The following is a 46,617-nucleotide window of genomic DNA, read 5'->3' as shown; positions in this document are numbered from 1 at the left end:
ACACTGGGCTATCTAACACCTGTAGAATTTAAACAGCAGACCTTATAATTTTTGTCCAGTTTAGTGTGGACAATCCAAGATAGCTAAGAAATGTTTAGCTATCTTCTTTTTTTATAGGTTGTTCGAAAGGAAGCTGCTTTAAGGCCAGCCCGCTGAAGTGATGAAGAGGAACCCATCAGAGCGTGCAAATAGATCTTGGGAATATATTAGTAAACCACTCCACAGCGAGTGGTTTTTTTATTTATAAGGCCTTATCTGCCTAAATTATGGTATTGTATTAATATTCATAATTGTTTGCAGGAAAAGAGTTGGGGGATATGTCAAGCAGGCTCATGCAGGGAGCTTTTATTTTGACAGTTGGTTCAGTGCTTTCAAAGGTTCTTGGGGTTTTGTATGTGATTCCGTTTAATATGCTGCTTGGGGCAGAGGGGGCAGGCTTGTATTCCTATTCATATGTCCCTTATTCGATTTTTATCAGCATTTCGACAGCAGGAATCCCGCTGGCCCTGTCTAAAAGCATCTCGAAATATAATTACTTAGAGGAATATAGGGTTAGTCAGCAATTATTTCGTGCCAGCGTGAAATTAATGCTTATCACTGGAATCCTTTCCTTTCTAGCGATGTACAGCTTAGCCCCATTCCTTGCTAGCATCAGCAGCTATGGCGGAAGGGGATTTGCCGCAGAGGATATAACGACAGTCATGAGGGCGGTCAGCTTTGCGCTCATCATCATCCCTTGCATGAGTGTCTTTAGAGGTTACTTTCAAGGTCATTCTGACATGAAACCTACGGCTATATCACAGGTTATAGAGCAGCTTGTCCGAATTGGCTTCCTCTTGGCTGGGGCTTATGTTGTCATTAAGGTATTGGGTGGGAGTATTGTGACGGCTGTAAGTGTGGCGACCTTTGCTGCAGCGGTTGGTGCTGCAGGAGGCTCCTTTGTGCTATGGAGGTATTGGAAGAAAGATCAGGGTATTAGGGCAGAACGATTGAGAAGAGACCGGGGAACCTTTCAAATTAAAACACTTCCATTGTTCAAGGAAATACTCGTAAGTTCATTTCCCTTCGTCATGGTTGGGATATCTATGTCGATGTACCAGCTGGTTGATAACCTCACCTTTACAAGAGCAATGGCTTCCATCGGACAAGGAAAAGAAGCCATTCAATCCGCAGTTGGAATCTTGATCTTTACCACTCAGAAGCTGGTCTTGATTCCTAACACATTAGCGACTTCTTTATCCATTGCTTTAATTCCAGTCATAACGAGTGCGTACATGAAGAGAGACTCAAGCTTGTTCCAGAGGCATTTAACTCAATCCTTTCAGGGGCTGTTCTTCATCATAATTCCTGCTGTGATGGGCATGAGCGTGTTGGCGAGCCCGCTCTACACGGCCTTTTACGGTTTCAGTGAATTAGGCACTGAGGTACTGGCAGCATACGCGCCAGTCGCCATTCTTTTCGCTTTATTTTCGGTGACAGCAGCCGTTCTGCAAGGTACGAACTATCAAAAGTACACGGTACTGAGCTTACTGACCGGCTTTTTATGCAAGCTTACCTTCAATATTCCGCTTATTCAGCTGTTTGAGACAAGGGGAGCAGTTTATGCAACGGCTTTCGGCTATTTGGTTACATGCTTTCTTAATTTGTATTTTATCCGTTATTTTACTGGATATCGTTATCACCTTTTGGTGAAGCGCGGTGTGGGCATATTGATTTTATCTTGCATTATGTATGTGGCTGTGCTGGCACTAGAAAATTTATTAGGTATAGCCATCAACCCGGAAAAACGTTTCGGTTCGATTCTAACTGTGATCATATGTGCGGGAATAGGAGCGGGCCTGTATGGTTATTTAGCCTATCGAACAGGTCTCCTGAATAAAGTTTTTGATGGAAAGATAGATGGGGTAATCGAGAAATTCCGGCTGTATAGAAAGCAAAGCAGATAATAAGATACTTTGTTGGGTATTTATCCCAATTAAGAAAAGGGTTATAATTATTCTGTAAATACGGGTATTCAATATACTTTAAGAAAGTATTTTTTGCCGAATTAGTTCAGGATCCTTTGCCGAGATGCTGTAAAAGCAGAGGATAGGGTTACGGAAGATTTGGTTGCATAATTGAAATCATAATGGTTAAGGCGGAGTGAGTACGGATTCATAGCTCATTGAGGTGTCCTTTAATGAATGAAGGGGAGGATTTACATGAGTAATAAGCTATCAATAATACAATCTCAAGACCTGCTAGCCATCTTAGAAGAACGTTTCAAGAAAAACATGCACCGGCATGAAGGGGCCGAATGGACGGTCGTCCGAGAGAAGCTTGAAGCAAATTCGGACAAGCTTTGGTCCCTGTACAGGATGGAAGAAAGCGGCGGAGAACCGGATATCATTGCAAATGATCAGCAGGCAGGAGAATATATCTTTTGTGATTGTTCAGCAGAGAGCCCTAAAGGCCGGAGAAGTGTATGCTATGATCGCGAAGCGTTAAATGCGAGAAAGAAAAATAAACCTGAAACAAGTGCCATGGATATGGCTGCTGACATGGGGATTGAAATTCTTACAGAAGGACAGTATCGCCAGCTGCAGAGGCTTGGGGAGTTCGATTTGAAAACATCGAGCTGGGTGAAGACGCCGCCGTTCATTCGTCAACGCGGCGGGGCCATTTTCTGTGACCGGCGCTATGATACTGTCTTTATGTATCATAATGGGGCAGATTCTTATTATGCTGCCAGAGGATTTAGAGGCCTATTAAAGGTATGAAAGATTGGCTCTGATAGTACATCAGGGTCTTTTTTTTATGCTCAAAAGGACGTAAAATGCTAAAAAGTTTACTATTTACCAAATAAGGGTAATGTTATTTATCGCTTTTTCTAGTTAGCAAGCTACTGAGAGAAAGACTTTATGTAATTGACAGAAAGGAACATTTGATGAAGAACGTATCAAACGTATTTTGGATTACTGTTGCTCTTGTACTGGCAGCCGTGGTGTTTGGTGTTGCAGCACCGGCTAGCTTTGAGGAAGCTACGGCAAATTTACAAGCATTTCTGACCAGTTCCTTTGGCTGGTATTATCTTCTTTTAGTGACGATTATAGTTATGTTTTGCGTATTTCTTATTTTTAGCCCAGTTGGCACCATTAAGCTTGGTAAGGCTGATGAGAAGCCGGAGTTTTCAAACGCTTCCTGGTTTGCGATGTTGTTCAGTGCCGGTATGGGAATTGGTCTTGTGTTTTGGGGAGCAGCTGAGCCCCTATCTCATTTTATGACTCCTCCTTTGGCAGAGGGTGGAACACCGGAGGCACAAAAAGAAGCATTGCGATATACCTTCTTCCATTGGGGCTTACATGGGTGGGGGATTTATGCATTAGTAGCGCTTGCTCTGGCCTATTTTCAGTTCCGAAAAAATGAGCCGGGTTTAATTTCTTCTACTCTAAAGCCAATCCTGGGAAAGAGCATGAATGGACCTTTAGGAACGCTGGTTGATGTATTAGCCGTCTTTGCAACTGTCATTGGGGTTGCGACTACATTAGGGTTTGGGGCTGCACAAATTAATGGCGGATTATCTTATTTGTTTGATATTCCGAATAACTTTACTGTCCAATCTATTATTGTTGCAGTCGTGACTGTATTGTTTATCCTTTCTGCCTGGTCCGGACTAGGGAAGGGCATCAAATATTTGAGCAATACAAATATGATTTTGGCTATCATACTCTTTGTTTTAATGTTCATTCTTGGCCCTGCCGTGCTCATTATGAATATGTTCACGGACTCACTCGGAGGATATATCCAAAACATTGTCCAAATGAGTTTTCGGATTGCCCCTTTGAATGGAGAACATCGTACATGGATTAATAATTGGACCATCTTTTATTGGGCATGGTGGATCTCGTGGTCCCCTTTTGTCGGGATATTCATCGCGCGTGTATCAAGAGGCCGGACTATCCGTGAATTTATGATTGGTGTCTTATTGATGCCATCTCTTGTCAGCTTTTTATGGTTTTCTGTTTTTGGTACTTCAGCGATTGAGGTACAGAAGGCAGGAAATATTGATTTGTCAAGCATCGCAACAGAAGAGGTCTTGTTCGCGATACTAGGGGAGTTCCCATGGTCAACCATTCTATCGATAGTGGTCATTACCCTTGTTTCGACATTTTTCATTACATCAGCCGATTCAGCGACCTTTGTGCTGGGCATGCAATCGACCTATGGATCTCTTACGCCGCCAAATTCTGTTAAAGTCGTATGGGGGATTGCTCAATCTGCCATCGCGTTGATTCTTTTGTATAGCGGCGGGCTGCAGGCCTTGCAGAATTCATTGATAGTAGCAGCTTTGCCATTTTCAATCATTCTCCTGCTGATGATGTTATCACTCTATCGATCGTTGGCGCAGGAGAAAAAAGACCTGGGCTTATACTTTAAACCGAAGAGACCGAAGGAGAAAAAGATAGAGGAGCGGGCTTAATGCCGCTCCTTATTTTTGTTCTTCTCAAAGGGCTGTCATCATAATAAAAGCTTTCGTGCGGATCAATTGCTTTATCCTCCTATGGTAACAGGGCAAAAGGAGGAACTTGTATGTCTTCATTTCAATATTCGTCTTCGTTGTTCTTGATATGATTTTCTAATGATAAGAAATACCAGTTTAAAAGGAATATCGTCATTCTTTGTCGAATGTCAGTATGAAAGGTTTGAATATGAGCTTGTAGGTGATATATAGGTGTTTAAGCCATAGATACTCACTTTATCATGAACATTCATGATAACCTCTATTTTCGATAGGAGATATCTATATTAGCAGAAACCCTTATTCGAGAAGGAAACTGAAACGGAAATCTGCTAGAATCCCGCTATTTTTCGATTGAGTATGATGTTATTAAACATGATTAAGGGGCAGGAGAGGGGGGCTGCAATAAAATGAGCAATGCACTCTACATATTATATGCCATATTATTAGGTGTTTTAGCTTTTATAACCGGAGAGATTGTCACCTTTGTCATGCTGGGATTCATCCTTCTGAGCCTGACCAATATCCATACGACTCTTAAGAAAATATATCTTCAAAATGAAAGGAATTCTGAGGTCAAAGAAAAATAGCAAATTTAGGGGGATTGAGAATTGAGATTTACGCTTAAAGGCCATGAATTGAGCAAGATTCATGATATGAAAAAATTGATGTTGATGTTGTCTCAGGCATGCTTGGATGAGCTGCAGAAAGAGGGAGATAAGAAGATTCAAATAACGACCTCTCACTGCTTGATTATCGCAGATAAATTACATATGAACGAACCAGATGCGGATGATCTGACCTTATTGGAACGGTCTGTTTGGGAAGCAGAGGATTCCTTATTCCCCATTATTAATGAGGGGAATGTGACCAATCTAAGTGGAATGATTCTGCTTAGAAATGTGAAAATCATTCCGTTTGCCGCACCTGACAAGATCATCGAAATTGATTCCTATGCTCTTTATACAGATCACATTATGGGCTTTAGCATTGCTGAAGGAGAGTAGTATTCTATGTGGAAACAGAGATTAATTGAGACTTCGAGGGGCTGCTTCGAAATCTTTATAAGCGGGAGCGGGGAGGCTCTTTGTGTCACACACTTATACAGTGAATTTAATGAGCGAGGCTATTATTTTGCAGATGCCTTTACGGAGAATTTCACTGTGTATTTGGTCAATTTAAAGGAAGCGGGCAATTCATGCAAAGCGGATACTGCAGCCGAATTAAGTATGACAGAGACGGCAATGGATTTAGAGGCTATCAGGATTGCGCTTGGTTTGGAGCAGTGGGGATTTGCCGGTCATTCTACTGGCGGTATGCTGGGTTTGGTTTACGCCATTTTGTTCCAGGATTCTATTTCCAAGCTAATGATAGGAGGAGCGGCTGCTTCAAGGAGGTACATGGAACATGAAGCTAGCATGTATTGCCCCAAAAACCCGCTTAATAGAAGATTGAAAGAGATCTTTGCGATATTGGATTCGCCGGATGCCACCTTTGAGGAGAAAAGGGCGGCAAACCAAGAATGGACCGATATGTCGCTTTATCATCCGTCAAAAAGGGATGAGTATTTTAACAAGCCTTCTAGCGGCAGGGTTGTGTGGAAGAGGCTAGATTATTATTCCTTTAAGGAATTGCCGAATTTTGATATTGAAGAGAATCTCGGACTTATTTCCACACCAACCATTGTATATGGCGGAAGGTATGATGCCCAGTGTCCCTTTGTATTTTCAGAGGAAATATATGAAGGCATCAGAAATGCAAGGCTGTTTGTGTTTGAGGAGAGCAATCATGTTCCCTATTTAGAGGAGAAGGAGAAATTTGCGAGTATGATAGAAGATTTCAGTTCACTAGCGTATTTTTAGATAACAAATGGAGGAACTAACCAGATGGGGGATAGCAAGATGATTGAATTTAAGCCAATTGACCGAACCAATTACAATGAGTGTCTGGAATTAAAAGTAGCTGAGGAGCAGAAGAACTTTGTCGCGCCCAATATAGATTCCCTCGTCCAAGCAGCTTATGAGCCGGATTTCTATCCAATAGGTATCTATGAGGGAGGGAAGATGGTCGGATTTATTTTATATGATTTTGATTATGAATTAAATGGCTGGTCCATGAGCCGCTTCATGGTTGATGAGAAATACCAGAACAAAGGGATTGGGAATGCGGCTTTGAAGGCATTCGTCGATTTTTTCACCTGTAAACATGGCCGCCTGCCGCTCTATACGAGTGCGGAAGTAGACAATACTGTCGCCATTACCTTGTATGAGAAATATGGTTTCGAGAGGCAGGAAGTGTTTGGGTATGAGTCTGGTGGCAGAACATACAGGGAAATTCGATTGAAGCTACAATTGTAATAGGTTAAAGAAAGGGATGCTCTGTCAATAATCATACAGGGCATCCCTTTCTCATAAAACTGCAGGAAATTCGTCAAAAATCATATTGAGCTTCTTGTTCCTCACGAATCTTTGCGAAGGTTTTTGACAGGACAATCGTATCTTCCACTAATCGTTCTATCCGAAATAATACATCATCATTGGTTATTTCCTTTCGATGAAAGTCTTTCTCTTCAATGAATACATATGTCTGTACTATTTCCGCTTTCATATAAGCGAGGATTGGTTTTAGCTGCTGCTCTGCAACAAGATAATGCTTTGGTGAGCCAGCAGTCACAATCATGCTGACTACCTTGTCCCGAAAAGCTTGAACTGGCAGCAAGTCAAAAATGTTTTTGAGTGTGGCAGGTAATGACGCCTGGAAGATTGGCGTGCCAATAATGAGTACATCTGCCTCCATTATCGTTTTGGTAACAAAGCCTGTGTCACCTTCATAATCTAGGTAATTCCGGCCGTCGCTGAACTGTATGTCGTATTTTGCTAGGTCAATTAATGTTACATCGACATCAGGATATTGTTTCTTTAAGAGGTCTATTGCTGTATTTAATGCTGTCAGTGTTTTTGAACCGATTCGAGAACCGGATAATGCAACTGCCTTCATTTTGATTCCTCCTTACTTCTGCGCTGTATACTTCCGGATGGCTGGCAAAATTTTAGTGCCAATCAAGTCAAGGTTTTTCTTAATCTGATCGAATGGCATTCCCCCGAAGTCAATTTGGGCAATATAGCGTTGATGTCCAAATACTTCATGCTGATAGAGAATTTTCTCGATAATTTCTTCTGGGCTGCCAATATTCATGATATTGTGCGGATCAGCTCCTTGGGCAAATAACTGCTTCGCAAACCCTCTGCCATTTGTTTTCTTCATTCCTTCGTTAATATGTGGATATAATTCTCTTAAGGCTTGCTGGGATGATTCTGCTGCATAGAAGAAACCAGCCGTCGCCACCGGCAGTTCGTCCGGATTGAATCCATTGCTTCTTGCTGCCTCGCGGTAGGCATCAATAGTATTCTTGAATATGGATGCGGGTCCTCCTAAATGAGCCATGAACATCGGTACACCTGCATACCCAGCTTTAATGGCACTCGCTGGTGTACCGCCAACAGCGCGCCAAATCGGTATTTTTCCATCCTTCGGTCGCGGGAGGACTTGTGCATGTCTTAGTGGAGCACGGTAGTTCCCACTCCAGTTAACCATTTCTTCTTTATTGATTTGAAGAAGAAGCTCGAATTTCTCCTCAAATAATTCCTCATAATCCCGGATATCGTAACCCAATAAATCGAATAATCCTACCCTGGAGGCGCGACCAGCAACAATTTCTGCTCGACCGTTGGATATTAAATCGATTGTTGCGAAATCTTCATATACCCGTACAGGGTCAGAGGTGCTGATAATGGTCGAAGAACTGGCAATTTTAATATTTTTTGTCGCCTGCGCAATGGCACCGAGAATAACCGAATGAGCCTGTGATGCAAAATATTCCTGGTGGCTTTCTCCGACACTGAAAAAGTCAATTCCGGCTTCATCGGCTAGCTTCGCATATTCAATGATTTCTTGTACACGTTCTTGAGCAGAAATCCTTTCGCCTGTTAGCGGATTAGGAAGATGATCGCCCAATGTATAAATGCCAAACTCTAATCCTTTAGACGGATCTATTCTGTATTGTTTCATTCAAATCTCACCTTCTTTTAGATTTTCAGATTTTAATCTAAATCTTCTAATATATTCAGTATGAAGGGCAGATTAGAATAATGGAAGTACGCACTTTAAAGTGTTATACTATCCAAAATGATACTAAGGGAGATGACAGTCTTCATGGAGATTGAGCCTAAGTTATGCAAGGTAGAAGATGCTCTTGGAATACTTGTCGGGAAATGGAAGCCAATTATTCTATTGAACTTAATGAAAGAGGGAACCCAACGATTTAGTGAATTGCAGAGGAATCTCCCGGGTATTACCCAAAAAATGCTCACAAAGCAACTCCGTGAACTAGAGGATGAAGATATCATTAAACGTGTTGTTTATCCGCAGGTTCCTCCAAAAGTAGAATATTCTATCACAGAATATGGGAAAACGATTGAACCCATCTTGGCGGACATGCATGAGTGGGGAATGAAGCATACACAACATAAGCAGCAAAAGGCACAGAGAGAAGTAAAGTCAGTTTCATTCTAAATCGAAGAGATATAGGTAAGAGGAAAGGCATGAATCCAACCGGGTTGATGCCGTTTTTCCGTGACTATCCATTTCAATAATGGAGGAAAACATCTATTCCTTCCGATAAGGAATTTAAAGAACCGGCTGTCCTGTTTGGTTGGTGGAATATGCTTAAAATTGAGCTGGTTGTGCATTTATGATTCAAAAGCTCGGCTAAGTATTTACTGAATTTGGCCCCACGACATGCCCACAATCATGCCTGCTATTACGAAAAGGGGGCTTTCACAGGGTCTCAATCCTTTATCATGGGAGATGAACAACAAACTAATTATATTATGGTGAACGAGCGTTTATAAATTGATTAGGTGGTGGTTTAGGATGTATGTACCGAAAATGTTTAACGTTACTGATCTAGACGAGATTCATGCCTTTATTGAAGCAAATTCCTTTGCAACACTTGTCACGACAGAAAAGGGAAGACCGATCGCGACGCACTTGCCATTGGAAATAAAGAAGCAGGGCGAGGATTATTATCTTACAGGGCATCTTGCTTACGGTAATCGTCAGTGGAGAACTTTCGAAACAGAGGTACTCGCCATCTTTCAAGGGCCAGATGCCTATATCTCTTCTTCCTGGTATGAACAGGAGGAAGTGCCGACATGGAATTACCAAGCCGTGCATGTGTATGGGCAGGCAACGATCATCGAGAAGAAGGAATTAATCGAGGATCTTACCCTTATGCTTAAAAAATATGAAGAAAACCGGGAGCACCCAGTATTATGGGAAACCCTTCCATCGGAGCTTCTTGAAAAGGAGCTTAAGGGAATTGTCGGGTTTAAGATAAAGGTAAACGAAATTCAAGCAGCCTATAAATTAAGTCAAAACCGAAACGAAAAGGATTTTAGAAATATTATTGAACAGCTTCGCTTTGAGAAGAGCAATCCGAAGTCAGAGCAAATCGCTAAAGAGATGGATAAAAAGCTGGAGTCTTAATCAAATAGACAGAAGCAAAGTATCAAGAGCTGATATGTTCAGCTCTATTTTTTTATTTCCGATAAATGGATGTTCGTGTGTTATAGTGGAAGAAAAAGGGATGAGGGGAATTTGAGAGTACTAGAAGGCGTGAAAAATTTCTTCTTGGATATCGGGGCTGCTGTCCATGGCTTTTTCTATGGGTTTTTAGTGATTGCTATCACTTCTGCGGTTATTGGATTGATTATTTATTTTGGCATAGTAGCCTATACGATATTTTATTAGTTTTTTCATGATGATATCTTCATGAAAAAGCAAAGGAGCGGGCGCTGGCGCCCGCTCCTCTTTTCGTTATTTCGCCGCGTTGATGTAAAGGAGACCTTCAGCACGTTCGACAGTTTTATTGCCATAATCATCGGTTGCCGTTACTTGAACAGCCGCTCCATTTGCCGTTACATTCTTCGTGGCTGTGTAGTAGCCGACGTAATGGCCTGGAGATGTTTCGCGCATTGGCAATTCGATGGCATTGGCAGATTGTCTTGTATTCGTAAGCGGAAGGAGGATAGAGAAAGTAGCGTCAAGTCCTTCTTCACTATCAAATTCCACTTTAACTGATTCTCCGCTTTCAAGCTCTTTATCCTCATTAGGCATCAAGTTCTCAAATGTTGGAGCCGTGTATTTCACATCAATTGTGACGGTTTTCTTAATGCTGTTGCCTGCCTTGTCTTTCGCTTGAACCGTGATTTGGTTGCTGCCTTCATCAAGGATGATACGCTTGCTGAAGGTTCCATCCTTCACTGTGGCTGTTTGGCCATTAACCTTGACCCAGTCAAGATTCTCGTCGGCAACTGTACCTGTCACGGTGACGGTTTCTTTATTATATTTTGAGCCATTTTCAGGTGAAGTGATCTCAAGCTCAGGTTTTGCCTGATCGAGAATGACGGTAACTGGCTCCGATTCATCGGTTGAACCAACATCCGTTGTTGCTTTGGCTGTCAGTTCATTCGCCCCATCCTCAAGCTCTACTTCTGCGCTGAAAACTCCGCTCGCATTCGTTTCAGTTTCAGTAGCCTCTTCGCCATTGTTATACAGCTCAATAGTTGTATCAGGGGAGGAGGTACCTTCGACTGTGACTTTATCCTTGTTTGTATAAGAACCATCAGCAGGAGAGGTAATCACCGGTACTTGCAGTTCATAATTGACTGTAGCGCGGATCATATAGTTTCCTTCTGCTTCAGGCGCTTTGGACCAGGCACCGCCTACATATTGCCAGCTTCGGCCTGCATTTGGTCCATCTTCATCTGTGCCAAGTCCTGGAGTGTTTGGATTTGGCGAGGTTTGCGTGTACAGGATGTAGAAGTCACCCTCAACCATGATACCATGCTCTGTAAGGTCAACATGTGTCCAAGTGCCGTCACGAAGCGCTGTATGGCTGAATGGACCGGCAAGTTTGTTGCCAGGGGCGCCATCTGTACCGCTTGCATCATAAACGGATACATCAAATGCGGTGCCTCCAGGAACTGGCCAAGTGGTATCCCAGAAACGGAGGAGGGCGCCTGTTACCATGGCTTGTTCTTCCCCTTCTTTCAAGGACATCTTCACAGCCCAGCCGTTTCCGGCATCATAGAAGGCTCTTGCATTTTCCGCTGTACCATCATCATAGCCGATTTCTCCGGCATATCCGATGAATGGGCGCAAGTCAATGTTCACTGTTGCTGGTTCTCCTTCTTCAATCGTGACGGTTGTTTGCGTGCTGTAATAGGAAGGAGCAGTAATTTTCAGTGTATAGGTTCCTTCATAAGCCGTTAGTGTATATTCTCCGTCCTCATTCGTGGTAACCGGAGTGATGGCAGCATCTTCAACTACATAGATGGTGGCACCTTCGACTGGTTCACCCGTGCTGCTATTAGTAACCACGCCGCTGACGGTTCCTTGTGGTGTCTCTTCGAGGGTAAAGTTGGCTATTGCCGTACCTTCATCCTCAACATTCACGGTTTGTGAACGTGATTGATAACCGTATGCTTCAGCTCTTACTGTATATTCGCCTGTGGCATGCGTAAGTTCATAGGAGCGGTAGAAAGTCTTGTTCCATATAATGTAAAAAGTGGAAACTGAAGTAAAATGAGCAATCTGACATGCTGGATGGTGAATCATACATGAAGAAGGTGCAAAAAGAGAGCTTAGGATGAGAACAAACGAATTAGGAAGCAAGCAAAATATTAATCGTTGGCTGAAAATGTGAGTAAGAAAGACTCAGTTAGGATTGAAAGTCCTTGTTCTTAACAGCAAACAGTAATTGGCGTATATGACAAAGTTCGCAACCGAATGATGGATAAACTAACGCTGTGAAGTAAAAATTATGAGAAGGAGCAAAAACAACTGGGAGGTATATATGAATCATTATTTAGAGCAGGCACAAGCCATGAAAGAAGAGATAATCAAATACAGGAGGGATATTCACCAAAATCCAGAGGTTGGTGATCATCTCCCGCAAACGACAAAATACGTGATGGACCGGTTACGAGAATTTGGCTATGACCCACAGGAGATATGTGATAGCGGAATTGTTGCTTTAGCAGGTAAAAAGGATGGAGGAAAGACATTTTTACTGCGCGCGGACATGGATGCTCTCCCGATTACCGAGGAGACGGATTATTCCTTTAAAGCTACAAATGGAAGGATGCATGCATGCGGCCATGATGTCCATACGGCCATGCTGTTAGGGGCCGCAAAGCTGTTAAAAGAGAACGAAAATGAGCTTGAAGGAACGGTAAAGATTATTTTCCAGCCAAATGAAGAAGGGTTCAAAGGAGCCAAACGAATGATTCAATCAGGTGTGCTTGAAAATCCAAAGGTGGATGCAGCCATGGCCTTGCACGTTCATTCGGGAACACCTACCAATACAGTGCTCTACGGCCATGGGACAAGCATTGCAGGCTGCACCATTTTCCGGATTACCGTAAAGGGGGTAGGGTGTCACGGAGCGATGCCAGAAACAGGTGTGGATCCTATCAATATTGCTTCCCATATTTATCTCGCAACGCATGAAATTATGGCAAGAGAGATAGCCGCGACTCAATCTGTCGTCATTACAGTTGGCAAATTTCAGGCTGGCAGCACACATAATGTGATACCGGATCAGGCGGTATTAGAGGGAACGATTCGCTTCCTGGACGTGGAGCTTGGGGACTTTATTTATAAAAGACTAGAGGATATTGTTACGACAACCGCAAAGATGTTCAGAGGGGAAGCTGCGATTGAAGTGGTAGCCGCTGTTCCACCATTGAAAAATGATGATGCACTTGCTGATCAATTGTCCTCCTATGTGAAGGAGGTCGTCGGTGAAAAAGCCGTTATTTCCTTTGAAGGCGGGGGAATGGGCTCTGAGGATTTTGCTTCATATGGATATAAGGTCCCAAGTGTCTATTTTTTATTGGGAGCAGGTACAAAGGAAGAAGATTCTCATTATGGATATCCGATGCATCATCCTCAGGTAGAATTCAATGAGGCTATCTTGCCAACGGGCGCAGCCATGCATGCCCATTCTGCGACAATGTGGCTGAAATCCAATCAAGGTTCCTGAAACAATTTATAAGTGAAAAACGTATATATATAGTAGAGAAAGTGACAAAAGAAAGTGATGGGAGAGAGTGAGATGGCTGAAAAATATATCTCCATCGTCGGGGTAGGCCACTATTTTGGTCCGGAGATTTTTAAAGTCGGACAAAGGATTATCCTCAGAAAAGATCATGATAACAAGCAGGATGATGAAGCCATCCAAGCTGAGCTTGAGACCATTGGCAAGGTAGGCTATGTCGCCAATAATTATCAGACGGTTGCCAAAGGCACACAGAGCGCAGGGAGAATCTATGACACCTTCGATGAGGAATGCGCAGGTGAAGTCGCCTTTATTGTGAAAGATACTATTATCGTGAAAGTATTGCCGGAGGAAAAAGTGACAGGTGCTGAATAAAAGAAAGGGAGGCTGACTATATTATCAGCCTCCTTTTTTCATCAAGAGGTTTGTTTCACAAGCTTTTTCTTTAATTGGGCCAGCTGCTGCATAAGCATCTCATATTCCGCAAAATCAATTTGGCAATGGCCAATCATAGTCTCAATCTTTGAGGAGATTAGCGGTTTTTGGTCCTTCGCTTTTCTCTCCAGGGAGATGAACACTTTGCGCTCGTCTAAGCTCGAGCGCTCTCTTCTTAGCCATCCGCTCGCTTCCATCCGTGAAATCATCGGAGTCAACGTGCCTGTACCAAGGTTCAGCTGTTCACCAAGGTCCTTCATCGTGACGTGATCCTTTTCCCATAAGCTCAGCAGCACTAAGTATTGGGGGTAGGTTAGGTCAAATTCCTTTAAGGCTTTGGAATACAGTTTCGTGAATTCCCCGGAGACCTCATAAAGAGAGAAGCATAATTGTTTCTGTAATGTTGAAAAATCTTTCATGTCATTCACCTGGTTTTTGTTTTCTCGAGGATGCTGCGAATATCTTCTTCAATCTTTTGTGGCTCAGTAGTCGGAGCATAGCGTTCGATAACCTCACCTTTTTCATTAATAAGGAATTTCGTGAAATTCCATTTAATTTGCTTTCCGAGCAGGCCTTTTTGCTGCTGGGTTAGGTAACGGAAGAGGGGGTCCGCTTCATCTCCATTGACCTTGATTTTCGCGAACATGGGAAAGCTGACCCCATAGTTCAGTTGGCAAAACTGTGTGGTCTCCTCAATATTGTCGTATTCTTGATTATTAAACTGATCACATGGAAATCCGAGGACCTCAAAACCGTCTTCATGATATTTCTCATACAATTCTTGCAGCCCTTTGAATTGGGGAGCCAAGCCGCATTTGCTGGCAGTGTTAACAATTAAAAGTGGTTTTCCTGCATACAAATCCAGTGGCTGCATCGATCCGTCTGTTTTCTTCACTTGGAAATCATAGACTGTTTTCATGCAAATCCTCCTATTAAATTATATCGTGTACGATTTAATTATACAAAATTTGGTTGTTACAAGCGAATAAAACGGTTTGATTGTTTCATTTCTATTCAAAAGAAGAGGCAGAAAACTGTGTGTTTTTTTGCCTCTTGTATATGACTTATCTGACTAGCTTCGCGAACCTCTTCTTTCCGATCTGGATAACATCGCCATTATTAATTGAATCATCCAGGCACTCAGTTGTCAGCTTTTCACCATTAAGGGAGACGCCGTTTTGTTTAACCAAGCGGATGAATTCGCTCTTGCTTTTGACCAGCTCATGCTTAATCAGGAGCGGGATAATATGGCTTATGGATTCCTGGGTATCTGTCAGCTGAATGCTTGGAACCTGGTCTGGCAGCTGTTTCTTGCGAAAGACGGTTTCGAAGTATTGCTTCGCGTTCCTCATTTCTTGCTCGCCATGGTAGAGGGTAGTGATAATTTCAGCAAGTTCGACTTTAATGTCACGAGGATTTTCGCCTTCCGCCAAGCGGAGCTTTATGGCCTCAATTTGTTTCGGAAGCTCATCAGTCGCTAATTCGAAGTATTTGATAATGAGTTCATCCGGGACCTCCATGATCTTCTTGAACATTACTTCTGGTGCTTCGTTGACCCCGATGTAATTTCCCAGGCTCTTGCTCATTTTCTCCTTGCCGTCTAATCCTTCTAAAAGCGGCATGAAGATGGCGATTTGTTTTTCCTGGCCGAAATGTTTTTGCAATGTCCGTCCCATGAGGATATTAAATGTCTGGTCTGTGCCGCCAAGTTCAATATCGGCGTTCAATTCAACGGAATCGTACGCCTGCATGAGCGGGTAGAAAAATTCATGGATGCCGATAGGTACTTGGTTTTGGTAGCGATTTTGAAAATCATCCCTTTCCAAAATGCGGGCAACAGATGTCGTCGCGGCTAATTTAATCACTTCTTCAAAGGTCAGTTTAGACAGCCATTTACTGTTAAATTGCACGCTTGTCATCTTTTCATCAAGCACCTTAAAAATTTGCTCGCAATATGTTTCCGCATTCTCCTTCACAACTTCATCACTGAGAGCGACACGGCCCTTTGCCTTCCCGGTCGGGTCACCAATTCGGCCGGTGAAATCGCCAATGAGGATAATGGCATGATGGCCTAAATCCTGCATTTGCTTGATTTTACGGAGCACGACGGCGTGCCCCAGATGAATGTCTGGAGCAGAGGGATCAAGGCCGAGCTTGATGACCAGCGGTTTCTGCTCCTTATAAGATTTCTCAAGCTTGGCGAGCAGCTCTGCTGTGTCGACAATGGTCTCTGCGCCTTTTTGGATGATTTCCAGTTGTTCCTCAGGTTTTAAAAACATACGAACATCTCCTTGTAATATTAATTGAATTAATATAGCAAGCTCTATAAGAGTAAAATAAAAACGCCCTCTAGGCTAAAAAGCCTAAAGGGCGTGTCTAAACGCGTTACCACCTTTATTCAAGAGCTGCTCACACAACTCTTCTCCATAGGTACGGCCAAAATGCGATACCCTTGCCATGATGACGGATGCTTTCCCCGGCGTAGCCTACTGTTCGTTCGGTACGCAGCTCCGAGATGTATTCACTCTAACTTTTCCTTGCGCCTCTCAGCAACCGGCTGCTTTCTGTAAGTTCCTTTTAGAGTTACTCGTTCTCTTCAACGCTTTTACTCTTATACTCCGATATGTAATAACAAATCTTCGTTATGCAGATATTAACAATAATTAAACCGCAGTGGGGAGGAAAAGTCAATTGAATTTTCTGTATTTTACGAAGAGATATTGGAGAGCTGCTATTGTGGTCTTTTTATAAGAATAACTCCATCTCTGAATCCTTGTCCTTAAAACCCATTTTCTTATATAGATGATAGCCATCTTGTGTTGAATGCAGCCAAATACGTCCTACACCTAGCATACGGCAATCTGAAATACATTTTTCTAATAAGGACCGAGCAATACCGTGTCCTCTATATTCTGGGAGGGTATACATATTCATTATGTAGGCTTCTAATCCACTGATATTTTCTCCTTGAGGAGGTCTCTCGAAAAAGACAAGACCGCTCATGGCTGCCATTTTGCCCTGAACCTCAGCTATCCAGGCAGAAAAACCGCCATTAGCTAATTTCTTCTTGAAATAATGCTGGTTTGCCTGAAAAACCTTAGAATGATTTTGACTATTTACATCGCCTCCTGCGGTAAGTAGTTCAATCCTTAACTCAGTCAGGGCATTAACATCATTCAGTCCGGCCTTTCTAATCAGCCATTCATTCATTTTAGCGCCTCTTTTCTTTATTACTTAGTAGCTTCTATGCACCAATGCATCCCTTTTTGATGGAGTTCGATTGGTTGAAACAAATGATTGGATAACCGTTTTTCAATCTCTTCTATATGGATTAAATGGAAGTCTTTCGTTCTTTCCATCTGTTCCATTTGGGATTTATCAGTGATAGATAAAAAGAGTTTTCCGCCTGATTTTAATACTCTATGAATTTCTGAAAGGCCTCGATCAATGTCAGTCCAAAAGTAAATAGTATGGACGGAGAAGACCGTATCAAAGGTGGATTCTTTATAAGGCAAGAACAGGACGTTTCCTTGCTGTAATTCCATAATCCCATCCTCAATAAATTTTTTATTTAGCTTTACTGCTTCCTTGATCATGTCCTCTGACAAATCTATTCCATATATCTTCCTGACTTTTTTGCTTGAGGCAATTCGATTTAAAGTAGCACCATTCCCGATGCCAACTTCTAAAAGCGCCTCATCAACGCCTGGGTCCAATAAATCTATAGTCCAGAGATTAATCTCATCATTGCCTTTTTGCATATACTTTCCTACCCATTTAGAAAGAGGGCCTTTAGGATGTTTTAGCTGATTGCCTAGCCATTGCTGGAACATGGTATCTCTCCTTGTAGAAATTGTTAAAATCCATTTAATAGATTCTCTTTTATATGCCATGTTTCCTGCTTCTAAGGGTTCCTTTCCCGGCGGTGATTGAGATATCAAGTAAAAAGACCGCCAAATATAAGCGGTCTTTCTCCATTTATTTATCGTAAATTGCGTGCCAGCTCCGTGAAGATGACCCCAAGGGCGTGAGCACCTGCATCGGGATGGCCGATGCTGCGGTCTCCAACCGTGCCAGCGCGTCCCATGCGGGCGACAATATCCTTCGTATCCTCGGCACCTTTCACTGCGGCCTCGGCACCTTTTTCAAAAGCAGTCTTGAAGTCTTCTTTTGCTGCAGCACAATCCATCCATGAATCGACACATGGAGCGAATGCATCGACAAGAGTTTTATCGCCAACGACTGCACCTCTTCCAAAGGAGCGCTCCCCGGTGGCCTGAATGCCCTTCAAGGCAGCCTGCAGCATATTGGCAAATTCCGCTACTGTTAATTGCTCCTTGCCAGCTGCCGCTTTGCCTGCCGCGCGGAAGGCTGAACCCCAGATTGGGCCAGATGCGCCGCCGCAATATTCCATAATGATGATGGAGCATGCATCTAAGAAGGATCCGATGGTTAAATCCTCTTGGTTAAGGATAGTGTTCCATTCGCGCTTAAGCTGCTTGAAGCCTTTGGCAACACTCATGCCGAAGTCACCATCACCAGCGTGTGAGTCCAGCTCACAGAATGGTACCTCGTTTTTGATGATTACCTCACTCATTTTGTCGATGAGGTAAATCATATTATCAAGATTTAGCGCATCAGCCTTTATTTTCGCGTGTTCCTCACTTGTCATTGCCTCAAAAGATACCAGTGTTTCATCAGAAGAATCATTGTCTTCTACGTAAACAACAGGTTCAACAGGACCATCCACTTTAAAGGCTGGGGCAGAACACTCGCTAGATAGCAAGCTCTTCAGTTCATCATCCAGTTTCATGAATGTAAGCGATGCGCCTGCCATATCAATGCTTGTCATATAGTTGCCGACAAAGGTGCGGTACACTTGGATATTGCGCTTATGCAATTCCCGAATGACAGAATGGTTGAGCAAGTATAGCTCCTGCAGAGGAGTTGCACCAAATCCGTTGACGAGAATGGCAAGCTCATCTGTGTCTCCGTCAATCCCTAAATCGCGCAAAAGGTCATTGGTCATTCTTTCAGCCAAGGCATCTGCTGAGATCATCTTATCTCTTTTGATTCCAGGTTCGCCGTGGATACCGACACCATATTCTATTTCATCTTCACCGAGTCTGAAGGTAGGGGTTCCTTTCGCGGGGACCGTGCAGGATGTAAGGGCAACCCCGATGCTTCGTACATTTTCGGCAGCTTTCTCGGCAACTTCCTTCACTTGCATAAGGTCTCTGCCTTCCTCTGCCGCCGCACCGGCAATCTTATGAACGAGAACGGTACCAGCCACACCGCGACGGCCAACAGAATAGAGGCTATCCTCTACAGCCATATCATCCGCCACTTTGACGTACTCCACCTGGATGCCATCCTCTTCAGCCAAGGCTGCTCCGTTTTTGAAATTCATCATGTCACCACTGTAATTCTTGATGATCATCAGTACGCCTTTTTGGCCGGCTGCTGCCTTAATTCCTTGGTATACCTGGATTTGGGAAGGTGAAGCAAAGACATCTCCGCAAATGGCTGCATCAAGCATGCCCTTGCCGACAAAGCCAGCATGGGCTGGTTCATGCCCGCTGCCCCCGCCGCTAATGAGGCTGACCTTATTTTCATTGATGGCTTTCTTCTTAATGATTTTATCCTTTTTGAGAAACTCCAGTTCTGGATGTGCCAAAACAAGTCCATAGCCCATTTCTGTGACAAGATTCTCAGGTTTGTTGATAATCTTCTTCATTTATTTCCGCCTCCTAATACATGATGCTAAATCCACAGATTTACTAGATTACCGTATACTTCCTATCATAGAATGAAAGCGTTTTATGGTAAACGGACAAAAACCTTCATTTGTCAAAATTGGTTTGTTTTATAATATTTTTGTATAATAAAAGGACTATACTAGCAGGGATGGTAGTCTATGACCGCATCGATTATTACGAAGAAGATTATTGCCAAGTCATTAAAGGATTTGATGGAGACCGAGTCCTTTCACAAGATTTCAGTCAGTGATATCATGATGAACTGCCAAATGCGAAGGCAGACATTTTATTATCATTTTCAGGATAAATATGAATTGCTAGGCTGGATTTATAAGGAAGAGACGAGGGAGAACATTACCGACTTTATAGGTTATGAAAAATGGGAAAATATTCTCGAACTGCTGCTTTCCTATTTCAGGCACAACCGGCTATTCTACCGCAATGCGTTCAAGGTGGTAGAACAGAATTCCTTTAATGAATATTTATTTGAGCATACGAAGAATTTGTCTCTCGAAATAATCAATAAACCGAAGATGAGAGAAGAGCTGCCTATGGGCGCTGAGGAGAAGGAGCTGCTAGCCTCCTTTTACAGCCATGGGTTTGTTGGGATGATACAGGATTGGATTGAACGAGATTGTGAGACAGATCAGGCGGTCATGTTGTCACTGTTGAAGAAGATGATGAAGGATATGCTCATACAGCGATGAGAGGGAGAAGCAATGAAGAAGATACTTAATGATGTGCTTGGAGCTGTGAAGGATATGCTGCAAGGCTTTTATTTTGAACATAAAGACAGGATTGGCTATGACCAAGAAAATGAAATTATCTACCGGAAGGACCTGGAGGAATTGAAAGAGGTCATCCTTATCAGTGGCGGGGGCAGCGGCCATGAGCCCGCTCATTTTGGTTATGTAGGGGAAGGGATGCTATCGATGGCGGTATGTGGTCATATCTTTGTGCCGCCAACGGCTGGACAAATTGAGGCCGCAATCCGAAAGGTTGATAAAAGTAAGGGCATTCTCCTTATTATCAAGAATTTTCAGGCGGATATTAACAGCTTCTTAATGGCAGAGACGAGGATGAAGGAAGAGGGATGGGAGGTCGACCATCTTATCGTCAATGATGACGTATCTGTCGAGGATGATAACTCCTTCGAGAAAAGAAGGAGGGGCGTGGCAGGTACGGTTCTCGTTCATAAAATCCTTGGCGCTGCTGCTATGGATGGGTACACATTGCAACAATTGAAGGAGCTGGGGGAAGTTGTCGTCAGCAATCTTCATACACTTGGGGTCGCTCTTTCACCGGCAAGTAATCCAGCGAGTAAGGAAACGGCGTTCACGCTAGGGGAGGATGAAGTATTCTATGGCATCGGTATTCATGGAGAGAGGGGATACCGAAAAGAGACCTTCCATTCCTCAGAGATGCTGGCGATTGAGCTGATGAATAAGCTCAAGAGTCATTATCGATGGAAGAGAGGGGATGCGTTTGCCGTGCTGGTGAATGGGTTAGGGGCAGTGCCCTTGATGGAACAATATGTCTTTGCCAATGACATTCGACGTCTCTGTGAGTTGGAGGGATTGAACATACGTTTCGTAAAGGTTGGAAGTCAGCTTACTTCCCTGGATATGAAAGGAATCTCATTGAGCTTGCTGAAAATAGAAGATTCCATGTGGGAAAGATGGTTGAAAAAGGATGTAAAAACAGCTGGATGGAAGTAAGCTAGCTTAAAGCTATTCAATTTGGCCTCTCTTTGCGGGAAATTAGTATACTAAAATAAATAAGAGAAAAGAAGTCAACGAGACGATATAAAGTTGTCGAGGGTTTCACTAAATAAGGAACGGTTAATTAACTTCTCATTTGCAAAAATGAGGAGTTTTTTGTCTATAAAATGCCTGTTTGCTTAAAAACGACGCATTATTGCATTAAGTCTTACGTTCTGTGATTTGAAACATTGCTTTATATAGATTAAGGGCAATTAGTGCAGCTGGTCCGTGAAAAAAGACGAGCTCCTGTTGGAGAGGAGGCTCGTCTTTGACTATGTAGCGGTGAGACTCTTATTCTACTATTTCGATTTGATTGTTCTCTGAGTCGAGAATCAAGCTTTCGTAATACCCGTCACCAGTTGTTCTAGGCCCACTTAAAACCGTGTATCCGTCTTGCTCGAGGCGGTTTGTCAGCTCATCCACCTTATTCTTGCTTCCGACACTGAAGGCTAGATGTGCATACCCGAGCTGAAACAGGCTTTTTTCGTTTTCCTTAGTGTCAGGCCTCTTCATGATCTCTAGCCGTACATCGCCTTCAAAGGATAAAAAGTAAGTCTCAAGGCCGGTATTTGGATTATGGTATTTCTTATTTTCTTTCGCTCCGAAATAACGCTTGTAGAATTCCTTCGCACGTTCTAAATCTTCCACAAATACAGCTGCATGATTGATTCTCATCGTTGATGCCTCCTCATGGGATTATAGTTTAATAGTATCATGAGGGAAGCTGGAAAGTGGAATCCTTTATTCATAAGAGAATCTTGAACTAGGTCTTCCTAATGCTGTCTGCTAATTAGGGACTTTTCATCAATCCGATATTGGTTCAGATTTTGTTTCATTTTCTTGTTGTGAGTTAAGTAGAATTCGAAGACTTCCTTTGATGTATAGGTTGGCGTGAAACCAAAAACTGTTTTTAGCTTGGTGTTATCTAGGACCGGGCGATAGCGAAGGAAGTTAACTTGCTCTTCACCATATTGGGTTAGGGACAAGCGTTTTAGAATGTACAGGGCACCCTTGACGATTGATGCGGGAATCCGGATGACTGGTTTGTGCAGAATATGGGCAAGGTCATCGATGGTTAGCTTGCCATCACCGGCTACATTGAAGATTCCGGTTACCTCACCAGTGACAGCTTTCTCGAGACAGCTTGCTACGTCCTCGTCCCAGACAAAAACGAACGGACTATCAGACCCCGAGATGCCAATCAACGCTTTCTTTTCGAATAGCGCGGTGATTTGGTTATTGACTGTCTCACCCAGAATCGTACCGATTCGAAAGATAACCTGCTCAAGCTCAGGATGGGCTTGGCGATATTCGGCTAATAACTGTTCAACGAGCCGCTTGTGATGCGAATAGGCAAACTCCTCGTTACCCCGGAGCACCTCATCTTCCTTAATCCATTCCGGATTGTCGGGATGATAACCATAGGCGGCACCGCTTGATGAGATGATTAAGCGTTTCACTCCGCTGTTGATGCATCCCTTTAGAATATTTTCCGTACCAAGCACATCGACAGAATACTCGAGTTCGCGATTGCTCTTTTTCCCGGGTGTGACGATGGAGGCTAGATGAACGACGGTATCTATCTGATAGTTGGCCATTACCTCGTGAACACGCTCTGAACGAATATCAAGCTGGACATAATCAACGTCGTCATCAAAGGAGGATCGGGGCCGCTCTTGTATATCGGTCGCAATGACGCGAATGGCCTCTCCATTTTTTAAGGCGCCAGATAAGCGGCGGACGAGGAGGCTTCCTAAATACCCCGCTGCACCTGTTATAAGGACATTCATGTTTTCACGCTCCCGACTGGATTTTGGGCGGTCTCCTGAAGGGGAGGCCTTCTTGACCAATAGGTGGCGATGGTAAGTCCGGAGATGATATGCCAAATCGCCCACCATGCAGCAACAATTGCCATCCCTCCTAAGCCATCAAAGAAATTGAAAATCAAGATGAGCCCCAGTCCGGAGTTTTGAATTCCGACCTCAATCGAGATGGCTCGCCGGTCCGCAACCGGGAGTCTCAGAAGAGAGGATGTCGTGTAACCAATCGTGATGGCCAGCAGATTATGGATGAAGACAATGATGGCCACCATGCCAATGAATTCAATGAAGTAGTTGAAGTTTGCCGCTAAAGATACAAGGACAAAGAGCAAGAAGAAGGCAATGGAGGCCTTTTTAGCCCATTTATTAATCTGCTGTGCTGTTGCCGGGTATTTATGCCTTATATACATGCCAACGGCGAGCGGCAATCCGAGCATCAGGAAAATCGTGATGAGCATGTCCTGTGGGCTGATGGTAAAGGACTTCAGCAGACTGTTGGTCGGTCCATATAAAGAACCCCAGAGCAATGTATTAAAGGGCGTCATGAAGATGGCAAGTACAGTTGATATGGCCGACATGCTGATGGATAGGGGGGTGTTTCCCTTCGCTAAGTACGTCAAGAAGTTAGACAGATTCCCACCAGGGCAGGCCGCAACCAGAAATAAACCGAGTGCTATGCTTGGTCTTGGCTGTATGATCAGAACGAGTAAATAAGTGAAGGCTGGGAGCAAGATAAATTGGCAAACTAGCCCGATGATGGCGGGCTTTGGCGTTTTCAAGCTCCGTTTGAAATCAGATGATTGTAAATCCAGAGCCACTCCAAACATTATGAAACCAATCAGGACGTTCATGATTGTCAGGGAGGCAGCATTGAAATTTAAGTGGATATCATCAATATTCATCTCATCTTCCCCTTGGTTCAGCGTGCATTTCTTTGAAATATTTCAAGCCAGGTGCCCACATATGTTTGACTGGGTCCACATCGACATGTATGACGGAACAAATTCCGCTGCGGATTGAGCGTTCAAGCGCCTCGCGGAAATCAGCAGGGTTATTGGCATATTCACCATGAGCACCCATGCTTTCAGCAAGCTTATGAAATTCAATATTCCCAAGGTCTGTATTAATGCTTTCCTCAGGACTGAGCGTTTTCTTCAGTAAGGTCTTGATCGGCTTCATGGCAATGTGCTGATTGATTTTCACCATTCCCCATTGGCGGTCGCACATGACAATGTAAATGACGTGGAGTCCATTACGCACGGCTGTCTCGATATCCTGTGGATGAAATCCCATTGCGCCATCGCCAATCACGCAGCAGACTGGCACATCTGGTCGTGCGGCCGCTGCCCCGAGCGCCTGGCCGACACCTGCCCCAAGCATGCCGAATTTAAAGGTGGAGACGACTGTTCCTGGATCTCTTACTTTGTAATAGAAATTTGTCCAAATAGCTGTATTTCCTCCATCAATGACGAGAGGGGATTCAGCAGGAAAGACCTCATTGCAAATAGAGGGGACATGTGCTGAATTCATAGGGGCTTCGAGGTCATTTAATTGCTCATCAAGCTTATTCCGATGCTTCTGTTTATCTTCGAGGTATTTGGATATAGTGGCTTCACGAGATAGGGCGGATAATTGATCTTTAAGTGGCAGAAGCCGTTCATAAAGCTTCTCTAAGAAGATTTTTACATCGGAATGAATAGCGACTGCAGCAGGCTTGTTGGCTCCGAGGATGGATGGGTCCAAGTCCACTTGAATCATCTGTTGGTTCGGGTTCCAATATGGGGCCTTTCCCCACCAGTCCGTTTCACCGAGCCTAGAACCAAGCACCAAAAGGACATCCGCCTCATTGCGGACCTTATTATTGGTTTGGATATGCACCATCGGCAGCATTAAGCGGTTATTCTCTGAGATGGCACCCCGTCCGGCCCAGCTGGTTGTAACCATAGATTGCAGTAATTCAGCGATTCTTTCAAGCTCGTTGAAGGCGCGAGCATGAATGACGCCGCTGCCCGCATGGATAATCGGGAATTTGGCCGAGAGCAGCAGTTCTACCGCTTTATCTAATTGCTGTTCGCTTGGTCCTGGCGGCTCGGTCACTCGGTATTGACTCGGCTCCCAGAATGAGAGGTCGCATTTCACTTTTGTGTTTAAGATGTTTTCCGGTATATCGAGATGGACCACCCCAGGCCGCCCCTCATAGCATTTCCTGATGGCGGTGCGGAGCATTTCAGGAATCCTTTCGAACGAAGGGACGGATTCGCTCCACTTCGCAAACTGGCCAATCACACCTGTCTGGTCGAAGCATTGGTAGGTACCCCCTCGGTCAGGATACATGATACCAGTGCGCCGTGCGCTTGTGATGACAAGTACACGGTTGCCTTCTGCTTGTTCAACGACCAATCCGGGAAGGATGTTCGCCACACCTGGTCCATTGCTGGCCATGCAGACGCCGAGTTTCCCAGTTAGACGGGCATAGGCACCAGCCATATGGGCAGCGCTCGTTTCATGGCGCGGAGATATCAATTCAATGCCATGGCTCTGCAAATTTGAATAAAACCCAAAATAAGTTCCGTCAATAATACCAAATACTTTCTCAACCGTCTCTAGGCCTAACATCTTGGCGATTACTTCGCCACCGCTCATTTCAGCCATAGTATTCCTCCTTGATATTCCTATTTTTTAGCGATGTATGAAATGGTTGTCCAATTCTTGATGTAATTGAAGGAAAATCTGCTCAATTTCCTCCTGCGTCGGGATTTTGCGATTTGTGTTAATGCCATTGCCGCTAAGACTCCGCTCAACTAAAACTGGTATGTTTACAAGATGGTCCTCGTCTGTTTGTATGTAGGCTCCGCCAGCCTCCCAAATATGAAAGCGCCGATTATATTGCTGGACGAGCATAAGAATTCGCTTAGCTAATGATGCCTTGCTTGCGTTCGGACTATGTCCCAGCGCAATGGCAATTTCTGCATAACGTTCCTCCGCTTCGATGAGACTGAATTCAATAACAAGAGGGTGCAAAAGTGCGACGCTTAAGCCGTGTGGCATTTTATAGATAGCTCCCAAGGCTCGTCCTGTTGCATGAGCTAAATTCGTTGATGAGTTGGAGAAGGCTATTCCAGCGTACAAGCTTCCGAGAAGCATTTCATCATAGGCTTGCTGATCAATTGTTCTAGAATAAGCATCTGGAAGGGCATTGGTGATTTTCTTGATAGCTTCAAGAGCATAGAAGTCTGTGAAATCATTGGCTTTTGTAGATACATAGGCTTCAATAGCGTGTGTTAGTGCATCTAAACCTGTGTAGGCAGTAATGGCTGGAGGTAATTTCTTGGTCCAATAGGAATCTAGTATGGCCACATCTGGAACAAAGGCTGGGTGAGAGGGGTTATGCTTAATGCCTGTCTCATTATCCGTGATGACCATTACTTTTGTGGCCTCCGATCCTGAACCTGCTGTGGATGGAATGGCAATCAAGGGAAGGCGTTCGAGATCAGGGTTTTCATGAATTGTATGCAAGGTATCATTCGGATTGGCAGCAAAGACGGAAACAGCTTTAGCACGATCGATTACACTTCCGCCGCCAATGGCAGCAATCCCATCGCAATATTCTGTCCGTGCTGTATAGACGGCCCTCATAACCTGTTCAATAGTCGGCTCCCCTTTATCGCAAACATAGAGATGAAACGAAATTTGCTCTTTTTCAAGCGATGGGAAGAGATATTTTTCCGCATCCTTGAAAAGCTTGTCAGAAATCATGATAAAGGCTTTCTTGATTTCTAGGCTGCGAATTGCCTCTGTTAACTGTAAGCTGCTATTTCCGCCAGTCATGATGACAGCCGGTTTTAGTATAGATTCGATAGCAATCACTCCTCATTAATTTTGTATCCGCTTACATTATGCCGTTTTGTGTGGATATGAAAGCTGTATGTATCTGGTTTATAGGTGCCTGTATAATACTCTAGCACCTGCCCAAAGGAATTCATGCTTGTTCGTTCAACAAACAAAGCATTGGTTCCACAAGGAATATGGAGCTGGTTTGAATCATAATTGGAGACCGGTTTACAGGAAATAATCTGTTCAGCTTGATAAAAATCAAGTCCAAGCTCCTGTTCAAGCAAGTCATAAATGACGGCTTGATTTAAGTCGTATTCAAGCAGTTTGTCTCCGATGTCTTTAGTATAGTAATGTCTTTCTACGGCAATTGGCATCCCGTTAGCTGTACGTAACCGGGTGATTAAATGAAAGGGGCGAGCCAGCAGAATATTACCTGGCTTATCAGGCTCATTGATAAGCTCAGTAAAGAGCAGTTTCGACCCTGGTGACATCCCCGTTCTTTTGATAGTGTCCGTCAGACTATGCAAGGTATTGAGTGAATCCTGTATATTCCTCCTGGATATATAGGTTCCTTTACCGTGAATTTTTTCGAGAATGCCTTCATGTACTAGATGAATGACGGCCTCTCGGATCGTTGATCTGCTTACAGAAAAGCGGTTCATCAATTCCCGCTCGCTTGGAATCTTGTCAGTATATAGGTTAGCGCTGATTTCTTGCTTCAGTATCTCTCTAATTTGAGTGTGAAGAGGGAGGGGATTATTTACGCTAACGATTGGCATCACCACCTATTCCTGATTACTCATCCTAACGTCCGTACCAGTAAGGATGGGCGTTCAAAATTTTTATTCTTCTGCTTAAAGAACATTATAGTTAGCATGAAGGGGAAAAGCAATAATTTTTCAGAATATTCAAATGAATGTGTTCGAATAGGTTAACAACATTCGCTGCATACCAGATCAGTAAGAATCCTATTTGCGTTTGTTCCTTTATCCTTTTCCTTATAATTACAGTATACTATTTAAGAGGAAGTATAGGGGATGGGAGGGATGGTTTTGCGAGAGCTAGGAAGCAGTCTCTATATATGGCTGGAATGGATTACGAGATTTGCCTACTTGCATTTATTATGGGTTCTATTTACTCTGGCAGGTGCTGTGATACTCGGGATATATCCCTCTACAACAGCGGCGTTCGCCATTATGAGAAAATGGCTCCATGGCGAGTCTGATTTGCCAGTATTCAAGACGTTCTGGATTAATTTTAGAAGGGATTTTTGGAAGAGTAATCATTTAGGACTTTATATAACTATTATTTTGTTCGTCATTTTGGTTGATCTATTTTACATAACCAGCATGGCGGAGAGCTCCTTCAGCTGGATGTCTGTTCCGCTGCTTGCAGGCATGCTTTTTTTCTCTTTCTTGCTGCTGTATATCTTTCCCGTGTTTGTCCAATTTGACCAATCAGTCCTTATGACGATTAGAACGGCTTTTCTTCTCATGCTCATTAGCCCGATTCAAATTTTTGTGCTGATGATCTGTTTGTTGGCAATTACCGTCATAGCCTGGTTCTTCCCGGCAATCGGATTTATCTTTGGAATCAGCTTATATGCCTTTGTTTCCGTATGGGTGGCCGGTTATTCCTTTAAGCGGCTATCGTAGAAACTTTTGTAGTATAAAAATTCATGCGAATCTTACTCATAAAGAGGAAGGATTGAAGTTGAGTGGGAAGCATGGAATATAAAAGCTAATGGAGGAAACAGAAAAATAAAGTTTCATAAAATCAGCTTGATTACATTTGTGGGATTGTTATTTTCCATTAGAATATTATCAATGTTCCTTGTGTGTTAAAGTTATATTATATAGAAACTTTATGTAGGTGGTTGAGTTGAAAAAGGTAATTAGTATTGTCGCAGTTTTAGTTTTTATATTATCTTTGTCAAGCTGTGGAAAGTCAGCTAGGGTTGCAAGTCCTAGAGATATAGAGTTTCTTACCGGAACTGAAGCTTGGTATTATTATAATCCTATAACATACGAGAATGAGAAAATGTCATTCACTGAAGATTTTGGTTTTTACTGGGGTTGTGAGTGTGGTGAGCCTATAGGTGATTCAGACCTGTATGAAGTGTTCGATTATGATAACGATAAAAAGAAACTTAGGTTATATAATAACTATGATAACAGTACTAAAACTATAGAAGTTATCAGTTATAATGACTACCATCTAATGTTAAAGATAGACGGGGTAGTTAAAGATTTTGTACCATATAGTTGTAGTTTTGATTTTGATTATGACAAGGAATACATCAAAGATTATAGTAGTTATGTAACAACTATGGAAGTACAGGGTCTTGGTTTAGTTGTAGGACCTTTTAATTATGATGGTGATGTAGGGTATCCTGATGAAGCATTCGATACTTATATGATGAGTGAAGATATAGAGTTTTATGATTATTCTTACGAAAGCATTAATGGTAAGGTCAATACTAAGTACAAAAAGCTAAGCATGGCAGAGGGATTGGATGCATTTGAGTCATCATCAGCCTTTATCTGGTTTAACAAGAATATGGAAATAAGTAAGGTAATGTATTATGGTTCTTTAATAGTAGAAGAATAAATTTAAAATATGTAAAAGCATCCGAATGGGTGCTTTTTTCTTATTTATTAGGCTCTGTTAAAGTTTAGTGTTGATATCTTAGCACCGTTGATTTTCGTTACAGGTGGCTGACTCCTGCGGGACCAGCGGACAGGGGGAGACCCCACAGACGCTGAAAGCGTCGAGGAGGCTCCCCGACCGCCCCGCGGAAAGCAGCTTCCTGTAACGAAAATCAACATTTATATTTAACAGAGCCATTTATTAAAAAAGGATTTAAGAGAATTTACTAAAATCAGTCAAAATTTTGAGGGGAATATATTCTTTTTTTGAGCAAAAGGTATTAACAAACAGGGGCACTAGTTAAAATGATGAAAAAACCGGCTCAATCAAAAATCCTGAGCCGGTTTTTGTTAATAATGCGACAGAAAAACTCTAGTCTAGTTATCTATCTATATTGTCATCCTTTCACCGCACTTGAGGAAAGTCCTTCAATGACCTTATTGCTAAAGAAGATGAAGGCCAACAGCAATGGAAGGAAGCTGATAATTAAGGTTGCTCCAATTGCTCCCCAATCGGTCATATATTGGCCAATAAAGTTCTGAATTCCAACGGTTAATGTCTTATATTGATCGGAGCTGATGAAGGTATTGACAAAGACAAACTCATTCCAGTTATAAATCATATTGATAATGACAGCCGTAGAGAGAATCGGCATGGACATCGGCAGGATGATTCGGAAAAACATCCGGTGAATAGAGCTTCCGTCAATAATGGCCGCTTCCTCGATTTCTCTAGGAAATGTCGTATAAAAACCGAGTAATATCATCATCGTAATGGGCAGGTTGTAGGCGGTATAAGTGATGACGATTGACCATGGATTGTCGATTAAGTTCACATTCAAGAACATGTTGAAAAGCGGGATGAGAGCTGAATGAATCGGAATCATCAATCCAATCATAAATAGCCCTAAGACAAGTTTGCTGAATTTCCATTGCATACGTGTAATGGCGAAGGTCGCCATACTAGCAAGAAGAACAGTCAGGATTATGGCAACGCCTGTAATCCAAATGCTGTTGAAAAAGTATAAACCAATGCCGCCTTCCCATACCTTCAAATAATTTTCCCATCTGAATTCAGCGGGGAGAGCGAAAGGAGACCCCCCGAATATTTCCTGATTGCTCTTCAATGAGAATAAAAAGAGCCAAATAATCGGAAAGATTTGAAAAACGGCAACTAACGCCAGGGAAATATATAATAGAGACTTTCCTAATCGAGCCATGTGATTGTTCCTCCTCTAGTATTGGATTTCATCCTTTGATGCTGTCAGCTTATTGATGACCAATGTGACAATCAGGGTAATGATTAATAATAGGAAACCAATCGCGCTTCCATATCCAAAATTTGAGGTGGAAAAAGCCAGTTTATACATATAGGAAGCCATTACTTCACTTGCCCCATTAGGACCGCCGCCTGTCATAACATAGATTAAATCGAAATACTTTAAGGAGCCGACAATTGCCAGGACAATCGTCACTTTAACCACACCCATAATGAGCGGCAGCTTAATCTTTAATGCTATCTGAAGCGGGGTAGCTCCATCAATTTTGGCTGCTTCAATAAGTGACTCTGGGATATTTTTGAGCGCTGCATAGTAGATCAATATGTAAAACCCTGCATACTGCCATAGAATCGGGATGAAAATCGCATATAAAACAATAGAAGTATCTGATAGCCATAGCGGAGCTTTTTCAGCGCCGAACCAACCTAGGACCGTACTCAGGATTCCATTAGAAGGATTATAGACTTTAATCCATAACTGAGCGATTGCGACAGAGGATAAAAGCATCGGAATTAGGTAAATCTTTCGGAGGAGATTAGCTCCTTTTATTTTGGAAGCAAGAATTAGGGCAATCGTAAGATAGATGGCTAAGCTTAATGCTGAAAAGAGAGCCAATAAAACAGAATGCCATGCGCTATCCCAAAACAGGCTGTCTTGTATGGCCGTTATATAATTCTCCAGACCAATGAACTCCATGGCGGAAACACCATCCCAGTCCATGAGTCCATAGTATCCGGTAAGCAATAAAGGGATAAAAATCAGGATGCTGATTAAAAGGAGTGCTGGAAGCACATAAATGGCTATTATCCACTTATTGGACATTACTTTGCTCATAACCTTTCACCTCATAACGATGTATGTAGAAAAAGGACCCGCCTAACACAAGACAGATCCTAATTCTTGGCTTGGGACTACCTATTTAGATAGAGCCTGTTCATGTGTTTTTGCAAAATCCTTTGGTGTTGTTTCCTTTCCGAATAAGGCTTGTATTTGATCTAAATGAACCTGGGCCACATCAGCACTTAACTGGACGTCGGCATACAACGTAATATTGGTTGCGCTGTTTAGCTTATCTAATACATCCACATACATTTGCGGAAGGTCGAGTGATTCTCCCTCTACCTTCGTTGCAGGGATGACGCCTGCATCTGTGACAGATTTCTCGCCCCACTCTTGGGTGAAGAAGGAGACGAATTCCTTCGCTTCTTCTTTGACATCAGAACTTTCTGAAACAAACAAGCCTACTCCTGGACCGCCAACATAGCTGTTCATATCGCCTTTTCCATCAACAGATGGGAAATCGAAAAATCCGACTGAGTCCCTGAATTCCTGAGGAACATCTTCATTTGTGGTGTAATTCGGCAGATCCCATGTAGCGATAAGGTACATAGCAGCCTGCTCATTCATAAACATGCTCTTGGCCTCTTCATCTGATAAACCATTGAATCCATCGACAAAGGCATTAGCATCTACGAGTTCTTGTACCTTCTCAGCGGCTGAAACGAGTGCCGGATCCTCGAAGGAGCCAGAGCGATCAATCGCACTGTTCAGTGCCTTAGTTCCACCAATGCGATCAGCTAAATACATATACCATAAAGACCCTGTCCATTTATCCTTGTTCCCAAGCGCAATCGGTTCAACGCCCTTCTTATCGAGTGTTTCGACAACTTTTATGAGTTCATCATATGTTTTGGGTGCTTCTACACCATTTTCCTTGAATATGGCTTTATTATAGTAGACGGAGGCAATGTTGAGTTCGAGCGGGAGTCCGTATGTTTTACCATCGACTTGATAGGCCTCGGTTGTGCCGGAGACAAAGGAATCCTTCAGTTCGCCTTCGAGCAAATCATCGAGCGTGGCAAACTTGCCGCCATTGGCATAAGGTTCAAGATACCCAGCGGACCAAGTCATCCCAACATCAGGGAGCTCACCGGAAGCTGATAGAACCTTCATCTTATCCTTGTATTGCTCATTGCTTAAAACCTCAACCTCCACTTTGACATCCTTGTGCTCCTTTTCAAAATCCGTGATGATATTTTCCACAATATCATGATGCTTCTTAGAGCTTCCTTCTGGCCAAAGGTGCATAAACTTGATTACTTTCTTCCCATCTGAACTAGCATCCTCTGACCCTGAGCAGCCTGATAAGACTAAAGCAGCAGCAAATAACCCTACCAGAAATGAAAACGCTTTCTTTCTCAGCATAACTAAACCTCCAAAAACGAGTATTTTTTATACTTAATTTACCAGTAATCTCAAAAAAAGGATATCACGAAAAACTTTGTTTGTCTACTGGATAAACAAAGTTTTTCATGATACGATTTGTATAAGGTTAATAATTTTGAATATTTAAACGCAAGGAAAACTTAACAGCTAGAGTGATAGGAAGTGCCCACAAAGTTTTGAAAGCAGTGGTAGGATTGTATAGCCCTAAAATACGGTACAGGAGGAAAGATGATGAAGATTCAAAATCCCATTCTGACTGGTTTTAATCCAGATCCATGTATATGCAGGAGAGGAGAAGATTATTATATTGCCGTTTCCACCTTTGAGTGGTTTCCTGGCGTGGGAATCTATCATTCTAAGGACTTGAAGAATTGGCGCCTCATATCGCGTCCATTGAACCGTTTGAGCCAGTTGAACATGACTGGGAATCCTAATTCCGGCGGCGTATGGGCACCGGCTCTTTCCTATAGTGACGGGAAATTCTGGCTAATATATACGGATGTTAAGGTGACAGATGGACGATGGAAGGATTGTCATAATTATTTGGTCACCTGTGAAGAAGTGGATGGTCAATGGTCTGACCCGGTCCATCTTAATAGCTCAGGCTTTGACCCTTCCTTATTCCATGATGAGGACGGGAGAAAATACTTAGTGAACATGATGTGGGACCACCGCATTGGAAACCATAATTTCTATGGAATCGTTCTTCAGGAATACAATGTAGAGAAACAAAAGCTTGTGGGAGAGCAGAAAATCATTTTTAAGGGGACAGATGTAAAGCTGACGGAAGCGCCCCATTTATATAAGTGGAATGACTACTATTATTTGCTCACGGCAGAAGGCGGGACAAGGTTTGATCATCAGGCAACGATTGCGCGCTCGAAGACCATTGATGGCCCATATGAAGTCCACCCGGAGAATCCTTTGATCACATCATTCCCATACCCGAGAAATCCGCTGCAGAAGGCCGGTCATGCTTCAATCGTGCACACTCATACAGATGAGTGGTTTTTAGTCCATTTAACAGGTCGTCCGCTTCCAAAAAACAGTGAAGCCTTGCTCGACCCCCGAGGATATTGCCCGCTTGGCAGAGAGACAGCCATCCAGCGGGTGATTTGGAAGGAGGACGGTTGGCCATATGTTAAAGGAGGAGGGGAGCCATCCCTTGAAATTGATGGACCTGATTTGACTGAGATGCAATGGGAGGAAGACTATCCCGAAAAGGATGATTTCGATGATCAAAACCTCAATCTTCACTTCCAGACATTAAGAATCCCATTAGGGAAAGACATATTATCATTGACGGACAATCCGGGTCATCTTCGTCTATATGGAAGAGAGTCATTGACCTCAAAGTTCACACAAGCGTTTGTCGCAAGACGATGGCAGCATTTCAATTTCACGGCAGAGACTAGGGTAGCATTTCGGCCAGATACATTCCAGCAAGCTGCTGGTCTAGTGAACTACTACAATACAGAGAATTGGAGTGCCCTTCAAATTACTTGGAATGAAGAAAAAGGACGAGTCCTGGACTTGACGACCTGTGATAATTTCACGTTTGACCAGCCACTGAGAGGTAGAGAAATCATTATTCCTGATAAGGTGGAATATGTCTATTTACGATGTGAAGTTCAAACATCCACATACCAGTATTCCTATTCTTTTGACGGAGAGACATGGACGCTTATTCCCGTTCAGCTTTACTCGCACAAGCTTTCTGATGATTATATAAGAGGCGGAGGATTCTTCACAGGAGCATTCGTGGGAATGCAGTGTCAGGATACATCCGGGCAGGGGAGGCCTGCGGACTTTGATTATTTTGTTTATAGGATAAATGAATAAAGTATGAGTGATATGGCGAAAAAGCGTCCCTTTGAGGGGCGCTTTTTTCATTAATGTTAAACTCTTCAGATGGCCATCAAATAGACGATTTCTCACACTCATTTTAATCCGAATGATCGGTCTAAGCTTCAATGCTTAGGCGTACCTGCTTTTAATGGTGATGCACGAGTTGTCGAGCCTTCGACCTTAAGAGAGCTGGGGCCGAATGAGCCGGGGGAGATTATTGTGAATGGTCCGCAAGTGTTCACAGGCTATTACAATCGTCCGGAGGAAACCGAACAGGCTTTTATTGAAATGGATGGAAAGGCATTCTTCCGCACAGGGGACATTGGACGTTTTGATGAGGAAGGCTATTACTTTATGGTCGACCGGGTAAAGCGAATAATCAATGCGTCCGGTTACAAGGTATGGCCGACAGAGGTTGAGAGTCTTTTGTACAAGCATCCTGTCGAGCAAGCATGTGTTGTCGGTGTACCTGATCCGAAGCGAGGGGAAAGCGTTAAGGCCTTTATTATTCTGAGTATTGAAGCGAAGGGAAAGATTAAAGAAACGGAAATTATCGAGTGGGCAAAAACACAGATGGCATCCTATAAATATCCGCGTTCAATTGAATTCAGGGATGCATTCCCAATGACGGCGAGCGGGAAGATACTTTGGCGCAAGCTCCAGGATGAAGCAAGATATATAGAAGGTGTAAAAGGATAGCATGTTCCAGGCCACCTAGTAGATAGACTATTTTAATTTTAACGGGATTGAGTTGCGGCATTTTTCACTCCCTAGGGAGTTGATGTCGCAATCCTTTTATATTTATTCTGTAATTGATTATACTAATCGGTAACAAATCATCGGCGAAAAAGGAGAATAGAATACATGTCGGATATACCGGAATACGTGAATGTGCGAATTGATGCAGAACAGCTGCGCTACATCAAGAAATTACAGGAGCTTCTATGTGAAAGGCTGGATATGGACCTTCCAAAAGAATATGACATCCCTGATATTGCCGTAGAGCAGGCATTGTTCACATATATAGATTTGATGGAGAAGAACTACCGGCTATCTGGAGAGCAATGGGAAGAGGTATATCACAAGTGGAGCGGAGTTAGTGATGTCCCTCGTACATTAGATGATTTTAAGGGAAGAGAATAATATAGGATCTGAATGAAGGAGTATAATACCAATGGTCCTATAAAACGTTACATAATCGATCAGACTGCAGGCAACCCGAAGAAATTTGGCATGCCTGCATTTTTATTGTATGGTGGTGAGACATGTATAATTTTCTGCTAAAACCTTGGGGATTAATTATTGTAAAATAAAGAAACTTTATATTATTGTAAATATAGTAGCTTAACTGCAGATATTTGGAGTCGGAGATTACCTGCCATGTACAATAACGTGATTAAATGAGCATCGTGAACACAATGGGATAGCTGCTAAAAAGGACGACAGAATCATGGCATAAAGATGTGAGCCTGGATTCAAGACAGGGCTTTATCAATCAAGAAAGAAGGTGCGTCATTGTTGGAAGCAGATAAGAAGGATATTGATGAACAGGCACGTCAATTTGCTGAGATGGCTCATAAAGGAATTTGCCGAAAAGGCACGGCGACTCCCTATATGACACATCTGGAAGAGACGGCCGATATCGTCAAAACGTTAACGGATAATAAGACCGTTATTGCAGCGGCTTATCTTCATGATGTTTTAGAAGACACCGATTATACCGCGGCAGAAATTGAAGAACTGTTTGGCAAGGAAGTAGCAAGGCTTGTTGAAAGTGAGACTGAAAATAAATATCATGATAGGCCCAAGGCTGATACATGGAAGATAAGAAAAGAAGAAACGATTCATCATTTGCGCCATGCGAGCTTGGAGACGAAAATGATTACGCTTGGAGATAAGCTATCGAATATACGCTCCATCAAACGGGACTATGAACAAATTGGGAATCAGCTGTGGGAGCGATTTAATCAAAGCGATCCGCAAATGCATGCGTGGTATTATCGTTCTATTTGCCAATCGTTAACAGAGCTTGAGGAAACTGCAGCTTGGAAGGAGCTTGATTGTTTAATTAAGGAAGTATTCAATTATTAAATAGCCGGCTGACTTCTTCCTGATATATTCTGCCGTTATGATTAGATAATGGCATTCGGATTTAAAAGCTATGACTCGATTATGAAGGAAGTTGTTGTGATGAAAGAGAATCATTCAAGCTATCAATCAGCAGAGATAAGAGCTAACCGATATTTCAAGAAATTAAGGGAAGAGACGATAGAAAAACATTTCATCCCTGTTCTAACCGCTGATATGTCGGAATGGAAAGTAAATCATATCAATTTTCGTTTACATAAGGGGGCGAAAAAGGACCCGAGCATCGGTTATCGTCCCTACCTGCAGTGGCTGGATTATACAGGAAAGCTAGATTCTTATTTGCGTCGCAGTGTGGCTTACTTATATATGCGCGACTTAGGCAAGGCTATTGATACGGATAAGGCGGAAAAAGAGATTGACCAAACGGCCCAGCGCTTAAAAAAACATGTGGCCAATCCCTCCAATGAAAAAGCCGACAGCTTGAGTAAAGCAAGCCTATACCGCTGGGGTGAGAAGGAAGGGATCGAGCTTAGTGTTATTTGGCTGTTTGCCAAATTGAAGCGGGTCTCGGAGCATATCCCAGATGAGCTAGATGCGGAGCATGCGCAGCGCAAGCTCATCAAAATCATCGCAGGTGTCCTCTTGCATGCTTATGATGAAATGGGAGAAGACATACAAGGAGATGAGCGGGCAGCTAAACTTGATGAGGCAATCAGACTTGGATATGCATATGGTCTTACCTACCCATTTGTGGATGACCTCTTAGATTCAAGTTATTTGACGAGCGAAGAAAAGGAGCAATACTCCGCCATGATTCGTACTGCCTTGCTTACCCGTGAGATTCCTCCTTTAGGTGACTGGGCAGAGAATAAGAAGAAGCTTATTGCCTATATCCATGCTGAGTTATCCGAGGCATTTGCCTATATTAAAAGCCATCAGACACCAGAGGCGCTAAATACCTTCTTCTCCGAATCCTATGTGTTTTTCCATGCGCAGGAGTTAGACCGTAATAAAGATATGAATGAATTGATTTACACAAATGAGGAGCTGTATGTTCCCGTCATTTTGAAATCAGCATCCTCCAGATTGATTATCCGATCTGTAATAGGGGCACAAGAGGATAAGGGCTTTGATGATCGGACCTTTTATTATGGGATCTATAACCAGCTGGCTGATGATTTCACCGATTTGTTTGATGACCTGCAGGCTGGTGCCGTTACGCCGTATACATACTATTGGACTCATCATAAGGAGCGGCCGGATTTGGTTAATCCATTTGAGTTGTATTTTGGTGTCATTGCTAACCTAATTCACGATGTCTATTCCGACAGCGAGTTGGCAAGGGAAGTCATATTGGACAGGGCCATCAATGGGCTGAAAAGGAATAAGCTTCGTTTCGGGCCGAATCGATACAAGGAGGTCATGGCTGTATTTGCTGCAGGGATGCCTGAATTTATGCGGATTATTCAAAGGTTCGTCAAGAAAGCGGAGGACGTTGATTTCTTTGATAAATTGCTGCGTGACCATATGATCGACCATTTACGAGAAGATAGACAGGGGAGAGATGCCTTTACCGTCCTCGCTAGCGAGCTCAGGGATGAGATGCACAGCTTCCTTCCGATTGAAGAGGCTATTATTGGTGAGCTCCCGGAAGAAAGAACGCTTCATGAAGCCGCTAACTATAGTTTGATGGCTGATGGCAAACGAATAAGACCAGTGGTCGCCTGGATGATGGGAATGGAGCTTGGTCTAAAGAAGCAGGAGATGATCCCTGTCTTAAAGTCACTTGAATACATGCATACGGCCTCGCTTATCTTTGATGATTTGCCTTCACAGGATAATGCGGCTGCCCGACGGGGACAACCGGCACTTCACATTGCCTATAACAGCGCCATTGCAGAGCTGACAGGTATCTTTCTTATCCAGAAGGCGACATTGGAGCAGGCATCGATTCAGGCATTTAGCCCGCAAGCTGTCCTATCCCTGATTCAGTATTCCGCAAAAGCGGCCATGGATATGTGCCGCGGACAAGTTCTCGACCTAGAGGAGAAGACAGGTGAAATGTCGCTAGAAGAATTGAATACGATGTGCTTTTATAAGACGGGCATTGGATTTGAGGCGTCGTTGATCATGCCAGCCATCCTTGCCGAGGCAGATGAACAAGAAAAGCTGGCTCTCAAACGATTTGCCCAACATGCCGGAATTGCCTTCCAAATCAGGGATGATCTCCTTGATGCGGAGGGGGATGAGGAAACCCTCGGGAAAACAGCAGGGCAGGATGAGAAGAATGAACGCTCGACCTTCGTGACAGTCCTTGGATTCGATGGTGCGAGGAAGCAAATGTGGCATCACTACTGTGAGGCCATTGAGACATTGCCGCAAATCAAATGCAATACAAGCTTCTTAAAGCATCTGCTTGACTATATTATCAACAGAAGCCGATAAATCTAAAGAGGCAGACCCCTCCCCGGCCGGAGGGGTCTGTTTATGAATGATGAAGGGTCATGGAAATGACAAAGGCGGTCTATTCTTTATCGGTGCATACAGTTTTTAGTACCGAACAGGAACGATATGGTGTAAACTATATTGGGCTATTGGAAAAGTTATCAAGATAAGTTACATAAAAACAAAGATTAGGGAGCAGAGGTATGGAGTTTATTGAATTATTGAAGGCGTTTATCCTCGGACTTGTTGAAGGATTAACGGAATTTGCGCCGGTCTCCTCGACGGGGCATATGATTTTGGTAGATGATATGTGGCTGAATTCAAAGGAATTCCTAGGGCAATATACGGCAAATACCTTTAAGATTGTCATCCAGCTGGGATCAATCCTGGCTGTTGTCATTATCTTTAAGGATCGGTTCATTGATATGCTTGGCTTAAATCGCCTATTCGGCAAGAAAGATGGACAAGGTCATCATGGCAATCATCTTCGTTTAACACATGTAATCGTAGGATTGATTCCTGCGGGTGTGCTTGGACTCTTGTTCGAGGACTATATTGATGAGCATCTTTTCTCAACAGAAACGGTCTTGATTGGTTTGTTGGTCGGTGCATTCCTCATGATTGCGGCTGATATCGTAAGCGGCAAGAAAAAGGAGCCAAAGGTGACGACAGTTGACCAGATTACGTACAAGCAAGCCCTCTCCATCGGGCTGATTCAATGCTTGTCCTTATGGCCTGGGTTCTCCCGTTCCGGCTCAACCATTTCAGGTGGGGTCCTTCTCGGTTTGAGTCACCGTGCAGCAGCTGATTTCACCTTCATCATGGCAGTTCCGATCATGGCGGGAGCAAGCCTGCTTTCCTTGATTAAGAATTGGGAGTACTTCAATATGGAGGCTTTGCCATTCTTTATCGTTGGTTTCATCAGTGCGTTCATTTTTGCGCTAATCTCCATCCGCTTCTTCTTGAAGCTGATTGATAAGATTCGCTTAATGCCATTTGCCATCTACCGAATTGTCTTGGTAGCGGCGATTTACTTCTTGTACTTTTAATAGAAAAGCCATTTCACTGACCTAGTGAAATGGCTTCTTTTTATTTATTGTTCCCCTGAGAGGACTTGTGACCTCGTAATGAAATGACGGTCTTCTATGCTATCAAGCGAGAATTCAGCGCCTTTTCCGGGAATGGCGTCAATGATCAGCTGAGTATGCTTCCAATAAGCATACTGGCTCTCATGGATATAGAAAGGAACACCGCCAATAATCCCGAGCAGCAAATCGGCATTTCCAATCCGGAAGTCATCCTCCCTATAGCACATCGGTGCGGAACCGTCACAGCAGCCGCCAGATTGATAGAGAAAAATGCTGCCGTAGGTATTCCTCAATTCCTCAATTAGTTTAAGTGCCGTATCCGTTGCAATTACTCGTTCAGCCATGAGACACCAGCCTTTCGATTTAGAAGAAGCCTTGTGGCTTGCGGTCATAGCTGACCAATAGGCATTTCGTTTGTTGGTAATGGTCAAGCATCATGGCATGATTTTCACGGCCAATACCGGATAATTTATATCCACCAAAGGCAGCTCCTGCCGGATATTGATGGTAGGTGTTGGTCCATACACGTCCTGCTTGGATGGCACGTCCAGCCCGATAAGCAAGGTCTCCGCTGCGGGACCATACGCCAGCTCCTAGGCCGTATAATGTGTCATTAGCAATCTCCATCGCCTCATCAAAATCCTTGAACGTCGTCACACCAAGAACCGGTCCGAAGATTTCCTCCTGGAAGATACGCATTTTGTTATGTCCCTTAAAGACGGTTGGCTCAATATAGTTGCCGTTTTCCAATCCTTCACCGAGATTATTCTCTCCTCCGCCGATCAGGCATTCAGCACCTTCTTCTTTGCCTAATTGGATATAGGATAGGATTTTTTCTTTTTGCTCATTGGATGCCTGGGCTCCCATCATCACCTCAGTGTCTAGGGGATTGCCGACTTTGATTGCCTTAACTCGTTCAAGAGCACGTTCCATGAACTTGTCATAAATGGATTCTTGAATGAGCGCACGGGAAGGGCATGTACAAATTTCGCCGGAATTGAGGGCGAACATGACTAATCCTTCAATCGCCTTATCAAGGAATTCATCATCCTGGTCCATCACATCCTCAAAGAAGACGTTAGGTGACTTGCCCCCAAGCTCGAGCGTTACCGGAATGATGTTTTCTGTAGCATATTGCATGATTTGCCGTCCAACAGCTGTTGAGCCAGTGAAGGCGATTTTTGCGATGCGTTTATTTGTTGCAAGCGGCTTGCCAACCTCAATACCGTATCCGTTAACAATATTCAGCACGCCAGCAGGAAGCAGGTCTTGAATGAGTTCCATCACAACCATAATGGAGACAGGAGTTTGTTCTGCCGGCTTTAAGACGATGCAGTTTCCGGCTGCAAGTGCAGGAGCAATCTTCCATGCGGCCATAAGGATTGGGAAATTCCAAGGAATAATTTGTCCAACTACCCCAAGAGGCTCTTGGAAATGGTAGGCTACGGTATCATTGTCTAGCTGAGTCGTACGGCCTTCTTGAGCTCTGATTGTACTGGCGAAATAACGGAAATGGTCGATGGCTAATGGAATATCGGCATTCAAGGTTTCGCGGACAGCCTTGCCGTTATCCCAGGTTTCAGCAACAGCAATCATCTCTAGATTATCTTCCAAACGGTCAGCTATTTTGTTTAGGATTCGTGCACGCTCAGCAGCAGATGTCTTCCCCCAAGCATCCTTTGCTGCATGTGCTGCGTCTAATGCGAGCTCAATATCTTCAACAGAAGAACGAGCCGCTTGTGTAAACACTTCTCCATTAACAGGTGATTTATTATCAAAGTATTGTCCTTTAACAGGAGCAACCCATTTACCCCCAATGAAATTATCGTATTTCTCCTTGAAATGAATAACGGCCCCATCTGTATTTGGATTTGCATAAATCATGAAGTGATCCCCTTTAATTCGTATTGAAAGCTCTACTGATACCCGCATTCAAGAATTATGTAAAATCAGGATTATCTGTAAGCGCTTACTAAACTCTATTAAAATAGTTGTTCACAAAAATTTCAACTAATATGATTGAACAAGTATTACAAGATCCCGGTCAACGGCTTTAAATTCATTGAATATAGTCCTTGATTAACAAGGTCGATATCATAAATGTTCTTCTCTAAGAAGAATTGAATGATTAAATCACTTGTTTCACTTTTAGAAAGGGAATAGCCAGCCGCCTGCAAAAGTACATCCATATCACTCTTATTAAGCTGTAAAGCCATTCCGAGGGCAAGCAGTGTTCGTTTGCTTGGGTGATAGGCAGAGTTTGTACGTATCTTGGAGAACAGTTTACGGTCAATGCCGGCGCGTGTATAAATCTCTGCATCTGTTTTTCCAGTTTGGTCGATAAAACTGAATAGAATTTGCTGCAGGGAAGGTTTGCGTTCTGTCTCGATGAAATTTAAGAGCTCCTTCTCTTCAGTTTGAATAGGCGCAGAGCGCAGCAGTGAACTTTCAAAGACAACTGTTTTAAGCTGATGTTTCAAAACATACTCTTTCAATTCGTGCATCAAGTAGTCGCTATTCATAATAACCCTCCTCAAAGTCGCTTTTAAAGCGACCAAATAGTTCCGTATCCTTATTAAAATTATAGCATGATAGATACTTCATTTTGAGAGGATGAATGAAGATGAATGAACAATTAACTGAGCTTATTTTTATTCTTGATCGGAGCGGTTCGATGGCTGGTTTGGAAAATGATACAATAGGCGGCTTCAACTCATTAGTGAAAAAGCAATGCGAACTTCCTGGAAAGACGATTGTTACAGCTGTCCTATTTGATGATGAATACGAGGTTTTATGGGAAGGTATGGATGCCGAGAAGACGGTGCTTACTGAGAAGGAATACTATGTAAGAGGGATGACGGCCTTGCTTGATGCAGTAGGCAAAACAATCTTAAGCGTGAGAGGGCGGCTGGCAAACACAGCTGCAGATAAGCTCCCTCGGAAAGTGCTTTTTGTCATTACAACAGATGGCTATGAAAATGCCAGTAGAGAATTTACGTATGAAAAAGTAAAAGAGATGATTAAATTTCAGCAAGATAAACATCAGTGGGAGTTTCTGTTTATCGGAGCCAATATCGATGCAGCTGAAGAAGCGGGGCATCTGGGCGTCTCAGAAAAAGATGCGATTCAGTTTGAAGCGTCAACCGTAGGGGTGCAGAAAATGTATGCCTCCGTTCATGAGGAATTGACGGTAAGAAGGAAATGATGACTGCTGTTTAGAGGGAGGAGAACACGGTTCTCTTTCCTTTTTATCATCCAAAGGGAATTTGATTAGCCTGTTGAATAGAATGAAAATGGACCGATATATAGAACGACATAGTACTTTTTTCTTATAGGGGGGAGTCGTTTTGTATTCAAGTGTCCAAGCTACTCGAACATCGATGCACCATGAATCTAATGTATATGTCCATAATCGCTTAGGTTCAGCCATTATAACAGCCCTCACTGGAGCAGCATCAATAGCTGCTATGCTTTTTGGCTATTATGCTGCCAGTTCTTACGAGATGGCCGATTCGATTGATATCTTGGCGATATCCATCAGTTTCCTCCTGGCATTCTGTACATTGCCATTTGGATTGGCAGCTCTCTATTCAAGCAAAGGAAGAGTTCTAGCCATCACAGGTTTAGTTATGTCACTTCCAGGTCTGCTGCTGTTTTTCATTTCGATTGGCTATCTAATCATACGGGCTTTCTAGAATAGGGCCTGCAGATTTCAGCGGGCTTTTTGCTTTTTATACATGATGTAAGGCATTCGGAAGGGGGCTCTGAAGGATTCGAAACGCACTGATAGGTCCCAGCAAAGCTTCTGAACTATTCGGAGGGGGTTTGCGAATTGCTCGGAAGCCTCCTATAATGGAACAATCAAAGATGAAAAGGTAGATGTTGAAAATGCTTCATGAATACACAATCTCCATGCTGCAAAGCGCTGTAGATGAAGCCATCGAGAAGCTGAATATGCATGGATATTATAATTCCTATTACGACCAGCCTATTGAGCAATATGCCTCGGATAATGGTTATAGCGTCCAAGAGTTGGAGGAAGGCACTGTTGAATTGAAGGTGATTGTGGAAGAGGACAACGTTCCTGTAGACACGGAAAGAGAGAGAGAATCGATAGCGGCTATTCTTGGTCTGGGAAAGGATAATGTGTGTTATCAGCTGCTTGATACGGTTGAATGGCAAGAGCCGTTTCCTGTCATTGATCTTCGAAATGGCTGGTTCATTAACCCTGTGGAAGAAGAGCATATCCCAGAGGGCAATATCATTCATTTTGAACCGCCGTGCGCTTTTGGTTCGGGGCTTCATGGAACGACTCAGGACTGTCTCCGTCTTATTCTTAGAGAAGAGATGAAGGGGATGCGGATACTTGATATTGGGACAGGAGCGGGCCTTTTGAGTGTGGCTACCGCACTTATGGGCGCAAAGGAAATACAAGCGGTCGACATTGAGGATGTCAGGGATGAGGTCCTGTATAATGCCAAGTTAAATGGTGCAGATGACAAAATAAAAGTCACTCATGCGGATGTCTTAGACCCTCAGTTTGAGATGGAAGGATGTTTTGATTGGATATTCGTCAATATTGCTGCCGATGAAATAAAGCAATTAGTTAATTTCATCGATCAGCATTTAGCGGATGGAGGAAGATTGATTCTTTCAGGAATGGTGACGTGGAATTATGAGGATGCTGTTACGGTTTATCAAGAGCTAGGATACGAGCTTAAAGAAATCCATCATGCTGATGAATGGGTGACAGCCTATCTGCTAAGAAAGTAACTAAGAGCAGGACAGCCTATTATGTGCTGTCTTATTTTTTTGCATATGCAGAGATTTCCCCAGCTTTATAATAGAGAAGATGGTCATATAATCCTTCTAAGTCCCGCGTGAATGTCTCTTCATCGATTCCTGCTTCCTTGCATGATTCGATTTTTAATAGAATTTGGAATAATAATGATTTTGCCTCACAATCATGCAGGTCATCAACAATCATTTTTAGAGTTTGCAATGGTTTCTCCCCTTTCTTATCATTTAAATTTCTATATATCTCCTTAATACCGCAATATAAGACAAAGTAATCATCTTTAAAGGTTAATTATTGTTAATTTTTAACATAAAAAGGTATTTAATGGAAGAAAAGTGGGTATATAGAGTGAAAAAATACTATTGTTAATTAAATTCAGGGCTAATAATCACTCCAATCTTAATATGTTCTATCCGAACGGCTGATATATATTGCAATAAGTAATAAGTGCCTGTTACATTGGGCGCTTTTTTTGTTTGTGTTTACTAGATGATTATTAAGGTAAAGGGGAATGGAAAATAAGGAGATAGCATCTATCGTATATTTCCGAGAAGAGTATTTCAAGGATGTGATGGTATCAAATGGCCAGCCTTCTGTGCTCTCTAACTCCAAAGGAGACGAGAACACAACAATACCGGATTAACCACTAGATGTGATATTCTAGAGGTAATTTCTAGTGAGATGGGGTCTGGCTTGAGAAATGGTCATTAAAATGGTGCTTATGATAATCCTTACGGTTCTAATATACGGAGCGATATGCTTTTATTTATGGCGGAATGGGAAAGCCTGGCTTTCGGTGTCCCCGTTTAGAAGGTTCAAGAAAACGTACACGGTATTGTTTCTACTCCTCTCTATATCGATGTTCATCGGAATGATACCGTATCTTGGAATCTTTAAGTGGATTGGCGGTTATTGGTTTATCATCGTTGGTTATAGTCTTCTATTGCTCCCTGTATTTAACCT

Annotated in this window: 47 protein-coding genes, 1 pseudogene and 1 other annotated feature (1 of these 49 running past the window's edge); of the genes and pseudogenes, 26 read left to right on the top strand and 22 right to left on the bottom strand. The window is 43.1% G+C overall.

The genetic code is table 11. The features are described 5' to 3' along the window. The first annotated feature begins 317 nt into the window (after nucleotides 1–317). The 7 genes from CYL18_RS12980 (at nucleotide 318) to CYL18_RS12950 (ending at nucleotide 6,855) form a co-directional block, all read left to right on the top strand. Complete coding sequence (locus CYL18_RS12980) at nucleotides 318–1,946, top strand: putative polysaccharide biosynthesis protein (RefSeq protein ID WP_104849940.1); 1,629 nt, start codon at nucleotides 318–320, stop codon at nucleotides 1,944–1,946. A gap of 255 nt (nucleotides 1,947–2,201) precedes the next feature. After that, the gene (locus tag CYL18_RS12975; RefSeq protein ID WP_201741282.1) at nucleotides 2,202–2,759 is read left to right on the top strand and encodes a DUF4256 domain-containing protein; all 558 of its coding nucleotides are present in this window, start codon (nucleotides 2,202–2,204) and stop codon (nucleotides 2,757–2,759) included. Between the two features lie 167 nt (nucleotides 2,760–2,926). Next, nucleotides 2,927–4,459 carry a glycine betaine uptake BCCT transporter gene (locus CYL18_RS12970; RefSeq protein WP_104849939.1) on the top strand — a complete coding sequence of 511 codons (1,533 nt, stop codon included), beginning with the start codon at nucleotides 2,927–2,929 and terminating at the stop codon, nucleotides 4,457–4,459. Between the two features lie 449 nt (nucleotides 4,460–4,908). Next, a complete protein-coding gene (locus tag CYL18_RS12965) occupies nucleotides 4,909–5,088 on the top strand; it encodes a hypothetical protein (protein WP_104849938.1) in 180 nt (59 codons plus the stop codon). A 21-nt stretch (nucleotides 5,089–5,109) separates the two neighbouring features. After that, nucleotides 5,110–5,505: a hypothetical protein gene (locus CYL18_RS12960; protein ID WP_104849937.1), complete on the top strand. Its 396-nt coding sequence runs from the start codon at nucleotides 5,110–5,112 to the stop codon at nucleotides 5,503–5,505. 6 nt (nucleotides 5,506–5,511) lie between these two features. Beyond that, nucleotides 5,512–6,360: an alpha/beta fold hydrolase gene (locus CYL18_RS12955; protein ID WP_104849936.1), complete on the top strand. Its 849-nt coding sequence runs from the start codon at nucleotides 5,512–5,514 to the stop codon at nucleotides 6,358–6,360. Nucleotides 6,361–6,384: 24 nt separating this feature from the next. Beyond that, entirely contained in the window at nucleotides 6,385–6,855 is a 471-nt protein-coding gene (locus tag CYL18_RS12950) for a GNAT family N-acetyltransferase (protein ID WP_201741281.1), read from the top strand. Between the two features lie 73 nt (nucleotides 6,856–6,928). Here CYL18_RS12950 and CYL18_RS12945 read toward each other — a convergent pair whose 3' ends face one another. Both CYL18_RS12945 and CYL18_RS12940 read right to left on the bottom strand, forming a co-directional pair. Continuing rightward, nucleotides 6,929–7,495: an NADPH-dependent FMN reductase gene (locus CYL18_RS12945; RefSeq protein ID WP_104849935.1), complete on the bottom strand. Its 567-nt coding sequence runs from the start codon at nucleotides 7,493–7,495 to the stop codon at nucleotides 6,929–6,931. A gap of 12 nt (nucleotides 7,496–7,507) precedes the next feature. Beyond that, nucleotides 7,508–8,566, bottom strand: coding sequence for an LLM class flavin-dependent oxidoreductase (locus CYL18_RS12940; protein ID WP_104849934.1), 1,059 nt, complete (start codon nucleotides 8,564–8,566; stop codon nucleotides 7,508–7,510). Nucleotides 8,567–8,710: 144 nt separating this feature from the next. Here CYL18_RS12940 and CYL18_RS12935 point away from each other — a divergent pair, with 144 nt between their 5' ends. The 3 genes from CYL18_RS12935 (at nucleotide 8,711) to CYL18_RS19285 (ending at nucleotide 10,309) form a co-directional block, all read left to right on the top strand. Beyond that, nucleotides 8,711–9,070 (top strand): winged helix-turn-helix transcriptional regulator, encoded by a 360-nt coding sequence (locus CYL18_RS12935; protein WP_104849933.1) that lies wholly within the window; start codon nucleotides 8,711–8,713, stop codon nucleotides 9,068–9,070. A gap of 360 nt (nucleotides 9,071–9,430) precedes the next feature. Beyond that, a complete protein-coding gene (locus CYL18_RS12930; RefSeq protein WP_104849932.1) occupies nucleotides 9,431–10,045 on the top strand; it encodes an FMN-binding negative transcriptional regulator in 615 nt (204 codons plus the stop codon). A 111-nt stretch (nucleotides 10,046–10,156) separates the two neighbouring features. Further along, entirely contained in the window at nucleotides 10,157–10,309 is a 153-nt protein-coding gene (locus tag CYL18_RS19285) for a hypothetical protein (RefSeq protein ID WP_161497139.1), read from the top strand. A gap of 66 nt (nucleotides 10,310–10,375) precedes the next feature. Here the strand turns inward: CYL18_RS19285 and CYL18_RS12925 are convergent, their stop codons facing one another. After that, nucleotides 10,376–12,178, bottom strand: coding sequence for a carboxypeptidase regulatory-like domain-containing protein (locus tag CYL18_RS12925; protein ID WP_104849954.1), 1,803 nt, complete (start codon nucleotides 12,176–12,178; stop codon nucleotides 10,376–10,378). Nucleotides 12,179–12,416: 238 nt separating this feature from the next. On the opposite strand from CYL18_RS12925, the gene CYL18_RS12920 reads away from it, so the two are divergent. Then, nucleotides 12,417–13,607, top strand: coding sequence for a M20 metallopeptidase family protein (locus tag CYL18_RS12920; protein WP_104849931.1), 1,191 nt, complete (start codon nucleotides 12,417–12,419; stop codon nucleotides 13,605–13,607). Nucleotides 13,608–13,679: 72 nt separating this feature from the next. Beyond that, the gene (locus tag CYL18_RS12915; RefSeq protein ID WP_104849930.1) at nucleotides 13,680–13,997 is read left to right on the top strand and encodes a DNA-binding protein; all 318 of its coding nucleotides are present in this window, start codon (nucleotides 13,680–13,682) and stop codon (nucleotides 13,995–13,997) included. A gap of 41 nt (nucleotides 13,998–14,038) precedes the next feature. Here CYL18_RS12915 and CYL18_RS12910 read toward each other — a convergent pair whose 3' ends face one another. From CYL18_RS12910 to dhaK, 6 genes are all read right to left on the bottom strand, one after another. Beyond that, nucleotides 14,039–14,476, bottom strand: a complete 438-nt coding sequence (locus CYL18_RS12910; protein ID WP_104849929.1) for a MarR family winged helix-turn-helix transcriptional regulator — start codon at nucleotides 14,474–14,476, stop codon at nucleotides 14,039–14,041. A 5-nt stretch (nucleotides 14,477–14,481) separates the two neighbouring features. Then, entirely contained in the window at nucleotides 14,482–14,976 is a 495-nt protein-coding gene (locus CYL18_RS12905; protein ID WP_104849928.1) for a glutathione peroxidase, read from the bottom strand. 145 nt (nucleotides 14,977–15,121) lie between these two features. Then, a complete protein-coding gene (gene tyrS, locus CYL18_RS12900; protein ID WP_104849927.1) occupies nucleotides 15,122–16,336 on the bottom strand; it encodes a tyrosine--tRNA ligase in 1,215 nt (404 codons plus the stop codon). A gap of 84 nt (nucleotides 16,337–16,420) precedes the next feature. Further along, nucleotides 16,421–16,666, bottom strand: a binding site (T-box leader). 136 nt (nucleotides 16,667–16,802) lie between these two features. Beyond that, entirely contained in the window at nucleotides 16,803–17,267 is a 465-nt protein-coding gene (locus CYL18_RS12895) for a GNAT family N-acetyltransferase (protein WP_104849926.1), read from the bottom strand. 20 nt (nucleotides 17,268–17,287) lie between these two features. After that, a complete protein-coding gene (locus CYL18_RS12890; RefSeq protein ID WP_146102846.1) occupies nucleotides 17,288–17,950 on the bottom strand; it encodes a class I SAM-dependent methyltransferase in 663 nt (220 codons plus the stop codon). Between the two features lie 89 nt (nucleotides 17,951–18,039). Continuing rightward, on the bottom strand, nucleotides 18,040–19,794 hold the full coding sequence (gene dhaK / locus CYL18_RS12885; RefSeq protein ID WP_104849924.1) for a dihydroxyacetone kinase subunit DhaK: 1,755 nt from the start codon (nucleotides 19,792–19,794) through the stop codon (nucleotides 18,040–18,042). Nucleotides 19,795–19,974: 180 nt separating this feature from the next. Between dhaK and dhaS the strand changes: the two genes are divergently transcribed. Further along, on the top strand, nucleotides 19,975–20,523 hold the full coding sequence (gene dhaS, locus CYL18_RS12880) for a dihydroxyacetone kinase transcriptional activator DhaS (protein ID WP_104849923.1): 549 nt from the start codon (nucleotides 19,975–19,977) through the stop codon (nucleotides 20,521–20,523). A 12-nt stretch (nucleotides 20,524–20,535) separates the two neighbouring features. Further along, on the top strand, nucleotides 20,536–21,534 hold the full coding sequence (gene dhaQ, locus CYL18_RS12875) for a DhaKLM operon coactivator DhaQ (protein ID WP_104849922.1): 999 nt from the start codon (nucleotides 20,536–20,538) through the stop codon (nucleotides 21,532–21,534). A 336-nt stretch (nucleotides 21,535–21,870) separates the two neighbouring features. On the opposite strand, the gene CYL18_RS12870 is transcribed toward dhaQ, so the two are convergent. From CYL18_RS12870 to CYL18_RS12845, 6 genes are all read right to left on the bottom strand, one after another. Then, the gene (locus CYL18_RS12870) at nucleotides 21,871–22,254 is read right to left on the bottom strand and encodes a VOC family protein (RefSeq protein WP_104849921.1); all 384 of its coding nucleotides are present in this window, start codon (nucleotides 22,252–22,254) and stop codon (nucleotides 21,871–21,873) included. 98 nt (nucleotides 22,255–22,352) lie between these two features. Beyond that, entirely contained in the window at nucleotides 22,353–23,369 is a 1,017-nt protein-coding gene (locus CYL18_RS12865) for an SDR family oxidoreductase (protein ID WP_104849920.1), read from the bottom strand. Next, the gene (locus tag CYL18_RS12860) at nucleotides 23,366–24,301 is read right to left on the bottom strand and encodes a bile acid:sodium symporter family protein (protein WP_104849919.1); all 936 of its coding nucleotides are present in this window, start codon (nucleotides 24,299–24,301) and stop codon (nucleotides 23,366–23,368) included. The genes CYL18_RS12865 and CYL18_RS12860 overlap by 4 nt, the downstream gene beginning before the upstream one ends. A gap of 1 nt (nucleotide 24,302) precedes the next feature. Beyond that, on the bottom strand, nucleotides 24,303–26,051 hold the full coding sequence (locus CYL18_RS12855) for a thiamine pyrophosphate-binding protein (RefSeq protein WP_104849918.1): 1,749 nt from the start codon (nucleotides 26,049–26,051) through the stop codon (nucleotides 24,303–24,305). A 27-nt stretch (nucleotides 26,052–26,078) separates the two neighbouring features. Then, complete coding sequence (locus CYL18_RS12850; protein WP_104849917.1) at nucleotides 26,079–27,266, bottom strand: iron-containing alcohol dehydrogenase; 1,188 nt, start codon at nucleotides 27,264–27,266, stop codon at nucleotides 26,079–26,081. After that, on the bottom strand, nucleotides 27,263–28,012 hold the full coding sequence (locus CYL18_RS12845; protein ID WP_236636452.1) for a GntR family transcriptional regulator: 750 nt from the start codon (nucleotides 28,010–28,012) through the stop codon (nucleotides 27,263–27,265). The genes CYL18_RS12850 and CYL18_RS12845 overlap by 4 nt, the downstream gene beginning before the upstream one ends. 258 nt (nucleotides 28,013–28,270) lie before the next feature. Between CYL18_RS12845 and CYL18_RS12840 the strand changes: the two genes are divergently transcribed. Together CYL18_RS12840 and CYL18_RS12835 are read left to right on the top strand one after the other, a co-directional pair. After that, on the top strand, nucleotides 28,271–28,888 hold the full coding sequence (locus CYL18_RS12840; protein WP_104849916.1) for a YesL family protein: 618 nt from the start codon (nucleotides 28,271–28,273) through the stop codon (nucleotides 28,886–28,888). A 226-nt stretch (nucleotides 28,889–29,114) separates the two neighbouring features. Continuing rightward, the gene (locus CYL18_RS12835) at nucleotides 29,115–29,843 is read left to right on the top strand and encodes a hypothetical protein (RefSeq protein ID WP_104849915.1); all 729 of its coding nucleotides are present in this window, start codon (nucleotides 29,115–29,117) and stop codon (nucleotides 29,841–29,843) included. A gap of 436 nt (nucleotides 29,844–30,279) precedes the next feature. Here CYL18_RS12835 and CYL18_RS12830 read toward each other — a convergent pair whose 3' ends face one another. The 3 genes from CYL18_RS12830 to CYL18_RS12820 all read right to left on the bottom strand — a co-directional run bounded on the left by CYL18_RS12830 (nucleotide 30,280) and on the right by CYL18_RS12820 (nucleotide 33,366). Further along, entirely contained in the window at nucleotides 30,280–31,101 is an 822-nt protein-coding gene (locus tag CYL18_RS12830) for a carbohydrate ABC transporter permease (protein WP_104849914.1), read from the bottom strand. A 15-nt stretch (nucleotides 31,102–31,116) separates the two neighbouring features. Then, nucleotides 31,117–31,995 carry a carbohydrate ABC transporter permease gene (locus CYL18_RS12825; protein WP_104849913.1) on the bottom strand — a complete coding sequence of 293 codons (879 nt, stop codon included), beginning with the start codon at nucleotides 31,993–31,995 and terminating at the stop codon, nucleotides 31,117–31,119. Between the two features lie 81 nt (nucleotides 31,996–32,076). Further along, on the bottom strand, nucleotides 32,077–33,366 hold the full coding sequence (locus CYL18_RS12820; protein WP_104849912.1) for an extracellular solute-binding protein: 1,290 nt from the start codon (nucleotides 33,364–33,366) through the stop codon (nucleotides 32,077–32,079). 249 nt (nucleotides 33,367–33,615) lie between these two features. Here CYL18_RS12820 and CYL18_RS12815 point away from each other — a divergent pair, with 249 nt between their 5' ends. The 6 genes and pseudogenes from CYL18_RS12815 (at nucleotide 33,616) to CYL18_RS12790 (ending at nucleotide 40,817) form a co-directional block, all read left to right on the top strand. Beyond that, nucleotides 33,616–35,229, top strand: a complete 1,614-nt coding sequence (locus CYL18_RS12815) for a glycoside hydrolase family 43 protein (RefSeq protein WP_104849911.1) — start codon at nucleotides 33,616–33,618, stop codon at nucleotides 35,227–35,229. An 84-nt stretch (nucleotides 35,230–35,313) separates the two neighbouring features. Next, nucleotides 35,314–35,934 (top strand): annotated as a pseudogene (locus tag CYL18_RS12810) (AMP-binding enzyme); the annotation flags it as partial. A 165-nt stretch (nucleotides 35,935–36,099) separates the two neighbouring features. Beyond that, nucleotides 36,100–36,378, top strand: a complete 279-nt coding sequence (locus CYL18_RS12805) for a hypothetical protein (protein WP_104849909.1) — start codon at nucleotides 36,100–36,102, stop codon at nucleotides 36,376–36,378. Between the two features lie 372 nt (nucleotides 36,379–36,750). Then, nucleotides 36,751–37,326, top strand: coding sequence for an HD domain-containing protein (locus tag CYL18_RS12800; RefSeq protein ID WP_201741280.1), 576 nt, complete (start codon nucleotides 36,751–36,753; stop codon nucleotides 37,324–37,326). A gap of 99 nt (nucleotides 37,327–37,425) precedes the next feature. Then, entirely contained in the window at nucleotides 37,426–39,768 is a 2,343-nt protein-coding gene (locus tag CYL18_RS12795) for a polyprenyl synthetase family protein (protein WP_236636449.1), read from the top strand. 203 nt (nucleotides 39,769–39,971) lie between these two features. Next, the gene (locus CYL18_RS12790) at nucleotides 39,972–40,817 is read left to right on the top strand and encodes an undecaprenyl-diphosphate phosphatase (RefSeq protein ID WP_104849908.1); all 846 of its coding nucleotides are present in this window, start codon (nucleotides 39,972–39,974) and stop codon (nucleotides 40,815–40,817) included. A 44-nt stretch (nucleotides 40,818–40,861) separates the two neighbouring features. Here the strand turns inward: CYL18_RS12790 and CYL18_RS12785 are convergent, their stop codons facing one another. From CYL18_RS12785 to CYL18_RS12775, 3 genes are all read right to left on the bottom strand, one after another. Continuing rightward, nucleotides 40,862–41,200, bottom strand: a complete 339-nt coding sequence (locus tag CYL18_RS12785) for a DUF779 domain-containing protein (protein WP_104849907.1) — start codon at nucleotides 41,198–41,200, stop codon at nucleotides 40,862–40,864. A gap of 19 nt (nucleotides 41,201–41,219) precedes the next feature. Beyond that, nucleotides 41,220–42,740 carry an acetaldehyde dehydrogenase ExaC gene (exaC, locus tag CYL18_RS12780; RefSeq protein ID WP_104849906.1) on the bottom strand — a complete coding sequence of 507 codons (1,521 nt, stop codon included), beginning with the start codon at nucleotides 42,738–42,740 and terminating at the stop codon, nucleotides 41,220–41,222. A gap of 146 nt (nucleotides 42,741–42,886) precedes the next feature. Next, nucleotides 42,887–43,378, bottom strand: coding sequence for a hypothetical protein (locus CYL18_RS12775; protein ID WP_104849905.1), 492 nt, complete (start codon nucleotides 43,376–43,378; stop codon nucleotides 42,887–42,889). 101 nt (nucleotides 43,379–43,479) lie between these two features. On the opposite strand from CYL18_RS12775, the gene CYL18_RS12770 reads away from it, so the two are divergent. The 3 genes from CYL18_RS12770 to CYL18_RS12760 all read left to right on the top strand — a co-directional run bounded on the left by CYL18_RS12770 (nucleotide 43,480) and on the right by CYL18_RS12760 (nucleotide 45,629). Continuing rightward, on the top strand, nucleotides 43,480–44,061 hold the full coding sequence (locus CYL18_RS12770; RefSeq protein ID WP_104849904.1) for a vWA domain-containing protein: 582 nt from the start codon (nucleotides 43,480–43,482) through the stop codon (nucleotides 44,059–44,061). Nucleotides 44,062–44,203: 142 nt separating this feature from the next. Beyond that, a complete protein-coding gene (locus tag CYL18_RS12765; protein WP_104849903.1) occupies nucleotides 44,204–44,551 on the top strand; it encodes a hypothetical protein in 348 nt (115 codons plus the stop codon). Nucleotides 44,552–44,735: 184 nt separating this feature from the next. After that, the gene (locus tag CYL18_RS12760; protein ID WP_104849902.1) at nucleotides 44,736–45,629 is read left to right on the top strand and encodes a 50S ribosomal protein L11 methyltransferase; all 894 of its coding nucleotides are present in this window, start codon (nucleotides 44,736–44,738) and stop codon (nucleotides 45,627–45,629) included. Nucleotides 45,630–45,660: 31 nt separating this feature from the next. Here the strand turns inward: CYL18_RS12760 and CYL18_RS12755 are convergent, their stop codons facing one another. After that, the gene (locus CYL18_RS12755; RefSeq protein WP_104849901.1) at nucleotides 45,661–45,858 is read right to left on the bottom strand and encodes a hypothetical protein; all 198 of its coding nucleotides are present in this window, start codon (nucleotides 45,856–45,858) and stop codon (nucleotides 45,661–45,663) included. A 496-nt stretch (nucleotides 45,859–46,354) separates the two neighbouring features. Here CYL18_RS12755 and CYL18_RS12750 point away from each other — a divergent pair, with 496 nt between their 5' ends. Then, a protein-coding gene (locus tag CYL18_RS12750; RefSeq protein ID WP_104849900.1) for a metallophosphoesterase crosses the window boundary here: on the top strand, nucleotides 46,355–46,617 show its beginning. It continues 820 nt past the right edge of the window; the window shows 263 of its 1,083 coding nt (coding positions 1–263); it begins with the start codon at nucleotides 46,355–46,357; the stop codon falls past the right edge of the window.

It is taken from the genome of Pradoshia eiseniae, from assembly GCF_002946355.1.
GTDB classification, from domain to species: Bacteria; Bacillota; Bacilli; order Bacillales; family Pradoshiaceae; genus Pradoshia; species Pradoshia eiseniae.
This window is presented reverse-complemented; position numbering and strand designations above follow the sequence as displayed.

Coding starts and splice junctions, on each gene's coding strand:
- CYL18_RS12905 (WP_104849928.1), bottom strand. CDS start 14,976: ATGAAAACAGTCTATGATTTCCAAGTGAAGAAAACAGACGGATCGATG.
- CYL18_RS12825 (WP_104849913.1), bottom strand. CDS start 31,995: ATGAGCAAAGTAATGTCCAATAAGTGGATAATAGCCATTTATGTGCTT.
- dhaK (WP_104849924.1), bottom strand. CDS start 19,794: ATGAAGAAGATTATCAACAAACCTGAGAATCTTGTCACAGAAATGGGC.
- CYL18_RS12955 (WP_104849936.1), top strand. CDS start 5,512: ATGTGGAAACAGAGATTAATTGAGACTTCGAGGGGCTGCTTCGAAATC.
- CYL18_RS12895 (WP_104849926.1), bottom strand. CDS start 17,267: ATGAATGAATGGCTGATTAGAAAGGCCGGACTGAATGATGTTAATGCC.
- CYL18_RS12975 (WP_201741282.1), top strand. CDS start 2,202: ATGAGTAATAAGCTATCAATAATACAATCTCAAGACCTGCTAGCCATC.
- CYL18_RS12770 (WP_104849904.1), top strand. CDS start 43,480: ATGAATGAACAATTAACTGAGCTTATTTTTATTCTTGATCGGAGCGGT.
- CYL18_RS12845 (WP_236636452.1), bottom strand. CDS start 28,012: ATGCCAATCGTTAGCGTAAATAATCCCCTCCCTCTTCACACTCAAATT.
- CYL18_RS12945 (WP_104849935.1), bottom strand. CDS start 7,495: ATGAAGGCAGTTGCATTATCCGGTTCTCGAATCGGTTCAAAAACACTG.
- CYL18_RS12795 (WP_236636449.1), top strand. CDS start 37,426: ATGAAAGAGAATCATTCAAGCTATCAATCAGCAGAGATAAGAGCTAAC.
- CYL18_RS12890 (WP_146102846.1), bottom strand. CDS start 17,950: ATGGCATATAAAAGAGAATCTATTAAATGGATTTTAACAATTTCTACA.
- CYL18_RS12980 (WP_104849940.1), top strand. CDS start 318: ATGTCAAGCAGGCTCATGCAGGGAGCTTTTATTTTGACAGTTGGTTCA.
- CYL18_RS12785 (WP_104849907.1), bottom strand. CDS start 41,200: ATGGCTGAACGAGTAATTGCAACGGATACGGCACTTAAACTAATTGAG.
- CYL18_RS12840 (WP_104849916.1), top strand. CDS start 28,271: ATGGGAGGGATGGTTTTGCGAGAGCTAGGAAGCAGTCTCTATATATGG.
- CYL18_RS12965 (WP_104849938.1), top strand. CDS start 4,909: ATGAGCAATGCACTCTACATATTATATGCCATATTATTAGGTGTTTTA.
- dhaQ (WP_104849922.1), top strand. CDS start 20,536: ATGAAGAAGATACTTAATGATGTGCTTGGAGCTGTGAAGGATATGCTG.
- CYL18_RS12775 (WP_104849905.1), bottom strand. CDS start 43,378: ATGAATAGCGACTACTTGATGCACGAATTGAAAGAGTATGTTTTGAAA.
- CYL18_RS12935 (WP_104849933.1), top strand. CDS start 8,711: ATGGAGATTGAGCCTAAGTTATGCAAGGTAGAAGATGCTCTTGGAATA.
- CYL18_RS12820 (WP_104849912.1), bottom strand. CDS start 33,366: ATGCTGAGAAAGAAAGCGTTTTCATTTCTGGTAGGGTTATTTGCTGCT.
- tyrS (WP_104849927.1), bottom strand. CDS start 16,336: ATGTTTTTAAAACCTGAGGAACAACTGGAAATCATCCAAAAAGGCGCA.
- CYL18_RS12950 (WP_201741281.1), top strand. CDS start 6,385: ATGGGGGATAGCAAGATGATTGAATTTAAGCCAATTGACCGAACCAAT.
- CYL18_RS12920 (WP_104849931.1), top strand. CDS start 12,417: ATGAATCATTATTTAGAGCAGGCACAAGCCATGAAAGAAGAGATAATC.
- CYL18_RS12855 (WP_104849918.1), bottom strand. CDS start 26,051: ATGGCTGAAATGAGCGGTGGCGAAGTAATCGCCAAGATGTTAGGCCTA.
- CYL18_RS12865 (WP_104849920.1), bottom strand. CDS start 23,369: ATGAATGTCCTTATAACAGGTGCAGCGGGGTATTTAGGAAGCCTCCTC.
- CYL18_RS12815 (WP_104849911.1), top strand. CDS start 33,616: ATGATGAAGATTCAAAATCCCATTCTGACTGGTTTTAATCCAGATCCA.
- CYL18_RS12930 (WP_104849932.1), top strand. CDS start 9,431: ATGTATGTACCGAAAATGTTTAACGTTACTGATCTAGACGAGATTCAT.
- CYL18_RS12830 (WP_104849914.1), bottom strand. CDS start 31,101: ATGGCTCGATTAGGAAAGTCTCTATTATATATTTCCCTGGCGTTAGTT.
- CYL18_RS12790 (WP_104849908.1), top strand. CDS start 39,972: ATGGAGTTTATTGAATTATTGAAGGCGTTTATCCTCGGACTTGTTGAA.
- CYL18_RS12940 (WP_104849934.1), bottom strand. CDS start 8,566: ATGAAACAATACAGAATAGATCCGTCTAAAGGATTAGAGTTTGGCATT.
- CYL18_RS12870 (WP_104849921.1), bottom strand. CDS start 22,254: ATGAGAATCAATCATGCAGCTGTATTTGTGGAAGATTTAGAACGTGCG.
- CYL18_RS12915 (WP_104849930.1), top strand. CDS start 13,680: ATGGCTGAAAAATATATCTCCATCGTCGGGGTAGGCCACTATTTTGGT.
- exaC (WP_104849906.1), bottom strand. CDS start 42,740: ATGATTTATGCAAATCCAAATACAGATGGGGCCGTTATTCATTTCAAG.
- CYL18_RS12910 (WP_104849929.1), bottom strand. CDS start 14,476: ATGAAAGATTTTTCAACATTACAGAAACAATTATGCTTCTCTCTTTAT.
- CYL18_RS12760 (WP_104849902.1), top strand. CDS start 44,736: ATGTTGAAAATGCTTCATGAATACACAATCTCCATGCTGCAAAGCGCT.
- CYL18_RS12970 (WP_104849939.1), top strand. CDS start 2,927: ATGAAGAACGTATCAAACGTATTTTGGATTACTGTTGCTCTTGTACTG.
- dhaS (WP_104849923.1), top strand. CDS start 19,975: ATGACCGCATCGATTATTACGAAGAAGATTATTGCCAAGTCATTAAAG.
- CYL18_RS12860 (WP_104849919.1), bottom strand. CDS start 24,301: ATGAATATTGATGATATCCACTTAAATTTCAATGCTGCCTCCCTGACA.
- CYL18_RS12805 (WP_104849909.1), top strand. CDS start 36,100: ATGTCGGATATACCGGAATACGTGAATGTGCGAATTGATGCAGAACAG.
- CYL18_RS12925 (WP_104849954.1), bottom strand. CDS start 12,178: ATGATTCACCATCCAGCATGTCAGATTGCTCATTTTACTTCAGTTTCC.